At 68.9% G+C, this 54,106-nt stretch carries 57 protein-coding genes (2 of these 57 cut by a window edge); 26 read left to right on the top strand and 31 right to left on the bottom strand.

Going from position 1 to position 54,106, the window contains the following annotated elements; all coding sequences use genetic code 11:
* Nucleotides 1-227, top strand: partial view of a hypothetical protein gene (locus tag DVK03_RS04300; protein ID WP_004044098.1) — the 3' portion only. Its footprint begins 217 nt before the window's first position; the window shows 227 of its 444 coding nt (coding positions 218-444); its start codon lies off the left edge, out of view; the stop codon is at nt 225-227.
* A 114-nt stretch (nt 228-341) separates the two neighbouring features.
* Here DVK03_RS04300 and DVK03_RS04295 read toward each other — a convergent pair whose 3' ends face one another.
* Nucleotides 342-1,073 (bottom strand): NAD(+)/NADH kinase, encoded by a 732-nt coding sequence (locus DVK03_RS04295; protein ID WP_115802302.1) that lies wholly within the window; start codon nt 1,071-1,073, stop codon nt 342-344.
* A gap of 177 nt (nt 1,074-1,250) precedes the next feature.
* Nucleotides 1,251-2,558, bottom strand: a complete 1,308-nt coding sequence (locus DVK03_RS04290; protein WP_115802301.1) for a M28 family peptidase — start codon at nt 2,556-2,558, stop codon at nt 1,251-1,253.
* A gap of 202 nt (nt 2,559-2,760) precedes the next feature.
* Here DVK03_RS04290 and DVK03_RS04285 point away from each other — a divergent pair, with 202 nt between their 5' ends.
* Together DVK03_RS04285 and DVK03_RS04280 are read left to right on the top strand one after the other, a co-directional pair.
* Entirely contained in the window at nt 2,761-3,927 is a 1,167-nt protein-coding gene (locus DVK03_RS04285; RefSeq protein WP_004064318.1) for a thiolase domain-containing protein, read from the top strand.
* Nucleotides 3,924-4,304 carry a Zn-ribbon domain-containing OB-fold protein gene (locus DVK03_RS04280; protein ID WP_115802300.1) on the top strand — a complete coding sequence of 127 codons (381 nt, stop codon included), beginning with the start codon at nt 3,924-3,926 and terminating at the stop codon, nt 4,302-4,304. Before DVK03_RS04285 ends, DVK03_RS04280 begins: the two co-directional genes overlap by 4 nt.
* Nucleotides 4,305-4,316: 12 nt before the next feature.
* On the opposite strand, the gene DVK03_RS19985 is transcribed toward DVK03_RS04280, so the two are convergent.
* From DVK03_RS19985 to DVK03_RS04250, 7 genes are all read right to left on the bottom strand, one after another.
* The gene (locus tag DVK03_RS19985) at nt 4,317-4,460 is read right to left on the bottom strand and encodes a hypothetical protein (RefSeq protein WP_188148174.1); all 144 of its coding nucleotides are present in this window, start codon (nt 4,458-4,460) and stop codon (nt 4,317-4,319) included.
* Nucleotides 4,461-4,501: 41 nt separating this feature from the next.
* The gene (locus DVK03_RS04275; RefSeq protein WP_004044104.1) at nt 4,502-5,428 is read right to left on the bottom strand and encodes an alpha/beta fold hydrolase; all 927 of its coding nucleotides are present in this window, start codon (nt 5,426-5,428) and stop codon (nt 4,502-4,504) included.
* Nucleotides 5,429-5,515: 87 nt separating this feature from the next.
* Nucleotides 5,516-6,628: a methylmalonyl Co-A mutase-associated GTPase MeaB gene (gene meaB, locus DVK03_RS04270; RefSeq protein ID WP_006600555.1), complete on the bottom strand. Its 1,113-nt coding sequence runs from the start codon at nt 6,626-6,628 to the stop codon at nt 5,516-5,518.
* Between the two features lie 2 nt (nt 6,629-6,630).
* Complete coding sequence (locus tag DVK03_RS04265; RefSeq protein WP_004044106.1) at nt 6,631-7,050, bottom strand: cobalamin B12-binding domain-containing protein; 420 nt, start codon at nt 7,048-7,050, stop codon at nt 6,631-6,633.
* 57 nt (nt 7,051-7,107) lie between these two features.
* Nucleotides 7,108-8,934 (bottom strand): S9 family peptidase, encoded by a 1,827-nt coding sequence (locus tag DVK03_RS04260; RefSeq protein WP_008609148.1) that lies wholly within the window; start codon nt 8,932-8,934, stop codon nt 7,108-7,110.
* 39 nt (nt 8,935-8,973) lie between these two features.
* The gene (locus DVK03_RS04255; protein ID WP_115802299.1) at nt 8,974-9,696 is read right to left on the bottom strand and encodes a hypothetical protein; all 723 of its coding nucleotides are present in this window, start codon (nt 9,694-9,696) and stop codon (nt 8,974-8,976) included.
* Nucleotides 9,697-9,709: 13 nt separating this feature from the next.
* The gene (locus DVK03_RS04250; RefSeq protein WP_004044109.1) at nt 9,710-9,967 is read right to left on the bottom strand and encodes an MTH865 family protein; all 258 of its coding nucleotides are present in this window, start codon (nt 9,965-9,967) and stop codon (nt 9,710-9,712) included.
* Between the two features lie 151 nt (nt 9,968-10,118).
* Between DVK03_RS04250 and DVK03_RS04245 the strand changes: the two genes are divergently transcribed.
* Together DVK03_RS04245 and DVK03_RS04240 are read left to right on the top strand one after the other, a co-directional pair.
* Nucleotides 10,119-11,165 (top strand): M42 family metallopeptidase, encoded by a 1,047-nt coding sequence (locus tag DVK03_RS04245; protein WP_004044110.1) that lies wholly within the window; start codon nt 10,119-10,121, stop codon nt 11,163-11,165.
* 144 nt (nt 11,166-11,309) lie between these two features.
* Nucleotides 11,310-11,933 carry a halocyanin domain-containing protein gene (locus tag DVK03_RS04240; RefSeq protein WP_004044111.1) on the top strand — a complete coding sequence of 208 codons (624 nt, stop codon included), beginning with the start codon at nt 11,310-11,312 and terminating at the stop codon, nt 11,931-11,933.
* Nucleotides 11,934-12,041: 108 nt separating this feature from the next.
* Here DVK03_RS04240 and DVK03_RS04235 read toward each other — a convergent pair whose 3' ends face one another.
* The 4 genes from DVK03_RS04235 to DVK03_RS04220 all read right to left on the bottom strand — a co-directional run bounded on the left by DVK03_RS04235 (nt 12,042) and on the right by DVK03_RS04220 (nt 15,554).
* Nucleotides 12,042-13,100 (bottom strand): glycosyltransferase family 4 protein, encoded by a 1,059-nt coding sequence (locus tag DVK03_RS04235; RefSeq protein ID WP_004064325.1) that lies wholly within the window; start codon nt 13,098-13,100, stop codon nt 12,042-12,044.
* 105 nt (nt 13,101-13,205) lie between these two features.
* Entirely contained in the window at nt 13,206-13,847 is a 642-nt protein-coding gene (locus DVK03_RS04230) for a DUF420 domain-containing protein (RefSeq protein WP_004044113.1), read from the bottom strand.
* Between the two features lie 78 nt (nt 13,848-13,925).
* The gene (locus DVK03_RS04225) at nt 13,926-14,390 is read right to left on the bottom strand and encodes a GNAT family N-acetyltransferase (RefSeq protein WP_115802298.1); all 465 of its coding nucleotides are present in this window, start codon (nt 14,388-14,390) and stop codon (nt 13,926-13,928) included.
* A 117-nt stretch (nt 14,391-14,507) separates the two neighbouring features.
* Entirely contained in the window at nt 14,508-15,554 is a 1,047-nt protein-coding gene (locus DVK03_RS04220) for an NAD(P)-dependent glycerol-1-phosphate dehydrogenase (protein WP_004044114.1), read from the bottom strand.
* A gap of 201 nt (nt 15,555-15,755) precedes the next feature.
* Between DVK03_RS04220 and DVK03_RS04215 the strand changes: the two genes are divergently transcribed.
* Complete coding sequence (locus tag DVK03_RS04215) at nt 15,756-16,628, top strand: alpha/beta hydrolase (RefSeq protein ID WP_008605968.1); 873 nt, start codon at nt 15,756-15,758, stop codon at nt 16,626-16,628.
* Between the two features lie 27 nt (nt 16,629-16,655).
* Here the strand turns inward: DVK03_RS04215 and DVK03_RS04210 are convergent, their stop codons facing one another.
* The 4 genes from DVK03_RS04210 to DVK03_RS04195 all read right to left on the bottom strand — a co-directional run bounded on the left by DVK03_RS04210 (nt 16,656) and on the right by DVK03_RS04195 (nt 20,075).
* Nucleotides 16,656-17,303, bottom strand: a complete 648-nt coding sequence (locus tag DVK03_RS04210; protein ID WP_115802719.1) for a LysE family translocator — start codon at nt 17,301-17,303, stop codon at nt 16,656-16,658.
* Between the two features lie 122 nt (nt 17,304-17,425).
* Nucleotides 17,426-18,127: a TMEM165/GDT1 family protein gene (locus tag DVK03_RS04205; protein WP_004064328.1), complete on the bottom strand. Its 702-nt coding sequence runs from the start codon at nt 18,125-18,127 to the stop codon at nt 17,426-17,428.
* Nucleotides 18,124-18,819 carry a metal-dependent transcriptional regulator gene (locus DVK03_RS04200; protein ID WP_004064329.1) on the bottom strand — a complete coding sequence of 232 codons (696 nt, stop codon included), beginning with the start codon at nt 18,817-18,819 and terminating at the stop codon, nt 18,124-18,126. The genes DVK03_RS04205 and DVK03_RS04200 overlap by 4 nt, the downstream gene beginning before the upstream one ends.
* 86 nt (nt 18,820-18,905) lie before the next feature.
* Complete coding sequence (locus tag DVK03_RS04195) at nt 18,906-20,075, bottom strand: threonine synthase (RefSeq protein ID WP_115802297.1); 1,170 nt, start codon at nt 20,073-20,075, stop codon at nt 18,906-18,908.
* Nucleotides 20,076-20,169: 94 nt separating this feature from the next.
* Between DVK03_RS04195 and DVK03_RS04190 the strand changes: the two genes are divergently transcribed.
* The gene (locus tag DVK03_RS04190) at nt 20,170-21,450 is read left to right on the top strand and encodes an NAD(P)/FAD-dependent oxidoreductase (protein ID WP_115802296.1); all 1,281 of its coding nucleotides are present in this window, start codon (nt 20,170-20,172) and stop codon (nt 21,448-21,450) included.
* 54 nt (nt 21,451-21,504) lie between these two features.
* On the opposite strand, the gene DVK03_RS04185 is transcribed toward DVK03_RS04190, so the two are convergent.
* Nucleotides 21,505-22,197, bottom strand: a complete 693-nt coding sequence (locus DVK03_RS04185; RefSeq protein WP_115802295.1) for a metallophosphoesterase — start codon at nt 22,195-22,197, stop codon at nt 21,505-21,507.
* Between the two features lie 130 nt (nt 22,198-22,327).
* Between DVK03_RS04185 and DVK03_RS04180 the strand changes: the two genes are divergently transcribed.
* On the top strand, nt 22,328-23,107 hold the full coding sequence (locus DVK03_RS04180) for a MarR family transcriptional regulator (protein ID WP_115802294.1): 780 nt from the start codon (nt 22,328-22,330) through the stop codon (nt 23,105-23,107).
* 37 nt (nt 23,108-23,144) lie between these two features.
* Here the strand turns inward: DVK03_RS04180 and DVK03_RS04175 are convergent, their stop codons facing one another.
* A complete protein-coding gene (locus DVK03_RS04175) occupies nt 23,145-23,744 on the bottom strand; it encodes a J domain-containing protein (RefSeq protein WP_004064334.1) in 600 nt (199 codons plus the stop codon).
* 77 nt (nt 23,745-23,821) lie between these two features.
* Here DVK03_RS04175 and DVK03_RS04170 point away from each other — a divergent pair, with 77 nt between their 5' ends.
* The 13 genes from DVK03_RS04170 to DVK03_RS04110 all read left to right on the top strand — a co-directional run bounded on the left by DVK03_RS04170 (nt 23,822) and on the right by DVK03_RS04110 (nt 38,144).
* Nucleotides 23,822-24,070 carry a hypothetical protein gene (locus tag DVK03_RS04170; RefSeq protein ID WP_004064335.1) on the top strand — a complete coding sequence of 83 codons (249 nt, stop codon included), beginning with the start codon at nt 23,822-23,824 and terminating at the stop codon, nt 24,068-24,070.
* A gap of 117 nt (nt 24,071-24,187) precedes the next feature.
* Entirely contained in the window at nt 24,188-26,473 is a 2,286-nt protein-coding gene (gene ppsA, locus DVK03_RS04165; protein ID WP_004064336.1) for a phosphoenolpyruvate synthase, read from the top strand.
* A gap of 129 nt (nt 26,474-26,602) precedes the next feature.
* Entirely contained in the window at nt 26,603-27,676 is a 1,074-nt protein-coding gene (gene mfnA / locus DVK03_RS04160) for a tyrosine decarboxylase MfnA (protein ID WP_115802293.1), read from the top strand.
* 48 nt (nt 27,677-27,724) lie between these two features.
* A complete protein-coding gene (locus tag DVK03_RS04155; RefSeq protein ID WP_004044126.1) occupies nt 27,725-28,291 on the top strand; it encodes a YqaA family protein in 567 nt (188 codons plus the stop codon).
* A gap of 290 nt (nt 28,292-28,581) precedes the next feature.
* Nucleotides 28,582-30,759, top strand: a complete 2,178-nt coding sequence (metG, locus tag DVK03_RS04150; RefSeq protein ID WP_115802292.1) for a methionine--tRNA ligase — start codon at nt 28,582-28,584, stop codon at nt 30,757-30,759.
* Between the two features lie 130 nt (nt 30,760-30,889).
* Nucleotides 30,890-31,195 (top strand): hypothetical protein, encoded by a 306-nt coding sequence (locus DVK03_RS04145; protein WP_115802291.1) that lies wholly within the window; start codon nt 30,890-30,892, stop codon nt 31,193-31,195.
* Nucleotides 31,196-31,266: 71 nt separating this feature from the next.
* Nucleotides 31,267-31,554 (top strand): hypothetical protein, encoded by a 288-nt coding sequence (locus DVK03_RS04140; RefSeq protein ID WP_115802290.1) that lies wholly within the window; start codon nt 31,267-31,269, stop codon nt 31,552-31,554.
* Nucleotides 31,555-31,668: 114 nt separating this feature from the next.
* Nucleotides 31,669-33,426: a pyruvate kinase gene (gene pyk, locus DVK03_RS04135; protein ID WP_004044130.1), complete on the top strand. Its 1,758-nt coding sequence runs from the start codon at nt 31,669-31,671 to the stop codon at nt 33,424-33,426.
* A 44-nt stretch (nt 33,427-33,470) separates the two neighbouring features.
* Nucleotides 33,471-33,719, top strand: a complete 249-nt coding sequence (locus tag DVK03_RS04130) for a hypothetical protein (RefSeq protein WP_004064342.1) — start codon at nt 33,471-33,473, stop codon at nt 33,717-33,719.
* Between the two features lie 423 nt (nt 33,720-34,142).
* Nucleotides 34,143-35,339 carry a restriction endonuclease gene (locus DVK03_RS04125; protein ID WP_115802289.1) on the top strand — a complete coding sequence of 399 codons (1,197 nt, stop codon included), beginning with the start codon at nt 34,143-34,145 and terminating at the stop codon, nt 35,337-35,339.
* Nucleotides 35,340-35,418: 79 nt separating this feature from the next.
* Nucleotides 35,419-36,021 (top strand): NfeD family protein, encoded by a 603-nt coding sequence (locus DVK03_RS04120; protein WP_115802288.1) that lies wholly within the window; start codon nt 35,419-35,421, stop codon nt 36,019-36,021.
* A 139-nt stretch (nt 36,022-36,160) separates the two neighbouring features.
* Complete coding sequence (locus DVK03_RS04115) at nt 36,161-37,438, top strand: SPFH domain-containing protein (protein ID WP_115802287.1); 1,278 nt, start codon at nt 36,161-36,163, stop codon at nt 37,436-37,438.
* Between the two features lie 82 nt (nt 37,439-37,520).
* Nucleotides 37,521-38,144: a MarR family transcriptional regulator gene (locus DVK03_RS04110; protein ID WP_004064346.1), complete on the top strand. Its 624-nt coding sequence runs from the start codon at nt 37,521-37,523 to the stop codon at nt 38,142-38,144.
* Nucleotides 38,145-38,358: 214 nt separating this feature from the next.
* Here DVK03_RS04110 and DVK03_RS04105 read toward each other — a convergent pair whose 3' ends face one another.
* A complete protein-coding gene (locus DVK03_RS04105; protein WP_004044137.1) occupies nt 38,359-38,628 on the bottom strand; it encodes a hypothetical protein in 270 nt (89 codons plus the stop codon).
* A 281-nt stretch (nt 38,629-38,909) separates the two neighbouring features.
* On the opposite strand from DVK03_RS04105, the gene aglD reads away from it, so the two are divergent.
* Entirely contained in the window at nt 38,910-40,784 is a 1,875-nt protein-coding gene (gene aglD, locus DVK03_RS04100; protein WP_006600572.1) for a flippase domain-containing glycosyltransferase AglD, read from the top strand.
* 24 nt (nt 40,785-40,808) lie between these two features.
* Here the strand turns inward: aglD and yjjX are convergent, their stop codons facing one another.
* Nucleotides 40,809-41,330: an inosine/xanthosine triphosphatase gene (gene yjjX, locus DVK03_RS04095; RefSeq protein WP_115802286.1), complete on the bottom strand. Its 522-nt coding sequence runs from the start codon at nt 41,328-41,330 to the stop codon at nt 40,809-40,811.
* Nucleotides 41,331-41,350: 20 nt separating this feature from the next.
* Nucleotides 41,351-42,157: a helical backbone metal receptor gene (locus DVK03_RS04090; protein ID WP_115802285.1), complete on the bottom strand. Its 807-nt coding sequence runs from the start codon at nt 42,155-42,157 to the stop codon at nt 41,351-41,353.
* Nucleotides 42,158-42,433: 276 nt separating this feature from the next.
* Here DVK03_RS04090 and DVK03_RS04085 point away from each other — a divergent pair, with 276 nt between their 5' ends.
* The 3 genes from DVK03_RS04085 to DVK03_RS04075 all read left to right on the top strand — a co-directional run bounded on the left by DVK03_RS04085 (nt 42,434) and on the right by DVK03_RS04075 (nt 45,242).
* On the top strand, nt 42,434-43,441 hold the full coding sequence (locus DVK03_RS04085; protein ID WP_004044141.1) for a transcription initiation factor IIB family protein: 1,008 nt from the start codon (nt 42,434-42,436) through the stop codon (nt 43,439-43,441).
* A gap of 195 nt (nt 43,442-43,636) precedes the next feature.
* Nucleotides 43,637-44,731, top strand: coding sequence for a site-specific DNA-methyltransferase (locus tag DVK03_RS04080; protein ID WP_115802284.1), 1,095 nt, complete (start codon nt 43,637-43,639; stop codon nt 44,729-44,731).
* A gap of 115 nt (nt 44,732-44,846) precedes the next feature.
* Nucleotides 44,847-45,242, top strand: a complete 396-nt coding sequence (locus DVK03_RS04075) for a hypothetical protein (RefSeq protein WP_004064351.1) — start codon at nt 44,847-44,849, stop codon at nt 45,240-45,242.
* 69 nt (nt 45,243-45,311) lie between these two features.
* Here DVK03_RS04075 and DVK03_RS04070 read toward each other — a convergent pair whose 3' ends face one another.
* The 6 genes from DVK03_RS04070 to trpC form a co-directional block, all read right to left on the bottom strand.
* Nucleotides 45,312-46,490, bottom strand: a complete 1,179-nt coding sequence (locus DVK03_RS04070; protein WP_004064352.1) for a 3-dehydroquinate synthase II — start codon at nt 46,488-46,490, stop codon at nt 45,312-45,314.
* Between the two features lie 748 nt (nt 46,491-47,238).
* Nucleotides 47,239-47,652, bottom strand: coding sequence for a methylated-DNA--[protein]-cysteine S-methyltransferase (locus tag DVK03_RS04065; RefSeq protein WP_115802283.1), 414 nt, complete (start codon nt 47,650-47,652; stop codon nt 47,239-47,241).
* Nucleotides 47,653-47,743: 91 nt separating this feature from the next.
* Nucleotides 47,744-48,544 (bottom strand): 2-amino-3,7-dideoxy-D-threo-hept-6-ulosonate synthase, encoded by an 801-nt coding sequence (locus DVK03_RS04060; RefSeq protein WP_006600578.1) that lies wholly within the window; start codon nt 48,542-48,544, stop codon nt 47,744-47,746.
* 24 nt (nt 48,545-48,568) lie between these two features.
* Nucleotides 48,569-49,402: a tryptophan synthase subunit alpha gene (gene trpA, locus DVK03_RS04055; RefSeq protein WP_008605926.1), complete on the bottom strand. Its 834-nt coding sequence runs from the start codon at nt 49,400-49,402 to the stop codon at nt 48,569-48,571.
* On the bottom strand, nt 49,402-50,670 hold the full coding sequence (gene trpB, locus DVK03_RS04050) for a tryptophan synthase subunit beta (protein WP_004044149.1): 1,269 nt from the start codon (nt 50,668-50,670) through the stop codon (nt 49,402-49,404). Before trpB ends, trpA begins: the two co-directional genes overlap by 1 nt.
* A complete protein-coding gene (gene trpC / locus DVK03_RS04045; RefSeq protein ID WP_115802282.1) occupies nt 50,667-51,422 on the bottom strand; it encodes an indole-3-glycerol phosphate synthase in 756 nt (251 codons plus the stop codon). The genes trpB and trpC overlap by 4 nt, the downstream gene beginning before the upstream one ends.
* A gap of 181 nt (nt 51,423-51,603) precedes the next feature.
* Here trpC and DVK03_RS04040 point away from each other — a divergent pair, with 181 nt between their 5' ends.
* Nucleotides 51,604-52,059, top strand: a complete 456-nt coding sequence (locus DVK03_RS04040) for an MGMT family protein (RefSeq protein ID WP_115802281.1) — start codon at nt 51,604-51,606, stop codon at nt 52,057-52,059.
* 16 nt (nt 52,060-52,075) lie between these two features.
* Here DVK03_RS04040 and DVK03_RS04035 read toward each other — a convergent pair whose 3' ends face one another.
* The 3 genes from DVK03_RS04035 to lonB all read right to left on the bottom strand — a co-directional run.
* The gene (locus DVK03_RS04035; protein ID WP_004044152.1) at nt 52,076-52,414 is read right to left on the bottom strand and encodes a hypothetical protein; all 339 of its coding nucleotides are present in this window, start codon (nt 52,412-52,414) and stop codon (nt 52,076-52,078) included.
* 102 nt (nt 52,415-52,516) lie between these two features.
* Nucleotides 52,517-53,563, bottom strand: a complete 1,047-nt coding sequence (locus DVK03_RS04030; protein WP_115802280.1) for a type II CAAX prenyl endopeptidase Rce1 family protein — start codon at nt 53,561-53,563, stop codon at nt 52,517-52,519.
* Nucleotides 53,564-53,569: 6 nt separating this feature from the next.
* Nucleotides 53,570-54,106: the final stretch of an ATP-dependent protease LonB gene (lonB, locus tag DVK03_RS04025; RefSeq protein WP_004064360.1), read on the bottom strand. It continues 1,548 nt past the right edge of the window; the window shows 537 of its 2,085 coding nt (coding positions 1,549-2,085); its start codon lies off the right edge, out of view; its stop codon occupies nt 53,570-53,572.

Genomic DNA, 54,106 nt, shown 5'->3' with positions numbered 1-54,106 from the left:
TCTTCTTGGTCGTCGAGCCGCACGGCGGCATGGTGCTGTCCGTGCTGGTCGTCGGGATGTTCGTCACCGACTTCTTCGAGTTCGAAGCGCGCAAGGTCGAAGCCCGCACCGACAAGCCGCTCGAACGCCCGAACGGCTCGCTCGTCGCCGCGGGGCTCGTGCTCCTGTACGCCGGGTTCCAGAGCCTCTTCTTCCTCGTCTCGGACTACTGGAGCCTCATCGTCTAAGCCCGCGACGCTCGCTTTTCCGCGTCGCCGCTTCGCACCGCTCACGAGGAACACGTATTTTTATCGCGCCGAGTGCCGCCGCTTGGAGTCCGGAATCACGGGCGGGCGAGGCGTTCACTCGACGAGAAGCGGAATGCTCCCGTCGCGGTCGACGACCACAGACTCCGACGGAGAGACTTCCCGGATGACCTCGTCGTCGGCGACGAGCGAGACGGGCGCGTCGTCGCGTTCGACCGACAGTCTGACCGGGGGTTGGAGAACCCACGAGTTCGTCTGGGTCGCGTACGGCGAGACGGGAACGACCGCGAGCCCGGCGGCCGGGCCGACGACCGCGCCGCCAGCGGCGCGCGCGTAGCCGGAGCTTCCGAGCGGTGTGGCGACGACGACGCCGTCGGCTCGGAACTCGTCGACCGAGGTCCAGCGCGCCGCCGCGCGCGACTCGTTGGGCGATTCCGACGAAAAGGGAACCGCCGCCTCCGCGTGGGCGACGCCGTACTCGGAGATATGCGCCGGCTCACTCGTGACGAGCATCGCATCGAGGAGCGCGCGGCCCACCGCGTCGCCGCCGACGCGGAGCGAGAGCGTCGGATGGTCGACGACCCGGCCGTCGCCCGCGGCGAACGCGGACAGCCGCGCTTCGAGGTCGCGCCGCGGCGTGGCCCACGGCGCACCGCAGTCGACGGGGACGACCGGACACGTCCACTCGGAGCCGAGCGCGACCGTCGAGAGCGCCGACTCGCCGACCGCGACGACGGCGTCCGCGCCGGCCGGCTCCGATTCGACCGACGCACCGGTCGCTCTGACGGCGGTGGCGACCGAGTCGTCACCGACGATACCGAATTTCATCGTCGTCCACCCGCGGCGAGCCCCCGTAGCATCGTCCCGTGCTACGCCGCGGCGAATAAAAGCCCTCGTGGTTCGGTCCGGTGGTGGGCGGCGCGGGCCGGGCGGTCGGGCGAGCCGGGCGGTCGGGCGAGCCGGGCGGTCGGGCGGGCCGGACGGGTGCTGTGCGTCGCCGGCGCCTCAGAACGGCCAGTCGCCGGTGACTTTCATGCCTTCCGCTTGGTCTTCGGCTTCGAGCGCGGCCGCGATGTCGGCGGGGTCTGCGTGGGGTATCTCGCGGTCGGCGTCGGCGAGTTCGACGGTCAGTTCGGTCAGGAGAATCGCCTGCTCGCGGAGCGTCCGCGACTCCAGTTTCTCGATGGTGTCGGCGTGCGTGTGGCCCCAGCCGCGGCCGCGGCCCTCCTTTTCGCTGCCGACCATGTACGCCGGGACGCCGTGGGCGACGAACGGCCAGTGGTCGCTGTGCGGGAGCTGTTCGGGCAGCGTCGAAACGTCGTGGTCGAACCGCTCGGCGACGGTCTCGGCGGCGGCTTCGAGTTCGTCGAAGCCGTGGGTGGTGAGCTTGAGCGTCCGCCCGGCGACGACGCCGTCGTTGTTGACGATGGCTTTCACGTTCGCCCGGTCGTCGCCGAGGCGCTCGGCCTCGTACTCGGAGCCGACGAGGCCGACTTCCTCCGCGCCGAAGCAGACGAAGCGGACGCGCGTGTCGAGTTCGTCCTCGCGGGCGGCGAGCGCGCGGGCGACTTCGACCACCATCGCGGTGCCCGCGCCGTTGTCCATCGCGCCCTCGGCGATGTCGTGGGCGTCGAGGTGGCTCGTGACGAGCACCTCCTCGTCGGTGTCGGGGCCGAGTTCGGCGTGGACGTTCCCGCTTTCGGCCGCGGGCGCTTCGCAGGTCACGTCGACGGTCACTTCGTCGCCGTCGAACCGACGGCGGAGGCGCGCGCCGACCTCTTTGCTCACGCCGACCGCGGGGATGTCACCGATGGGCGCGTCGGCGGTGCCGACGCTCCCCGTGGGCGGGAGTTGACCGGGAACGTGGTTGGCGAAGACGAACGCGGCCGCGCCGGCCTCGACGGCGTAGTAGTACTTCTCGCGGCGGTGGATGAAGCGGTCGTAGTGGTCGGGCACCGTCGTGGAGACGACGACGACCTTCCCCGAGAGGTCGCGGTCGAAGTCCTCGGGCAGGCCGTAACCGAGGTCGACCAGTTCGCCGCTCGCGGTCCCGGCGGGACTGCGCGGGAGCGCGATGCAGTCCTGCGTGGTGTCGGCGGCGTAGACGGCGCTGTCGCCGCGCTCCCAGCCCTGAATCTCGAAGGGGTCGATGCGGACGTTCCGCGCGCCGACGCGTTCGAGGGCGTCTCGCGTCGCCTCCATCGCCTCGCGCTCGCCGGGCGAGCCGGTCATCCGGTTGCCGATGTCGACGAGCCGCTCTAAGTGGTTCCAGCCGACCTCGCTGGTGAACGTGTCGCCTATCCAGTCACTCATAGTGGACCGTCTCGCGGGACCGTGGTAACGGTTGCGATGGGTCGAAAACGCGGCGGTGATGCGACGGAGAAATCGGCCGACACCGGCGGGACGCTCGCTTCGTCGCGTCGCGGCCGCGAGCGCGGGGGAGCGAGAGCCGAACCGCGACTCCGCCCGCGGGCGAGCGGCAGGTTCAAGGACCATCTATCACGTACGTTCATCCATGACTGACGTGCGAATCGCCGGGGTCGGACTGACGAAGTTCGGCAGTCACCCCGAGCGAACCGGCCGCGACCTGTTCGCGGAGGCCGCCCTCGCCGCCCGCGAGGACGCCGGCGTCTCCCGCGACGACTACGAGGAAATCTTCTACGGCAACTTCATGGGTGAACTCGCCGAGAAGCAGGGCCATCAGGGGCCGGTCATGGCCGAGGCCGCCGGCCTCGACTGCCCCGCGACCCGCTACGAACAGGCCTGCGCCTCCGCGGGCGTCGCCTTCCGGCAGGCCGTCGCGACGATTCGGAGCGGCGCGGCCGACGTGGTCCTCGCCGGCGGCATGGAGCGCATGAACAACCTCGGGACCGCCGAGGTGACGCAGTCGCTCGCCATCGCCGCGGACGAACTGTTCGAGGTCCGCGCGGGCGTCACGTTCCCCGGCGCGTACGCGCTCATGGCCCGCGCGTACTTCGACGCCTTCGGCGGCGACAGCGAAGACCTCGCGCACATCGCGGTGAAGAACCACGCCAACGCGATGCAGAACGACTACGCGCAGTTCCACCGCGAAATCACGGTCGACGACGCGCTCGAAAGCCCCGTCGTCGCAGACCCGCTTTCCCTCTACGACGCCTGTCCCATCACCGACGGCGCGAGCGCGGTCGTCCTCGTCAGCGACGACTACGCCGAGCGACACGGGCTCGACGCGCCCGTCTCCGTCACCGGGTCGGGACAGGGCGGCGACAAGGCCGCGCTCCAAGACAGACCCCACCTCGCGCGGACGCCCGCCGCGACGAAGGCCGCCGACGCCGCCTACGCGGACGCCGGTATCGGCCCCGACGACGTGGACGTGGCCGAGGTCCACGACTGCTTCACCATCGCCGAGGTGCTCGCGCTCGAATCGCTCGGCCTCTACGACCACGGCGAGGGCGTCGGCGCGGCCGCCCGCGGCGAGACGACCCGCGACGGCGACCTCCCGGTGAATCTCTCGGGCGGCCTCAAGGCGAAGGGTCACCCCGTCGGCGCGACGGGAACCGCCCAAGTCGTCGAGATGACGAAGCTCCTCCGCGGCGACCACGGCAACAGCGACGCCGTCCCCGACGCTCGGGTCGGCGTCACCCACAACGCGGGCGGGACCGTCGCCAGCGCGGTCGTCCACGTGCTGGAGGTGGACCGATGACCGACACCGGCTACGACGAGTGGCTGGCCGCAATCGCGGACGGCGAGGGGTACTATCTCGCGTGTCCCGACGGCCACGGGTCGCTGCCGCCGCGGCGCTCCTGTCCGCACTGCGGCGCGGCCGAGTTGACCGAGGAACCGCTCCCGGCGACGGGCGAGGTTCTCACCTTTACCGAGGTGCACGTCCCTGCGCCGAACTTCGCAGACGAAGCGCCCTACGTGACGGCCGTCGCGTCGTTCGGCCCGGTCAAGCTCACGGGCGTCGTCCGCGACCTCCCCGCCGACGAGGTCGACCTCGGCACGACCGTCTCGGTCGGCGTGGGCGAGAACGCGACGACCGACGAGCGGTTGGTCGTGTTCCGGCCCGCGAGCGAGTAGCGCCGCGGCCACTTACTCGTCGCGCGCCTCCACGGCCTCCAGCGGCGAGCGCCAGCCGAAGATGTACGACCCGAGGAGCCACGCCCAGAAGCCGGCCGCGAGGAGCGCGATGGCTCCGTACAGAAACAGCGAGAACAGCGAGAGGGAGTCGAGCATCGGTTCAAATCACGGATTGTGTTGCGGTCGGGACGCGACGCTCAGTCGAGGGCGTCGCGGACGGTGTCGACGAAGGCGTTCGGGAACTCGACGTGCGGGAGCAGCATCGCGTCGTCGAAGACGACGAGCGTGCAGTCCGCGGCGTCCGCGAGGTCGCGGCCCCGCTTCAGCGGCGTGATGTCGCTCTCGCGGCCCCAGACGAGCGTCGTCGGCACGTCGAGCGCCGCCAGCGCCCCGCCGAGGTCGATGTCGGTGTTGAGGTAGCCGGAGATGAACGACGCCGGCGCGAAGCGCGCGCCCTCCTGATGAGCCGTGCGCCACTCGTACTCCTGCCACTCCTCGCCGGCCTTCTCGGGGTCGTAGTAGCCGTGGTCGGCGTTGAAGTAGCGAATCGACGGCCGGGAGGCGACGACGTTGAACAGCGCCTCGCCGACGACCGGCGCGCGGACGAGTTCGCGGAGCCACTCCTTCGGGTCGGGGCCGCCGCGCGACGTGGGGCAGACGAGGACGAACCGCGAGACGGACACGTCGTCCCGCTCCGCGGCGGCGACGGCATAGGCCGCGGTGAGCGACGAGGCGAGGACCGCGGGGTCGTCGTACTCCGCGAGGAAGTCGCCGGCGAAGTCCTCGTAGAGCGCGGGCGAGTAGTACAGCGCCGGGCGGTCCGACAGGCCGAACCCGGGGAGATCGGGCGCGACGACGTGGTAGTCCTCGGCGAGCGTCGAAAACACCTCGCGGAACTCGCCGGACGACCCCGCGGCGTTGATACCGTGGAGGCAGACGAGCGTCGGGTCGTCTTCGCTCCCGGCCTCGACGTACGACACGTCCATGCCGCGCCAGCGATACGTCCCGTGCGACCCGGACAGCGGCGGTTCGAGGGGTTCAACGCGCTTCGAGAGGGCCGCGTTGGCCGCGGCGGTGAGGCCGACGCCGGCGGCGGCCAGTCCGATGGCTCGTCGGAGTTTCATGTCACGTAGATGGCGCGCGGTGGCCTTAATTCGCCCGCCCGTGGCGGGATGGTGGGCGGGGCAAACGTCGTCTTGGCCTCGGTCGGCTCAGTCGGCTCGGTCGTCCAGACACTCCCGGAGCGGTTCGAGCACGTCTTCAGCGACCGCGTAGGGGTCGGTCTCCTTTTCGACGACGGCCTGAGCGAACTCCTCGACTCCGCCGCGTCGGTCGAGTTCGGCTTCGAGGAGCCGGTTCACGTCGCTTCGGAGGAGCTGTCGAATCTCCTCGCCCGCGCGTTTTCGGGCCTTCTCGGCCAGTTCGCCGGAGGCGTCGAGGTAGTCGCGGTGGTCGTCCAGCGTCTCGACCAACTCGTCGATTCCCTCGCCGGTCGTGGCGACGGTTTCGAGGACCTGCGGCGTCCAGACGAGGGGTTCGTCGGCGTTGGATGGGTCACCCTCGGCGTCGCTTTCGGCGTCGCTCGCGTCCGCGTGCCCGCCGTGACCGCCGCCGTGGCCGTCGTCGAACGCCGCGGCCCCGTGGTGGCCCGTATCGAGGTTCGCCCGCGGGTCGTCGCGGAGGTGAATCATCTCCTGTAACTCTGCGACGGTACGCGATGCGCCCTCCATGTCGGCCTTGTTGACGACGAACACGTCGCCGATTTCGAGGATGCCCGCCTTGAGCATCTGCACGTCGTCGCCGCTGCCGGGTTGGACGAGGACGACGACCGTGTCGGCGGTCTTCACCACGTCCACCTCGTTTTGCCCCGCGCCGACCGTCTCGATGATGATACGGTCTTTCCCGAAGGCGTCGAGCGCCTTCACGGCGTCCGCGGTGGCGGTCGAGAGGCCGCCGAGCTGGCCGCGAGCGCTCATCGACCGGAAGAACACGTCCATGTCACCGACGTTCGAGGCCATGCGGATGCGGTCGCCGAGGACGGCCCCGCCGGTGTACGGCGAGGAGGGGTCCACGGCGATGACGCCGACCGTCTCGCCCTGGTCGCGGTAGTACTTCGCCAGTTTGTCCACGAGCGTCGATTTGCCGGCCCCCGGACTGCCCGTGATGCCGACGACGGACGCGTCGCCCGTGTGCGCGTGGAGTTCCGAGACGATGTCCCGGTAGCCCGGCGACTGCGACTCGATTTTCGTGATGGCGCGCGCGAGCGCCCGGTGCTCGCCGTCGAGGAGTCGCTCGACGAGGTCGGATTCGACCGCCCGACTCATCGTCACGGTCGCTCGGGCGCGTGTTCCTTCACGAAGTCGATGGTCTCCTGCATCGGCGTGCCGGGGCCGAAGATGGCGTCGACGCCCTCTTCGAGGAGACCGGGTCGGTCCTCTTCGGGGATGATGCCGCCGACGATGACGAGCGTGTCGTCGAGCGCGCCGTACTCTTCGAGACCGGCCATCACCTTCGGGACGAGCGTGTTGTGCGCGCCGGAGAGAATGGAGATACCCAGCACGTCAACGTCCTCTTGGACCGTCGCCTGGATGATTTCGTCCGGGGCGCGATGCAACCCCGAGTAGATGACTTCGAATCCCGCGTCGCGGAAGGCGCGAGAGATGACGTGTGCGCCGCGGTCGTGGCCGTCCAGTCCCACCTTGGCGATGAGACACCGGATCGTTCGCTGTTCGGAGTCCGCGCTCATAGACGGGGATTCGATGTCCCGCGCTTTGACTCTAACGGAAAATAAGGTAGGTCCGCCTCAGTCGTCCGCGGCGGGCGCGCTCCGGACGTACTCGTCGAGGAAGTCTGCTATCTGAGAGTACGCCTCGATGCGGTTCTCCAGTTTGGTAAAGCCGTGACCCTCGTCGTCGAAGATGAGTTCGCGGACGTGGGCGTGTTCCCTCGCCTCCTCGACGAGTTGGTGGGCCTCGCTGACCGGCACCCGCGGGTCGTTTTCGCCGTGGAGGACGAAAAGCGGCGCGCGAATCGTCTCGACGTTGTTGATGGGCGAGATGGATTCGAGGAACTCGCGGTCGTCTTCGAGCGAGCCGTACTCGGCCTCGCGGAGTTCGCGCCGCCAGTCGCCCGTGTTTTCGAGGAACGTCACGAAGTTCGCGATGCCGACGATGTCGACGCCGGCGGCCCAGAGGTCGGGGTACTCGGTCATCGCCGCGAGCACCATGAACCCGCCGTACGAGCCGCCCATGGCGACGATTTTGTCCGGGTCGACCGCCGGGTGGTCGTGGAGCCACTCGACGGCGGCCTCGATGTCGGCGACGGAGTCCATCCGCTTTTCCACGTCGTCGAGGTGGCCGTAGGCCTTCCCGTAGCCCGCCGACCCGCGGACGTTCGGCTCGAAGTAGGCGTACCCCCGCGAGAGGAAGTACTGCTTGACCGCCGAGAACGACGGCCGGCGCTGGGACTCCGGCCCGCCGTGGATGTCCACGATGACGGGCGTCTCCCCTTCCGGCGACTCCTCGGGGAGCGTGAAGAACGCCGGGATGTCGCGGCCGTCGAACGTCGGATACCGGACGAGTTCGGGCGGGACGAACGTATCGCGGGGGATGCCCGCCGTCGCCGCGAGCGTCCACCTTTCGGCGTCGCCCGTGGCCAACTCGACCACGTAGACGTTGGCGGTGTCGGCGCTGGCGGTGACGGTGACCGCGGCGCGCTCGCCGTCCGGGGAGAACGAGACGCCGCCGGCGACGCCGTTCGGCAGGTCGGGTTGGGGGAGCGCGTCGATGCGGTCGGGCGCGGTGAGTTCACCGAAGGTGAGTTCGGTGTAGCCCTCGACGTTCCGCGAGTAGACGAGTCGGCGCGAGTCGCGGTCGATGCTGAGACCGTCCAGTTCGTGGTCACCGCCGGTCTCGACGGTGGTGAACTCCCCGGAGGCGAGTTCGTAGCGGACGAGTTCGAGCGTGTCGCTCCCGCGGTCGGTCACCATGTAGACGTTCTCGCCGTCGGGACCCCACTCGGGGCTCTGGAAGCGGACCGTCCCCTGATGCGGCGTGAGGTGGGTCAACTCGCCCGTGGCGAGGTCGAGCACCGACACGTCCTGGTCGAAGTTCGAGTACGCTTCTTGGACGATGAGCTTCGAGTCGTCGGGCGAGAAGCCGCCGACGGTGAGCCAGCCGTCGCCCTCGTGGACGAGTTCGGCGTCGGTGCCGGTCCCGTCTCGGGCCTGCACGTACACGTCGAAGACGGCGTTGTCGCGGCGGTTCGAGGTGAACGCGAACCGCTCGCCGTCGTGGCTCCAGCCGCCCCAGCGGTGCTTGGCGTCCGGGTGTTCGGTCAGGTTCTCGATGACGCCGGTGTCGGGTTCGAGCCGGAACAGCTGGGCGCGCTCGTTGCCGCCGTTGTCCATGCCGAAAGCCAGTTCGGGTCGCTCGGGCGACCACGAGGCGAAGGTGACGCGCTCCTCGTAGAAGGTCCGCTGTTCGGGCCACGCGCCGGGCGAATCGACCGTCCAGACCTGCGGGACGCCCGTCGTGTCCATGAGGAACGACAGGCGCTCGCCGTCGGCCGAAAAGGACGCGCCGTAGGCGCTCCTGATGTTCAGGTAGCGCTCGATGTCGTACGTTCGCATACCTCGAATTGCCCCGGCGGCGAGAAATCGGTTTGGGTGTCAGAAGTCAGAGAGTCGGGCGTCCTCGCGGTCGGTCCAGCCGCGCATCTTCGCGTACGCCTCGGGGTTCGTCGGCACGCCCTCGGTGTTGAGCAGGCGCTCGGGGTACAGTTCGAAGGCGATGCCGATGAGTTGGTACTCCAGTTCTTCGAGGTACGGCCGCGTGTCGGGGTACGGCCCCTCCGTGCCGACCGCCCACGGTTCGACCCAGAAGTACACCGGCTCGCGGAGCCGCGGCGGGTCGGTCGAAGCGAACAGCGCGTCCAGCCAGCGGTCGTACTTCCCCGGCCCGTCGTCGCGGAAGGCGGCCGACGAGAGGTCTCCGAAGTGGTAGTAGTTCCCGTAGCCCCAGCGCGCGAGTTTGCCGTCGTTGGTGTCGACGTTCCGCAGATTGCTGTTGAGGTCGGTGCCGGACGCGCCGAACTTCCCGCACTTACCGAGGTATCGGGGGACGACCTCGTCGCCGGCGAGGGTGTACATCATGTAGACGAGCCCCTCGTAGCGGCCCTCGCGGCGGTCGTAGTCGGTGACGACGCGGCCGCCGGCCTCGCGGAGCCGCCGCTCCATGCGTTCGCCGCGGCGGAGCGTCCGCCGACCGGAGCGACCGTACGCGATGGTGTCGACGGTCCCGTCGGCGGTCGTCTCGAACAGTGAAATCGGGTCCGCGGCGTCGACGAAGCGGTCGACGAAGCGGTCCCAGAGCGCGCGTTTCGTCTCGGTCACGCGACGACCGAACTCAGATCATGCCTTCGGCCTTGAGGCCGGCGATGATGTCGTCGACGAGGCTCTCGGCGTCCTCGTACGGGAAATCCTGATGCTTGCCGAGCTTGGCGGCCAGCTCCATCGCCGTGACGGTCACGTCGTCCGTCTTGAACTTCGTGCCCGGACCGTTCGGGAGCGCGGGGACGAGCGACATCTGATTTTCCACGGGGAAATCCGCGTTTTCGAACGCGTCCATGAACTGCTCGCGGAGCTGAGATTCGGTATCGGACATACGGTGTACCTTCGGAGAGAACTGGAAAAGCGTTCCGGAAAAACAATGACTATATTTAGAGTTCTTCCGAGACGGCGCGGCGGACCATCGAGTGCCGGCACGGTCGCCCGGGACTGATGGACTTATCTACACCGGCAATTCATGCACTCGCATGGAGTTCGACTTCGACCGCCTGAAGCAGCTTACCGAGACCAGCGGCGTCCCCGGCTATGAAGACCGCATCCGCGCGCTCGTCCGCGAGGACCTCGAAGCGACGACCGATTCCGTCCGGGTCGACGGGATGGGCAACGTCGTCGGCACCATCGAAGGCGAGAGCGACTACGAGGTCGCCGTCGCGGCCCACATGGACGAAATCGGCTTCATGGTCCGCCACGTCAACGACGAGGGCTTCCTGCAACTCGACGCCCTCGGCGGCTGGGACCCTCGCGTCCTGAAGGCCCAGCGCGTGACCGTCCACGCGGAAGACGAAGACCTCACGGGCGTCATCGGCTCGGTTCCCCCGCACACGCTGACGGAAGAACAGAAGCAGAAGGAGCCGAAGGTCGAGGACGTGTACGTCGACCTCGGCCTGCCCGCCGAGACCGTCGAGGAGACCGTCTCCGTCGGCGACCTCGTGACGATGGAACAGACGACCGTCCGCATGGGGAACCACGTGACGGGGAAGGCCATCGACGACCGCGTCTGCCTGTTCGCCATGCTGGAGGCCGCCAAACGCATCGAGAACCCCGAGGTGACGATTCACTTCGCCGCGACGGTCCAAGAGGAAGTCGGCCTCCGCGGCGCGCAGGCGCTCGGCGTCGACCTCGACCCCGACCTCGCGCTCGGCCTCGACACCACCGTCGCCAACGACGTGCCCGGCTTCGACCCCGCCGACCACGTCACGAAACTCGGTGCGGGCGCGGGCATCAAGCTCAAGGATTCGAGCGCCATCGCCAACCCGAAGGTCCACCGCCGCCTCCGCGCCGTGGCCGAGGACGACGACATCCCCTACCAGATGGAACTGCTCCCCGCGGGCGGCACCGACACCGGCGGCTTCCAGAACAGCTACGGCGCGAAGCCCGTCGGCGCGATTTCGATGCCGACGCGCTACCTCCACACCGTCACCGAGAGCGTCCACGAGGACGACGTGGTCGCCTACATCGACCTCCTGACGGCCTTCCTGGAGAGCGAGACGGGCGAGTTCGACTACACGCTGTAAGCGACCCTCGGAAGACGAGCCCGGAAGCGACCCTCGTCGGCGCGGCCGACATCGCGGGGTCACCCCCCTATATCGAGGCGCGACACCCCCGACCGGCGGACGAGAACCAAAGTATTCACTACAAGCCCACACCAAGCGGCGGACATGACCGACGGCAACGTGGATATGTCTCGGCGGGCGTTCCTCGGGGCGGCCGCTGGCGGCGCGGCGGTCGCCGCCACTTCCGGCACGGCCGCGGCGCAGACGGAAGAACCGGACTTCGGCGGCCACCTCGACGGCATCGACGGAGGGTACGAAGACCTCCGCGGCCAAAGCGAGGTCACCATCGAAGTGGGCGCAGAAGGTAACGGCGGCGCACTCGCGTTCTCCCCCGCGGGCGTCTGGATAGACACCGGCACGACCGTGACGTGGGAGTGGACCGGCGAGGGCGGCGGCCACAACGTCGTCGCGAGCGAGGGCGCGTCGCTCGACTCCGGCGCGGCCGTCTCCGAGGCCGGAAGCACCTACGAGTACACCTTCGAAGAGGGCGACGCGGGCATCACGAAGTACCACTGCGTGCCCCACGAGGCGCTCGGGATGCTCGGCGCGGTCGCCGTCGGCGGCGACGTGCCGACCGTCAGCACCGGCGGTGGCGGCGGCCCGAGCCGCCCGCAGGTCCCCGACAGCGCGAAGTCCCTCGGCGTTGCGACGACGTTCGCGATGATCGCGACGCTCGGCCTCGCGTACTTCTTCATGAAGTACGGCGGCGACTACGACGTCCAGGACTGACGCGGTCGTCACTCCTCTCGATTTTTGCCAGTCGCGAGCGGCCGCGCTCGCCCGACTTCGGTCGCCGTCACGACGGCCGCCACCGCGACAGCCGCCACGGCGGTCGACTCAGAAGAAGCCGTAGTCGTCGCGCTCGGTCTCGTAGACCGATTCGTACTGCTCGATGACCCGTCGGAAGTCGTAGCGCGCGAAGTCGTCGTCGACCGTCTCGTGGTCGTACCGGCGGGCGGCGACGATTTCGTCCGCCAGCTCTTGGGGACTCGTGACGAGCGACCCGCGCTCGCGCCCCTCGACGAGTTCGTGGGCCGACGACCGCGCCTGATACTCGACGATGGACACACAGCCGCAGGCGAGCGCCCACAGCAGGTTCGTCGCGAAGGGCTCGACCGTCGCGGTCTGCGCGAAGACGTGCGCGCCCTTCATGATTGGCACCGCCTCGTTCGCGGAGAGTTCGCCGAGGAACTCCACGCGGTCGTCGATGCGGAGGTCGCGGGCGGTCTGTTCGGCCGTCGAGCGCTCGGGGCCGTCGCCGATGACGACCGCGGACCAGTCCTTGTCGCGGAGTTCCGCGAGCGCGAGGAGGAAGCTCTCGACGTTCGCGTGCTCGTCGAGGTCGCGGGCGTACACCACGTCCGCGCGCTCATCGGCGTCTGCGCTCCGGACGAGGTCCATGTTGATGGGCTCGGGGACGAGATGGGTCGAATCGACCGCAGCGCCGAGTTCGCGAACCTGCGTGCGGACCATCTCCGAGGGGACCAAGACGGCGTTCGGGGACTTCGCCGCCCGCCGGTAGGCCCGCGAGCCGCCGCGGTCGTCGCGGGTCCACCAGTCGGCGACGACCGGCGTCCGGAGGAACCGCGCCGCGGTCCTGACCGCCGTGACGTGCGACGGCGGGTAGCTCGCGACCTGAATCACGTCGGGTGAGACCTCGCGGAGGGCGAAGGGGACGCGGGAGGCGAAGCCGCCGACGGCGGGCGTGTCAGTCACGCGGTGATAGGTCACCCCGTCCTGTTTGAACTCGGCAACCTCGCCGTCCCACCACTTCGCACAGAGCACCGTCACCTCGTGGTCGCGCTCGGCGAGGAGTTCGGCCGTTCGTCGGAGCCGTCTGGTCGCTCCCGTCTCCTCGTGGTGCGTCGTGTACATCGAGACGAGCGCGACTCGCATATTCGCCGCCACTACGTCGCGCAATAAAAATCCACAGTTTTCGAGGACGCGACGCGACCGGGAACCGGAGCGCCGCGGGGGAACGGTTCGCCGGGGCGACGCGCCTCAGACCCCGACGACGGGCGCGAGGAGCGCGCCCGCGGACTCGACGGCGGTGACCGTGTACTCCCAACTGTACACGTGGTTGAGAAGCAGGTACGTCACGACGCCGAGGGCGAGCGAGACGAGCCACGCGCCGGCCGCGATACGGCCGACCTTCCGGTGGGGCGTCTCGGTCCGGAGTTCGCGCTCGGAGTGGGTTATCCCGAGGATGAGCGCGTAGAGGACGACCGGCACCGAGACGATAGAGAGGATGATGTGAATCGCCAGCATCGCAAGATACGGGTAGTACGCGAACGCGGGGCCGACGAACTCCTTGGTGCCGCCGCCGCCGATTTTCGCGAGATACATCACGAGGAAGACGAGGATGAGGCCGAACGACGTGACCATCGCGGCCGCGTGCTTCCGGACCTCGTCGCGACGAATCCAGCGCCAGCCCGCCGCGATGACGAGGACGTTCACCGTGTTCACGACGGCGATGGCGTCCGAGAGGAGATTCACCTGTGGGAGCGACAGGTCGGGAAAGACCCTCCCGGGGACGACGCCGAGGAACGTCCCGATGACGAGGGCGTACCCGACCACCGAGAGGACGGCGGTCGCGGCCGCGGGGTGTTCCTTCAGGGGGTTGTCTGCGCTCGCAGTTGCCATGGCCGGGGATTGGGAAGACGACGTATTCCGTCTTCGGGTTCCGGACGGCGTTTGAGAGCGGTACCACCAAGAGTCGACTCACTCCAGCGGCTGTGCGAAGTCGACTTGCTTCGGTCGGAACCCCGCGTCACGGTAGAATCGGCGTGCATCCTCGTTTTGCCATTCACAGGAGACCGTGAGGTGGTCGCACCCTCGGTCGCGGGCGATGTCTTTCACTCGTGCAAGGATGTCCGTGCCGTAACCCTGGTTCCGGGACGCGTCATCGACAGCGAGGTTCACGATTCGAAGGGACTGTGCGTACTGCCGGGACGGGTGGTGGTCCTCGTGGAGCGTGACGAAGCCGATTGTCTCGCCCTCGTGGACGACGAGATAGTCGGTGACCGCCTCGTCATCGAGATGGGCGCGGAAGCCACCGACGGCGGTTTCGGTGACATCCGCGGCGAGAGCGTTCAGTTCGTCGTGTGCTTCCATCGCTTTCGCGAGTGAATACCAACGCTCGACGAGCGCGTCGAGGTCCGCTGCGGTGGCTTCGACGAGTTCCATACTGTGCGCCCGGGGCGCTCGCCCTTCAGAGTTCACCCGGTCCCGAGACCACCACGTCGCGACACGAACTTTTTGCGCCGAGCGGTCGCTCCGCGACCCGAGGCTAAAAAGGTGGGCTTAGATGACGCCCGTGATGGTCGCGGCCTCGATGGCCGCCTCCTCGCTGACGCCGTTGCCGAGAATCGTGTAGCGGTCGCGAATCTCGTGGGCGGTCGTGAGCGCCTCGATAATCGTCTCGTCGTCGATGCCGAGTTCGTCCGCGGTCGTCGGCGCGCCCATCGTCGACAGGGCGTCGCGGATGTCGGTCCACTCGCCGCGCGCGCCGCTGTGGAAGTACTCGGTCATGATGGAGCCGACGCCGACCTGGTGGCCGTGGAGGGCGCTTCCGGGCGCGATGCGGTCGAGTTGGTGCGAAAAGAGGTGTTCCGCGCCCGACGCGGGCCGCGAGGAGCCGGCGATGGACATGGCGACGCCCGAGGAGACGAGCGCCTTCGTCACGATCCACGCGGACTCTTCGAGCCCCGGTTTGATGGAGTCGGCGCTGCCGACGAGCATCTCGGCGGTCATCTGCGAGAGCGCGCCCGCGTACTCGGAGTACTCGACGTTCTTCAGGCGGTGGGCGAGTTCCCAGTCTTTGACCGCGGTGTAGTTCGAGATGATGTCGGCGCAGCCGGCGGTCGTGAGCTCCCACGGGGCCTCTGCGAGCAGTTCCGTGTCGGCGACGACCGCGAGCGGCGGGTCGGCGGCGACCGAGTGGCGGGTGTCGCCCTCTGGAATCGACGACCGACCCGAGACGATGCCGTCGTGGCTCGCCGCCGTCGGGACCGAGATGAAACCGCAGTCGAGGCGGTCGGAGGCCATCTTCGCCACGTCGATTGGCTTGCCGCCGCCGAGGGCGATGAGGTAGCCCGCGTCGGCCTCGCGGGCCGCGTCGACGACGCGCTCGACCGACTCGAAGCTCGCGCGGTCGAGCGAGATAGACGTGATGCCGTCGAACTGGTCGCGGACCCGGTCGCCGGCGATGCGGTCGGGCGACGGGCTCGTGACGAGAAACGGGTCGCCGGAGAGGTACAGCTCGTCGACCGCGGCCGAGAGGTCGTCGAGCACGCCGTGGCCCTGAAGCACGTTCCGGGGCAGCTTAATCCACGTCGATTTATCGAACATACGCGGGAATCGACCACCACGGTTCATAGTGTTTCTCGTCTCGCCGGCCGGAACGCCGTCGGTTCCGTCATCTCGACCGCGGGACAGTCGTCCGGTTTCGGGTGACCGTTGGGACAATATCTCAACGTAGCATACCGTAGTTTGATTTAATATATTTCGACTCGCAGAAAAGGTGCCCACAGACGAGTGGGTAGATAACTCATGGCACGTAGACGGCAGTTTCTCGCGACGACAGCAGCAGCGCTCTCCGGACTCACGGCCCTCGGAAGCGGCCCCGCGGCCGCCGCGTCGGTCCCCTACGTCTCGACGCGCGACCACTTCGACGACGACGGCTCGCTCGCGTCCGGTCACACCGCCCGCGGCTACGACACCTCCGGCGACGTGCCCGGCGTCGACGCCGGGTGCGCCGCAGACCTGACCGTGTTCGTCCACGGCTGGGACAAAGACGGCGACGACCCCGAAGCGGCCGCCCTCGACAAGATAGCGACGGCCGACGCCGAACTCGACGCCGCCGGCTACGGCGGCACGGTCGTCGGCTACACGTGGGACAACGACAAGGGCGGTGGCCTGGATTACGGCTGGGGCGAATCGCAGGACATCGCCCAAGCGAACGGCCGCAAGCTCGCACAGTTCGCCGTCGACCTCAAGACGACCTGTCCGGACGCGACCCTCCGGTTCGCCAGCCATTCGCTCGGCGCACAGGTGGTCTTCAGCGCCCTCCGCACCCTCGACGGCCGAAGCGACTGGACCGACCCGAGCCACGAAGTGGCGACCGTCCACCCGTTCGGGGCCGCGACCGACAACGAGGTCCCCGGCGAGGAAGAGGGACGGGCTACCTACGAGGCCATCCGCGACCGGACCGGTCACGTTCACAACTACTACAACCAGGCCGACGACGTGCTCCAGTGGGTGTACAACGCCATCGAGTTCGACCAGGCCCTCGGCGAGACGGGTCTCGAAGACGGCGACACGCCGCCCGCGAACTACACCGACCACGACGTGGAGGAACAGGTCGGCGACGACCACAGCAACTACCTGAACACGATTGCCGACGACATCGTCGACGATATGTAGCGACCCGAGGCCCCATTTTTCCGCGCGTCAGAGCACGAGCGACCGCACCGCGTCCCAGATGAAGACGACGCCGAAGCCGCCGAGGACGACGGCGCTGACGGCGGCGACGGCCGGCGCGAAGGAGTCGACGCGCTGTTCGGCCGCGACGAGCGCCGCGGGGAAGCCGGTCACCCAGACCGCGATGCCGCCGAAGAAGCCGAGGATGAGCGCCGGGCTTCCCGTCTCCACGATGAGGAGGTTCGCCAGCGACGCCCCGAGATACGGCGTGTGGGCGAGCACGTCGACGGTGCCGGTCTCCAAGAGACCGACGCCGATGGTGAGCCAGAACAGAATCTGGTAGGGGTTCGTCAGCGCGAGCACGAACGCCTTCGTGAAGCCCGCGCTGTCCTCGTCGGGGTCGGCGGCCTCGCGGAACGTGGTGTCCATCTCCTGTACCGCGCCGTAGGCGAAGTAGAGCATGAGGACGCCGCCGACACCGACCATGACGGCCTGCGCCGTCGGGAACTGCTCGACGAACGCGACGAGGCCGAGCGCCGCGAGAACGAAAAACAGCGCGTCGGCGCTCATCGCGCCGAGGCCGGCGCGAGCGCCCGCGGTCCACCCGCGGACGACGCTCTCCTCGGCGATGACGGCGTTCATCGGGCCGGGCGGCGCGGCGAGCGCCAGCCCGAACACCAGCCCGGCACCCAGAGACGGGAGAAGGGTAGACATGGCTCTCCTTTGGGCGCGATACCGTGAAAAATGGCGCGGAAGCGACGGTGCGGAGGTCGTGGCCGGCGAGGGGCGCGCGCGGCCGGTCAGAACAGCGCGAGGACGGCGTCGCTGGCGGTGCCGACGAGCGTCTCCCAGACGGAGAATCCGGTGGCAAGGGAGAGGAGAGTGTCGGCGGCGAAGAAGGCGAACAGGCCGGCCGCGCCGAGGTACGCCTTGCGCGTGTCGAACCGGTGGGAAAACCGGTGGAAGAAGTACGCGTTGGCGATGCTCACCGGGATGATAGCGAGCATCTCGCCCGCCCAGATGGCCGAGGTCGCGCCGTACTGCACGGCCAGCCCGATGGTGACGAGCTGGGTCTTGTCACCGAACTCGCCGGCGGCCATCATGGCGAAGATGGGGAGGAAACCGCCGAATCCCTGCGTCGACAGCTCGCGGCCGAACACGGTCGGCGCGTCGTCGAGGCCGGAGACCCCGCCGTCGGTGGTCGCGGCCTCGCTCTCCGCGGACGCGTCGGGCGCGGAGCGGTAGAGCAACACCGCGAACGTGGCGAACAGGACGGCGGTGATGGCGTCGAGCGCGGCCGGCGGGAGCGCGTTCTTGAGCGCCTGTCCGAGCAGGATTTCGAGCGCCGTCCAGATGGCGAACGCCGAGCCCGCGGCCGCGACGACGACCTTCGGGTCGAAGCGGGTCGACAGCCCCGCGATGATGAACTGGACCTTCTCGCCCGGCAGCACCGCAAGCTGGGTGACGAGCGCGACGACGAGAATCTCCCACCAGCCGGTCACGCGGGCGACACCTCCTCGTTACTCGGCTCGTCGGGCGGTCGGACGCGAATCGTTCGGGCCACCGACTCCGGGAGGCTCTGCTCGCGGCCGCCGTCGCCGACGAGGACCGTCACCATCCCGAAGGGGGCGATATCGGTCACTTCGATGGTCGTGCCGGGCGTGACGCCCGCCTCGGAGAGATACTCCAGCTCCGCGGGGTCGCGGTCGCTGACGCGGGCGACGACGAGGCGGTCGCCCACCTCGCAGTCGGAGAGCGCCGACAGCCCCGAGGAGTCCGGGGGCGTGAGGTCGGCGCTCGGGATGGGGTCGCCGTGGGGGTCGACCTCGGGTTCACCGAGGGCGGCCGCGACCCGCTTTTCGAACTCCTCGCTGATGTGGTGTTCGAGCGCGTCGGCCTCGTCGTGGACCTCGCTCCACGAGTAGTCGAGGTGTTCGGTGAGGTACGCCTCCAAGAGGCGGTGGTGTCGGAGCACTTCGAGCGCGACCGTCTCGCCCTCCGCGGTCAGTTCGACGCCCTTGTACTTCTCGCGGTCGACCAGCCCGCGCTCTTCGAGCTTGCCGACCATGCTCGTCACGGTCGGCGGCGTTTTCCCGAGATACTCCGCGATGTCGGAGGTCGAAACCGGCGGTCCCTGCTCCATCTGGAGCGTGTAGATAGCCTTCAGATAGTCCTCCATCACGTCGCTCAACATACCACGGATTAGATGCGTCTAAAGTAAAAGTCTGATGGAGGTAACGAGAGGGTTCGAGCGGGAGACCAGTCGACCGAATCGGGCGCTCAGACGCCCTGTCCCATCAGGTGGCTGCGGAGGATGTCGGCGTTCTTCGTCCCGGATTCGGTGTTGACGACGACGACCGTGTCGTCTTCGTCGAACTCGTCCGCGAGTTCCCACGCGCCGGCGAGCGCGACGCCGCCCGCGGGACCGACTTCGACGCCCGCGGTCTGGGCCGCGGTGACGGCGGATTCGAGCGCGTCGTCGTCGCTGACGGCGACGGCCGCGCCGCCGGACTCGCGGACGGCGCGGAGCGCGAGCGACCCGCCCGTGGGGTCGGGAATCTCCAGTTCACCGACGATGGTGTCCGGCTGGTTCCACGCCTCGTGAGTGTCGCTGTCGGCCTCCCACGCGGTGGCGACGGGCGAGCAACCGACCGACTGCGCCGCGACGAGCTTGGGCATCGACTCGACCAATCCGAGTTCGACGAGGTCGGAAAAGCCCTTGTAGACGCCGTAGGCGAGTTCGCCGGTCGAGACGGGGACGACGACCCAGTCGGGGACCGACCAGTCGAGGCGCTCTGCGACCTCGTAGGCGATGGTCTTCGCGCCGTCGTGGCGGTAGGGGTTGTCGAACTCCTGTAGGGTGTACCAGTCGCTTTTGAGCTGTTCGTGGAGCGCCGAGAGGGCGTCGGGGTAGCGCCCGCCGACGACCTTCATCTGGCCGCCGTGGACGTTCACCATGGCTTTGTTCGGGAACGGCGTCCGCGAGGGGACGAAGCCGTAGGAGCGAGCGTCCACGAGGCCCGCGTAGGAGGCCGCCGACTGCGCGCCGTTGCCGGGCGAGGCGTGCGCGACGACCTCGGCGTCGGCCTCGCGCGCGGCGGTGACGGCGAGCGAGAAGCCGCGGTCGAGGAACGTTCCGGTCGGGTTGCGGCCCTCGTCCTTGATGAGGAGCGAACCGACCTCGGCCTCCTCGGCGAGCGCGTCGGCCGCGACGAGGGGCGTCGCGCCCTCGTTTGCCGTCACCGGCTCCGCGAAGGGGAGCAGTTCGCGGTAGCGCCACATCGTGTCGAAGGGGCGCTCGGCGAGCGTCTCGGCGTCCCACTCGACCGCATCGAGGTCGTAGGCGGGGTCGAGCGGCGCGTCGGCGTCGCTCGGGCCGGTCGCGGCCGCGTCGTACTCGTCGCCGGTCTCCGTGCACACCAGCCCGGAGAAGCTGTCGGACGTCTGCATGGCCGGGGCTTACGGGGGGAGGGACTAAGCCCTTCCCGTCGGTCGATGGCCGCCACCCGTAGCGGCTTTGTGTCGCCCGTCCGAGAGACGTGGTATGGACGATAGCCACATCGCGGTCGTCGGCGCGGGCCTCGCGGGCCTCGTCGCCGCGCGACACCTCGCCGCCGACGGGGCCGACGTGACCGTCGTGGAGCGGCGCGACGACGTCGGCGGGCGGGTCCGCACCCGGACGAAAGACGGCTTCACGCTCGACCGCGGGTTTCAGGTCCTCTTCACCGACTACCCCGCGGTCCGGCGGGAACTCGACCTCGACGCGCTGGACCTCCGGCGGTTCACGCCCGGCGCGACCATCTGCCGACCGAGCAGGCGCGCGGTGCTCTCCGACCCCCTTCGCGACATCGGGAGCCTGTTCGAGTCCGTCCGCAACCCCGAGGTGACGACGAGCGACAAGCTCCGGACGCTGGCGCTCAGACAGGACGTGAGCACCCGCGACGAGGACGAAATCTTCGCCGCCGCCGACCGGAGCATCCGGTCGTACCTCCGCGACTGGGGCTTCTCCGAGGACTACATCGAGCACTTCGTCGCGCCGTTCTACGGCGGCATCACGCTCGACCGCTCGCTCTCGTCGTCGAAGCGGGTGTTCGAGTACACCTTCAAGATGCTCTCGACGGGAAGCACCGCGGTCCCCGCGGCGGGGATGGGGGCGGTTCCCGAACAGCTTGCCGACGCCGCCCGCGACGAGGGCGCGACGTTCCGCCTCGGCGAGCGCGTGGAATCGGTCGAATCCCGCGGCGACGGCGCGGTCGTCACCACGGGCCGCGAGTCGCTCGAAGCCGACGCGGTCGTCGTCGCCACCGACCCCAAGGAGGCGCGCCGGCTGACCAGCGTCGGGTCGATTCCGACCGAGGCCCACGGCTGTGTCACCCAGTACTACACGCTCCCGAGCGGGAGCGGACTCGACGCGGGCAAGCGCATCATGCTCAACGCGCCGAGTCCCGACCCCAACACGGTCGTCCCGCTGTCGACGGTCGCGCCGGAGTACGCCCCGCCGGGCAGAGAACTCCTGAACGCGACGTTCCTCGGCGCGGCCGCGCAGGACGACTCCGAGGAAGCGCTGTTCGAAAAGACCCGCCGGACGCTCGAAGCGTGGTACCCCGAGCGCTACTTCGACGACCTCGAACTGCTCCACACCGACTACATCTCCTTCGCGCAGTTCGCCCAGCCGCCGGGCGTCCACGAGTCCCTGCCCGACGCCCGCGACGCACCCGGTCGCGCGTACCTCGCCGGCGACTACACCGCGTGGTCGTCGATTCAGGGCGCGATGCGGAGCGGCAAGGAAGCGGCCGACGCCGTCCGCGACGACCTCTCGTCGTAGGTTCTCGCGCGCTTCGCCGCCGTTTTCCGCCCCTCTCCCGCCCACCTCGACTCCTCAGAGCAACCGCCGAAGCTTCCCCAGCGGCGGGAACGTGAGTGTCTCCCCGGCGTCTTCGTCGCGGACGAGCGGCCGGAAGACGCTCGCGTCGGTGACGAGCGGCGACTGGAAATCGGCCCCTCGCATCCCGTTTACTTCGACGCCCGCGGCGAGACGGGTGAACGCCGGCAACATCAGCACGTCGCCGCCGCGGTAGGCGTCGGGGCCGTAGAGGACACAGGGCCGCCGGCAGCCCTCGACGGCGAGCGTCGGGTGGTCGTGGCCGACGACGTAGCGCTCGGCGTCGCCGTCGGGGTCGCGGTGGCCGTGGCAGACGAGCGTCCCGTCAGCGAGGCGGTACTCGTCGTGAACCTCGCCCGACCGGACCGCCGCGAGCATCGTGTCGTGGTTGCCGGCGACGAACACCGGGTCGGCACCGGCGTCGTCGCAGGTCTCCGCGAGGGTTTCGAGGGCCGCGACGTGGCGCTCCGAGACGCGGTCGAACCGGTGGAGCACGTCGCCGGCGAAGACGACTTCGCGGGGGTCGAACTCGGCGCAGTAGGCTCGCAGGCGCGCCGCGAGGTCGGTCCCCTCGCCGAGCGGGAAATCGACCGCCGAGGCGTCGGCTCGGCCGACGTGGAGGTCCGCGAGGACGAGCGCGTCGGCGTCGGGGAGAGAGATGGCGCGCTCGCGGACGGAGACGCTGGTCACGGCCGAGTGGAGGGTCGGCGGAGACAAATCACCACCGGAGGCGCGCGCCGCGCCGAGGGCCTGCGAGCGGGCGGTCGAACCGCGTGGTGGAGCAGGGGCCTTTTTAGTCGGTGCGTCCCACCTTCGGCACATGAGCGGCGCACTGGAGGACAAGCGCACCGCGACCCGGTTTCGCATCCTCGCCGAGATAGCCGACCGACAGCCGGCGGTGAGCCAAGGCGAAATCGCCGAGGCGGTCGGGGTGACGAGTCAGGCGGTCTCCGAGTACATCCGCGACCTCGTCGAAGACGGGCTCGTCGAAAAGCAGGGCCGGTCGCGCTACCGCGTGACGAAAGAGGGGGTCGACTGGCTGTTTCAGGAGGCTCGCGCCCTCCAGCGGTTCGCTGAACACGTCACCGACGACGTGCTGGAGAGCGTCAACGAGGACGCCGCAATCGTCACCGAGGACGTGGCGGCCGGCGACACCGTGACGCTGTCGCTCCGCGAGGGACTGCTCCACGCCACGCCCGGCGACGACGGCCCGGCCATCGGCGTCGCCACCACCGACGCCGAGGCGGGCGGCGCGGCCAGCGTCACCGGCTTCGAGGGCGTCATCGAGATGGAACCCGGTTCGGTCCGCGTGCTGCAAGTGCCGCCGGCGCGACTTGCCGAGTCCGACGCGGTCGATTCGGACGCGCTCGCGGCGGCGTGCGACGACGCCGACATCGTCGTCGCCGCGGGCGTCGAGGCCGTCGTCGCCTGCCGCCACGCGTCGGTCGACGTGCGGACGTGGTTCGCGCCGGGCGAGGTCGCCGCCGACGCCGCGGCCCGCGGCCTCGACGCCGCGGTCGTCGCCAGCACCGACACCGCCGGGCGCGTGACCGACGCGCTCCGCGACGCGGGCGTGCTGTTCGAAGTGACGGAGCCGTAGCTCCGCGCCGGGTTCGGTTTTTCTCGCAGTCGAATTCTCAGCCCTCGGCGTGTTCTCGCGCCATCGTGTACGCCTCCCGTAGCTCGCGGAACCGCTCTCGGTCGCCGCCGTGGTCGGGATGCACGTCTTTTACCCGTGCGCGGTAGGCGTCCTGAACGGCCTCGGAGGAGGCGGTCGCGGGGAGGTCGAGGCGGTCGAACGCGGCCGACACCGGGTCGTCGAGGTCGGCCAGTTCGGGCTCGACGTCCGGCACGTCGAAGGGGAGGCGGCGACCGAGCTGACCGCCGGGCATCTCGTGTTCGCAGAGGACGGCGTAGACGCCGGCGCGTTCGAGGCGGAAGAACGCCTGCGCGTCGAAGGTGATGGCGACGCCGCGGTCGGGGAGGAAAAACGCCACCGTCTCGCCGCGGACCGGGCGGTCCTCGACGAACCGCTCGTCGATGGAGCTGAGGTAGTCGCGGATTTCGACGCGACGGCGACCCGTTCCGTCGACGCGGGGGCCGCGAGAGACCTGCTGCTCCGGGAACACACGGCCGCCGACGACGAACACGCCGGCGACGACGACGGAGGCGACCGCGCCCGCCGCGAGGCCGACGACGAGCCACGGCGGGAGCAGAAAGACCCACTCCGGAAGCACGCTAGCACCCAAGTGACGAGCGGTTATGAACCCCTCGCTGCCCGTAGGGATTTGCCGCCGGCGGCACAAGCGACGGTATGCGACCGATCCGATTCGAGGAGGCCGACAGCGCCGAGCGCACCCAAATCGGCGAGGGACTGACCCGGCCGGCCGTCGCCGCCGGACGACTGGAGACGGGCCGCGACGAGGGGAAGTACTTCCTCCGCCACGACGACGGCTGTGCCGTCTGCGGGACGCCGGTCGAAGCCGGGTCGCCGTTCTACCTCGACCCCGACGCCGGCGAGGTGCTCTGCGAGGAACACGGGCGGGAGCGCAGAGAGTCCTAAAACCGGGCGTCTCCGCGCCGTCGCCGCAATTTCATACTCGGCTTCGAGTGAGTTTTCATTCATACTTGTTTCGTTCGCAAACTTCTTTATCGGGGTGCGGGACCATACGAACATCACATGGCTGTAGTCTGGCTGGACGACGTACGGGCCGACGACCTCGACCTGGTCGGCGGGAAAGGCGCGTCGCTGGGTGAACTCACGGGTGCGGGGCTTCCCGTGCCGCCGGGATTCGTCGTGACGGCGAGCACGTACCGCGCGTTCATCGAGGACGCGGGCATCGACGACGAGCTGTTCGCCGCGGTCGAGGTCGACCACGAGGACTCCGCGGCGCTCCAGGCGGCCCACGAGGCGGCGCACGACCTCATCATGGAGACGCCGATGCCGGACGACGTGCGGGAAGAGATTCTCGACGCCTACCGGAGCGTCGGCGAGGGCGACGCCTTCGTCGCCGTCCGGTCGTCCGCGACGGCCGAGGACCTGCCGGACGCCTCCTTCGCGGGCCAACAGGAGACGTTCCTGAACGTCACCGAGGAGGACCTCCTCGACCGCGTCAAGGAGTGTTGGGCCTCGCTGTTCTCCGAGCGCGCCATCTACTACCGCAACCGGAAGGGATTCCCCCACGACAAGGTCGATATCGCGGTAGTCGTCCAGCAGATGGTCGACGCCGAGAAGTCCGGCGTGATGTTCACCCGTCACCCCTCGACCGGCAAGAAGGAGATTATCATCGAGGCCGCGTGGGGGCTCGGCGAGGCCGTCGTCTCCGGCACCGTCTCGCCCGACAACTACGTCGTCAGCCGCGAGAGCGGTGAGGTCGAAACGGCGACCATCGCGGACAAGAAGACGATGTGCGTCCGCGACGAGGAAAGCGGCGAGACCGTCATGCGCGACGTGCCGAACGGTCGCCGGCACGAGCGCGTCCTGACCGACGACGAGGTGTCCCGCCTGCTCGAACTCGGCGAGTTGGTCGAAGACCACTACGAGAAGCCGCAGGACGTGGAGTGGGCCGTCTACGACGGCGAGGTGTACATGCTCCAGTCGCGCCCGATTACGACCATCGCGGAGGGCGACGACGGCGAGGAAACCGAAAGCGAAGGCGACAGCGGCGGGAGTTCGCGGGCGACCGCGACCGGCGACGACGTGCTCATCCGCGGCCTCGGCGCGAGCCCCGGCATCGCCTCCGGCCGCGCCCGCATCGTCACCAAACTCGACCACCTCGACCAAGTGGCCGAGGGCGACATCATCGTCACCGAGATGACCATGCCGGACATGGTGCCCGCGATGAAGCGCGCCGCCGGCATCGTCACCGACGAGGGCGGGATGACCTCCCACGCGGCTATCGTCTCCCGCGAACTCGGCGTGCCCGCGGTGGTCGGCACCGGCGACGGGACGAAGACCCTCGAAGACGGCGAGGTCGTCACCATCGACGGCGACAAGGGAACCGTCCGCGAGGGCGAAGAGCCCGAGGAGAAACAGCGCCAGCCCGTCGAGGAAGCCCGCCCCAAGACGCCCGTCAAGCCGATGACCGCGACCGAGGTCAAGGTCAACGTCTCCATCCCCGAAGCGGCCGAGCGCGCCGCCGCAACGGGCGCTGACGGCGTCGGCCTGCTCCGTATCGAGCACATGGTACTCACGCTCGGCAAGACCCCCGAGCGGTTCATCGAGCAGAACGGCGAGCGCGCCTACGTGGACGAAATCGTCTCGGGCGTCCGCGAGGCCGCAGAGGAGTTCTACCCGCGGCCGGTGCGCGTCCGCACTCTCGACGCGCCGACCGACGAGTTCCGACAGCTGGAGGGCGGCGAAAACGAGCCGCGCGAGCACAACCCGATGCTCGGTTACCGCGGCATCCGCCGCGGCCTCGACAACCCGAGCGTGTTCCGCCTCGAACTGCAAGCGTTCCGCCGCCTGTTCGACATGGGCTACGACAACCTCGAAGTCATGTTCCCGCTCGTCAACGACGCGGAGGACGTGCTGCGGGCGAAAGAGCACATGCGCGAGGCCGGCATCGACCCCGAAAAGCGCGAGTGGGGCGTCATGATAGAGACGCCCGCGGCGGCGCTCTGCATCGAGGAACTCGCCGACGCCGGCATCGACTTCGCCTCCTTCGGCACGAACGACCTGACGCAGTACACCCTCGCGGTGGACCGCAACAACGAGCACGTCGCCGACATCTACGACGAACTGCACCCGGCGGTGCTCAAACTCATCGGCGACACCATCGAGACGTGTCGCGAGGTCGGCGTGAAGACGAGCATCTGCGGGCAGGCCGGCTCGAAGCCCAAGATGGTCCAGTTCCTCGTCGACAAGGGCGTCAGCTCCATCTCGGCCAACATCGACGCCGTCCGCGACGTGCAACACGAGGTCAAGCGCGTCGAACAGCGACTCCTCCTCGACTCGGTCCGCTGAGGTCCGTCGAAGTCGAGGGCCGACCACCCGCGTTCCGCCTTTTCTCGACCCAGTAGCGGTGGCCGTCGGCTGGGCGACGCGGCGCACCGGAGCGGAACCGATATACTGGGCGTGGGTATAGTGGGATGCATGCAGCGCGCGGCACCGCAGGAGTTCGACCGCGTCCTCTCTTCGATGTGCACCCGACCGCACCCGGCCGCCCGAAAGGCCGCAGAGCGGTTCTTTGCCACCAACCCCGGCGACCCGGCGACCTATCAGGCCGTCGCCGCCCTCGAAGAAGACGCACTCTCGTACCTCGGCGAGATTACCGGCCTCTCGGCCCCCCACGGCTACGTGACGAGCGGCGGGACCGAAGCCAACATCCAGGCCATCCGAGCCGCGCGAAACCACGCCCGCGACGACGACCCGAACGTCGTCGCCCCCGAGAGCATCCACTTCAGCTTCCAGAAGGCCGCCGACGTGCTCGACGTGGAGCTCCGAATCGCCCCCGTCGACGACGACTACCGCGCGAACGTCGCGGCCGTCCGCGAGGCGGTCGACGACCACACCGTCCTCGTCGCCGGCGTCGCCGGCACGACCGAGTTCGGCCGCGTCGACCCGATTCCCGAGTTGACGGCGGTCGCCCACGACGCCGGCGCGCTGATGCACGTCGACGCCGCGTGGGGCGGCTTCGTCCTCCCCTTCACCGACCACGAGTGGTCGTTCGCCCACGCCCCCGTCGACTCGATGACCATCGACCCCCACAAGTACGGGCAGGCGGTCGTCCCCGCCGGCGGCCTGCTGTTCCGCGACAAGTCGGTCGTGGACTCGCTGGCGGTGGATACGCCGTACCTCGAATCCGCCTCGCAGGCGAGTCTCACCGGGACCCGAAGCGGCGCGGGCGTCGCCTCCGCGGCCGCCGCGATGCGCGAACTCTGGCCCGACGGCTACCGCGACGCCTACGAGCGCCAGCAGGCGAACGCCGACTGGCTCTACGACGAACTCCGCGCCCGCGGCTACGACGCCGTCGAACCCGAACTCCCGCTCGTCGCCGCGAGCGTCCCCGACGAGCAGTTCGAGTCGCTCCGCGACCTCGGCTGGCGCATCTCGCGGACCGCGAGCGGCGAACTCCGCATCGTCTGTATGCCGCACGTCTCCCGCGAGTCGCTCCGGGCGTTCCTCTCGGACCTCGACGACCTCCGGTCGGGACCGACGCGTAACTGACCGGTCCGAACCTGAAAACTTACAACCGACTGGCTTCGACCCTCTCGTGTGTCCCTCACCGCGTTCGCATCGCTCGCAGACCTGACGCTCAGTCTGTACCCCGACTTCTCGTGGCTCTCGTCGCTCGTCGAGACGGCCACCGGCTGGGTCGGGCTAGTCATCATCTTCGCCTACTCGTTTCTCATCGCCTTCGCCCTCCCGGGCGTGAGCGAAATCGTCCTCGCCGCGCCGCTCGACCTCGGCCTCTCCCACGGCGCGAAGCTGGCGGTCATCATCCTCGTCAGCGGCGCGGGCAAGGCCGCCGGGAGCGTCTTCGCGTTCCACATCGGCCGCCAGACGAAGGAGTCGGGCTACGTCGAGCGGGCGCTCGAACGGTTGCCCGTCGACGTGATGGGCTGGACCGAGCGCAAGGCCGTCCAAATCGCACAGAACTGGGGCTTCGCCGGGCTCGCGGCCGCGCTCTGCGTGCCGGGCTTTCCCGACACGCTCTCGATTTACGCGTTTTCAGTCCTCGAAGACGACTACCTCAAGTTCGCCGCCGCGACGTTCGTCGGCTCCTGCGGCCGACTCGTCGTGACCGTCATCGGCATCGAGGCCGCGCTGGCGTTCCTCTGATTGGGGCGAGGGGCGAGCCCCCAAGCGTCCCGAGCACACCGAGCGTTGCCGGAGCGTCCCAACAATTTATACGCCCGCTCGGCTTCAGTACCGGTGTGACCGCGACGGGTCTCCCCGACAACATGCGTATGCGCGCTCCCTTTTAGCCGCGGGTGGACCCGCCTCCAATCGTCGCCTCGGTAACGTGAGACGACGGTCGGACCCGGCGAACCTCGGGGCAGAATCGCACCGCCAGACAGACGCATCCGAAGCGGCGGGCTTTAGGCCCGCTTCCGAGATACACGACATATATGAGTCACGAGGACTTCCCCACGGAGAACCCAGCGGTGGTGACGTGTGGACTGCCGTACGCGAACGGCGACCTCCACATCGGCCACCTCAGAACGTACGTCGGCGGCGACATATACAGTCGCTCGCTGCGAACACTCGGCCAGCAGACGGCCTTCGTCAGCGGGTCGGACATGCACGGTACCCCCGTCGCCGTCAACGCCGAGAAGGAGGGCGTCACGCCCGAGGAGTTCGCGCTCCGCCACCACGAGAAGTACGAGGCGACGTTCCCCCGCTTCAACATCGAGTTCGACAACTACGGCCACACCCACGACGAGACGAACACCGAACTGACGCAGGAAATCGTCCGCACGCTCGAAGCCGAGGGCTACGTCTACGAAAAGGAGATTCCGGTCGCCTACGACCCCGACGCGGACCAGTGGCTCCCCGACCGCTTCGTCGAGGGCGCGTGTCCGTACTGCGGCGCGCACGCCCGCGGCGACGAGTGCGACGAGGGCTGCGGCCGCCACCTCGAACCCGGCGAAATCGAAGACCCGACCTCGACGCTCACCGGCAACCCCGCGGAGTACCGCGAGCGCGAGCACAAGTTCTTCGCCGTCTCCGACCTCCAAGACTACCTGCAAGAGTTCATCGACCGCCTCGAAGGCACCTCGAACGCCCGGAACCAGCCCCGCGAGTGGATCGAGGGCGAACTGCAAGACTGGTGTATCACCCGCGACATGGACTGGGGCATCGACTACCCGGGCGTCTCCGAACCCGCCGAGGATTCGGAGGCAGACCAGACGGAGTCTGGGCGTGACGAGGGCGACGAGTCGGACGGCAGTTCGTCGCCGTCCGACACCTCCGACCTCGTCCTGTACGTCTGGGTCGACGCCCCCGTCGAGTACGTCTCCTCGACCAAGCAGTACACGGAGCGCGTCGGCGCCGACACCTTCGACTGGGAGGCCGCGTGGAAGGACGCGGGAGACATCGTCCACATTATCGGCCGCGACATCATCCAGCACCACACCGTGTTCTGGCCGGCGATGCTCCGCGGCGCGGGCTACGTCGAACCGCGTGCGGTCATGGCCTCCGGCTTCATCACGCTCAACGGCAAGGGCTTTTCCACCTCGCGCAACCGCGCCGTCTGGGCCGACGAGTACCTCGACGAGGGCTTCCACCCCGACCTGCTTCGGTACTACCTCGCCACCAACGGCGGCTTCCAGCAGGACGTGGACTTCTCGTGGTCGAAGTTCAAAGACCGCGTGAACAGCGAACTCGTCGGCACGGTCGGCAACTTCCTCTACCGGTCGATGCTGTTCGCGTACCGCAACTTCGAGGGGACGCCGGACGCGGAGGTGTCCGAGGAAGTCGAAGCCCGCATCGAGGAGGCCATCGACGAGTTCGAAGCCGGCATCAACGACTACTCGGTCCGGAAGTCCGGCAACGCCGCCGTTCGCCTCGCGCAGTTCGGCAACGAGTACATCCAGCGCAACGAGCCGTGGAAGCTCACCGACGAGGACCCCGAGGCCGCGGCGCAGGTCATCCGCGACTGCGTCCAAATCGCGAAGGCCATCGCCGTGCTGTTCTTCCCCGTCGCGCCGGAAAAGATGCAGGCGCTCTGGGAACAGCTCGGTGAAGACGGCTCGGTGGCCGACACCGGCGTCGACGACGCCTTCGAGGCCCCGCCGGCGTCCTTCGGTGAGCCCGAGGCGCTGTTCGAGAAAATCGAAGACGAGCGCGTCGAGGAGCTCAACGAGAAGCTCGAAGCGCGCGTGGCCGAGACGGAATCCGAAAGCGACGAGTCCGACGGGGACGCCGAGGAGGATATGGACGCTGACACCGACACCGACGCCGACATCGACTTCGAACCCATCGCGGACGACCGAATCAGCTTCGAGGAGTTCCAAGAACTCGACATCCGCGTGGGCGAAATCGTCGCCGCCGAGGGCATCGACGGCGCGGACAAACTCGCCAAGCTCACCGTCGACATCGGCGTCGAAGAGCGCCAAATCGTCGCCGGCATCAAGCAGCTTCACGACCTCGATTCGCTTTCCGGCTCGAAGGTCATCATCGTCGCCAACCTCGAAAAGGCCGAACTGTTCGGCGTCGAGTCCAACGGGATGCTGTTGGCCGCGGGCGACGAGGCCGACATCCTGACGACCCACGGCGACGCCGTCCCCGGCACGAAGGTGCAGTAGACGGCCGTTCCGACCCGATACGCGACTGACCGCGACCCGATATTTTCGACGCGCCGTGTCGCTGCCGATACCGTCCTCGTGGCAGACGCGGACCACAGCGCCTAACTGCGCCGACCCCCGAGCGTCGGCCATGCGAATCGGAAGACGGGAAGCGGTCGGAGTCGTCGTCGCGCTCGCGGTGTTCGCGGGCGTCGTCGCCGCGGTCACCGGCGGCGGCGCGGGCACCCTGACCGTCGAGCGCGTGGACGAACTCCCGCAGGGACAGGGCGCGGTCGCCTTCGGCAACCTCGACCCCGACCAGCGCGAGACGTTCGCGGAGGCCGTCTCGACCGGCGAGCCGGTGGCGCTACCGAACGAATCGGCGCGAAACGAGTTCGTCGACCCCGGCTACGTTCGGTACGACGGCGACATCTACCGGACGACCGTCTCCGACTGAGCCGGCGTTCGGCGCTCGAATCCCGCCCCGAGACCGGAGCCGATTTGAGCGGCGACGCTGGAGCGCCGTCCATGCGAGTCAGCGTGTTGCTCGCCGCGGCGCTCGTCCTCTCGACGGGCTGTCTCGGCGGCGGAAGCGGGACGGCGAGGCTGAGCGTCACCCGAGTCGACGACCTCCCGCAGGGCGAGGGGGCCGTCTCGTACCAGAACCTCGCCCCGGACCAACAGTCTGCGTTCCGGCAGGCGCTCGGGGGCGAGCCCGTGACGCTCCGGAAAGGAACGGACAGAAACGAGTTCCGCGACCCGGGATACGTCAGATACGACGGAGGAATCTATCAAACGACCATTATAGTTCCGTGAGGCCGCCCGAGCGGTCAGTTCGACGGGCGAACTATAGAGAGTACGTATGCGAACCCGTTACTCGGCACCGAGTTCATCATCGGGCTTTTTTATCAGTCACTCGTAGGCGACGCCATGAGAAACGCAAAAATCGTCTGCACCCTCGGTCCCGCGTCGTTCGACCGAGAGACGATTCGCGGGCTCGCCGACGCCGGCATGAGCGTCGCCCGGATGAACGCGAGCCACGGCAACGTCGAACACCGGTCCGACGTCATCGACAGCATCCGCGCCGTCGACGACGCGACCGACGAACCGCTCGCGGCCATGCTCGACCTGCAAGGCCCCGAAGTCCGAACCGCCGACATCGACGAGGACATCTACCTCGAAACCGGAAGCGAGGTCCGCTTCTACGAGGGCGACGAGGCCACGCCCGAGGCCGTCGGCCTGTCGTACTCCATCACCGCCGCGGAGGCCGGCGACACCATCCTCCTCGACGACGGCCGCATCGAGGCCACCGTCGAGTACGTCGAGGACGATTCGGTCCACGCGACCATCGTCTCCGGCGGGGAGCTCAGCTCGCGCAAGGGCGTGAACGTCCCCGGCGTCGACCTCGACATCGACCTCATCACCGACTCCGACTACGAGAACCTGAAGCTCGCCGCCGAGAAGGAAGTCGACTACGTCGCCGCCTCGTTCATCCGCGACGCGGAGGACGTCTACACCATCAGCGACACCCTCGAGAACCTCGGCGCGGAGATTCCCATCATCGCCAAAATCGAGCGCGCCGGCGCGGTCGACAACCTCGACGAAATCATCCAGGCGGCCCACGGCGTGATGGTCGCCCGCGGCGACCTCGGCGTCGAGTGCCCCCTCGAAGAGGTGCCCATCATCCAGAAGCGCACTATCCGCAAAGCGCAGGCCGCGGGCGTGCCGGTCATCACCGCGACCGAGATGCTCGACTCGATGGTCCGCTCGCGCCGCCCGACCCGCGCGGAGGCGTCCGACGTGGCCAACGCCGTCCTCGACGGCACCGACGCCGTGATGCTCTCCGGCGAGACCGCAGTCGGTGACCACCCCGTCCGCGTCGTCGAGACGATGTCCCGCATCGTCAAGGAAGTCGAAGCCAGCCCCGAGTACGACGAGAGCCAAGAACAGCGCGTCCCGACCGCCGACGAGGGCTCCCGCACCGAGGCGCTCGCCCGCTCGGCGCGCTACCTCGCCCGCGACGTGAACGCCGCGGCCGTCGTCGCCGTCTCCGAGTCCGGCTACACCGCCCGGAAGACCGCGAAGTTCCGCCCCGGCGTGCCCGTCGTCGCCGTCACGCCGAACGACCGGACGCGCCGCCAGCTCGCCGTCTCGTGGGGCGTCTCGGCGCAGTACGCCGATTACAGCCCGAGCGTCGAGGGCGTCATGGACGACGCCGTCACCGCCGCGCTCGACGCCGGCGTCGCGGAGTCCGGCGACACCATCGTCGTCCTCTCCGGCATGATGACGGAGCTCGAAGGGACGAACACGACGAACATGCTCAAGGTCCACGTCGCCGCCGAGCCCGTCGCCACGGGCCGGAAAATCGTCGGCGGCCGCGTCGCCGGCCCCCTCTACCGCACCGAGGACGGCGACCTCACGGACGTCCCCGAGGGCGCGGTTCTCGCGCTGTCGTCCGAGTTCGACGGCGAGTTCGACGGCGACGCCGACAAGCTCGCCGGCATCGTCGACGCCCGCGCGGGCATGACCGGCTACCCGGCGCTCGTCGCGCGCGAACTCGACATCCCGATGGTCTCGGGCGCGCCGCTGCCGAAGACCATCGCGCAGGGCGCGACCGTCACGCTCCACGCCGAGCGCGGCATCGTCTACGAGGGCGACGTCATCAACCACGACCGCGACAGCCGGTAGGAGTGCGGTAGCCCTTTCCCGCCGCGACGCCTACGCACGAGTCGATGTCCCGCGCACCCTCTCCCGAGGCCGACGACGACCGCGACGGTGACGGCGATGGCGACGGCGACGGCGAGTGGCGCTTCGGCGTCGACGACGTCGGCCCCGACGGCATCATCGACGACGAGCCCGAGTTCGAACAGCTTCCCATCGAACCCGAGTCGCCGCGGGCGGAGAACATCGTGTTCGTCCTGCTCGGCGTCCTTCTCGCGGTCGGACTCATCGTCGTCACCGTGTACCCGGGCGCGTTCTGAGCGACCCGCCGGACGCAGACCGCGACCCACTGTGAGAGCCGGCTTCCGCCGTCCGACTTTCCGTTTTGATAATCGGGACTGTTGATTTATGTGACCCCGAGGGGAACCACCGCCAACTCCCCGGCCCAGCCGAGTTGAGTCGCGCAGTCCGCACACCTCCCGTGGTGGTCGCCGCGTCGGTGCGCTCCGCGGCACGCCGGGTTCCGACGCCGGTGGTCGCGCCGCCCGCGCCCGCGACGGACCCACCCGCGGTGGCGACCCCACGGTGGCGACGATATCCCTCCCGGCCGTCGCGTGCTTCGCACCGAACCGGCCGCACGGCGGCCGCGACGCCGACGAACACCCAGACGACAAGATGACACACGACCGACGACGCGGACACGACCGACGACCCGCCCCCGACGGCCCGGAGGGACGCGAACAGTGACGAGACTCGTCGAACTCGAACCGACGAAGTTCGTCCGCTTTCTCTCGGACCTCTGGACGCAGCGAAACTGGCAGACGAACGCTCAGCCCCGCGGCGAGGGGAGATACCTCGTGCAGGGCCAGCGCGGCGACGGCACGAAGGGACTCATGCTCGTGCTCCCGACCGTCGAGACGACCGTCGAAACCGAGCACATCAAGGGCTTCGTCGCGCACGCGAAAAAGCGCGGCGTCGACACCGTCGTCGTCGCCACGCAGGGCGAGTTCGCTGACGCGGTCCGCGGGTTCGCCACGAACCACGACGTGACGCTGTTCGACCGCGACGAACTCGGCGAGACCGTCGCCGACGAGAGCCTCGAACAGACCGTCAAGCAGTACACCGACGGCGACGTGTTCGAGACCGCCGAGGTCGAGTTCGGCCTGCCGTTCGACCTGCCCGAACCCGTGGAAGACGCGTTGGCGTCGCTCCCGATAGCCGCCGTCCGCGAGCGACTCGCCGGGCTCATCGACGGCCGTGGCGACGCCGGTGGTGGTGACGGCGATAACGGCGGCAATAGCGGTGACGGCGGTGGCGGCGATTCCTCGGCGGGGTCGCTCCGCGACAGGCTTCCGTCGTCGGTCGACGACCTGAAATCCGGGTCGCCGCCGAGCGTTCGCGTCGTCGTCGTCGCCGTCCTCTTGCTCGTCCTCGCGCTCGGCTCCGTCGCCGTGCTCGGGCCGATGCTGGACGGACTCGGCGGGTCGAGCGGCGGCGGTTCCGGGGGCGACCACGGCGTCTCCGTCTCCGCCCTGTCGAGTGCGAGCGCCGACTCGGCCGACGTGGTCGCCCGGTGGAACGCCCGAACGACCGACACGCTTCGGGTCGGCAATCAGACGTACGCCCCGCCGGAGGGAGAGCGGTTCGTCGTCGTCGGCTTCAACGCGACGGCCACCGGCGACTCGCCCGGAACCCTGTCGCAGTCGGCGCTCGTGTTCGAATCGGACGGCGTCAGATACGGGCACCAACCGCTGTCGAACGCGACCGGCTTCGACAACGGCGGGCTGTTCGCCCCGGGCGATGACGCGCACGTCTGGACCGTCTTCACCGTGCCGACGAACGCGACCACGGGGACCGTCCTCGTCCAGCCGACCAACGAGGACACCGTGGCGTTCGTCCACGACGACGCCGTCTCGACCGACCCGAACGGCGACGACTGAGCGCGGCCGAATCCGGCGCGTCGAACGCGCGCCGCGTTCGACCCTCAATCCTTAATCGGGCGACGGCCCTAGACCCGGTATGGCATACCCGCCGCTCCCGTTACAGACCGGTCTCGTCAGTCCCGAGACGCTCCCGCTGTTGCTCGTGCTCGCGGGGCTCGGCCTGTCGCTCGCGGAGGCCATCGCCCCCGGCGCGCACTTCGTCGTCCTCGGCGTGGCCCTCCTCGCGGCGGGGCTGGCCGGTCTCCTCATCGCACCGCTGGCAAGCCCGATTATTCTCGGGCTGCTCGTCTTCGTCTTCGGCGCGCTCGCGCTCTACGGCTACCGAGAGCTCGATATCTACGGTGGGAAGGGAGAAGGGAAGACGAGCGACTCGGACGCGCTGACGGGCAAGATGGGGCGCGTCACGGAGCGCGTCACGCCGACCAGCGGCGAGGTCAAACTCGACGAGGGCGGCTTCAACCCCTACTACGCCGCCCGGTCGGTCCACGGCGAACTGGAGGCGGGAACCGAGGTCATCGTCGTCGACCCCGGCGGCGGCAACGTCGTGACCGTCGAGGGAGTCGGTCCCGGCGAGGACGAAATCGACCGCGAACTCGCCCGCGAACGGGCGCGGCGGCACGAGGAGTCCGCGGAGCGAGACGAAGAAGAACTCGAACGCGAGGGCACGGGAGGCGTCTGACCGCCGGCCACGACGCCGCGGTCGGCCCGAACCCCCACCGACCCGAACCGCCATCTGACGCCCCGTCAGCCCCGAAACCGTCCGACGTGACGCCCGTATCACACGAATACTTATCATTCTGCCAACCCAAGGCGGGCGTATGGACCTACTTGCCCTCCAAGCGGGGCTGGGTATCGGAGGCGTCGTCGTCGGCCTCCTCGTGCTCGTCCTCGCCATCGTGACGGTGTACCAGATGGTCGAAATCGTGGACGCCTACGAGAAGAAGGCGCTCACGGTGTTCGGTGAGTTCCGACGGCTCCTTGAACCGGGTATCAACTTCATCCCGCCGTTCGTCTCTCGGACCTACGCGTTCGACATGCGGACCCAGACGCTCGACGTGCCCCGGCAGGAAGCCATCACGCGCGACAACTCGCCGGTCACGGCCGACGCGGTCGTCTACATCAAGGTGATGGACGCGAAGAAGGCGTTCCTCGAAGTCGACGACTACAAGCGCGCCGTCTCCAACCTCGCCCAGACGACACTCCGGGCGGTCCTCGGGGACATGGAACTCGACGACACGCTCAACAAGCGCCAGGAAATCAACGCCCGCATCCGCAAGGAGCTCGACGAGCCGACCGACGAGTGGGGCGTCCGCGTGGAGTCCGTCGAGGTCCGCGAGGTCAACCCCAGCGCCGACGTGCAGCAGGCGATGGAGCAGCAGACCTCCGCCGAGCGCCGCCGCCGCGCCATGATTCTCGAAGCGCAGGGTGAGCGCCGCTCCGCCGTCGAGCAGGCCGAGGGTGAAAAGCAGTCGAACATCATCCGCGCGCAGGGTGAAAAGCAGTCGCAGATTCTCGAAGCGCAGGGTGACGCCATCTCGACGGTGCTCCGCGCGAAGTCCGCCGAGTCGATGGGCGAGCGCGCCATCATCGACAAGGGGATGGAGACGCTCGAACGCATCGGACAGGGCGAGTCGACGACGTTCGTCCTCCCGCAGGAGCTCACCTCGCTCGTGGGCCGCTACGGCAAACAGCTCACCGGCTCCGACGTACAGGACATGGAGGGGCTGTCGAGCAAGCAGTTCGACGAGGAGACCCGCGAGCTCATCGGCCTCGACGACATCGAGGAGATCCTCGGCCAGATAGACCAAGCCGCGGAGATGAACGTCGAACAGCTCGAACAGGAGGCCGAGGCCATCAAGGCCGGCGCGGAGGTCAACGACATCAAGTCGCCCGACGAGGTCATCGCCGAGGCCGACGAGGACGAACAGCCCATCAAGTCGTCCGACGAGGTCGTCGCGGAAAGCGAGGGCGCAGGGGACGCGGCCGCGACCGACGGCTCGGCGGACGCGAACTCCGCGGGCAACGGCCAACCGGCCGCCGACGAGGCCGACGACGACGACGAAAGCGAGATGTCCTTCGAGAAGGACCTCGAATAGTCGCATCGACGGACCGTCCCGGATTCAGACGGGTGTACACGCCGAAGCCCTTTTCTTCGCGCCGTCTCGTATGTGGAGGTAGATGTCGAACCGCCGGGTAGACGAAGACAAGCGCGCGACCCTCCGTCGATTCGCCGCGCTCGGGGCCGCCACGCCGCTCGTGGGCCTCGGGGGCGGCGACGACGGCGAGGACGACTCGTCGGGGTCGAGCGACGCGCGGGACGCCATCGTCGGCTACGTCGCGTCGACGCCCGGCGCGCACTTCTCGAAGGTCCGCGACGACCTCCAGTTGGGAACCGGCGAGACGCAGTACCACCTTCGGAACCTCGTCGACGACGACACCCTCGAAGTCAGCCGCGACGGCGACTACAAGCGGTTTTTCCCCGCGGGCCGGTTCTCGGAGTTCGAGCAGGTCACCCTCGGCTACCTGCGCCGCGACACGCCGCGCGGGATGCTCGTCCACCTGCTTCGCGACCCCGCGGCGACGGGGAGCGAACTCGCCGCCCGACTGGGCGTCTCGCGGGCGACGGTGAGCACCTACGCGAAGGAACTCGACGCCGTGGGCCTCCTCTCGCGCGAGGACGGCTACGCGGTCCGCAACCCTGAGACGGTTATCACGCTGCTGATTCGCTACGCCGACTCCTTCGGCTCCGACGCCGCGGCGTTCGCTGACGACGCGGCCGAACTCATCCGCTTCGACCCCTGACCGGGCCGGGAGTCGGTGCCGGCGCTGCTCCGTCGATTCGGAACCAGAACATTCAGCGGCGGCGCTGGGACGCGAAAAAACCCGAAAAAACAGGGATGGAACGACGTGGGGTGGGAGACGACGGCGTTCCGTGCGTGGTGGCGCGAGGGAGGACGCGCCGGGGTGCACGCCGGAGACGGCGTGCGGCGGGGCAGAGTGAAGCGTCAGCGGGGGCTCAGACGGTCACCTTCCACGTCGTGCCGGAGGAGTAGCCCCACTTCTCGACGGTCACGTCGAAGTCGCCGTCGAGGATGGGACGCATGTTCGCGCCGACCTCCTTCGCGGAGAGGTCGAGGTCGTCGGCGATGAGGCGGGATTTGAAGTACGTCTTCGCGCCGGCGTTCGAGCGGAGGTAGTCGAGGATGCGGCGCTGTTTCTCCGAGAGGCTGGGTTTGGTGTCGGGGGCTTCGCCCTCGACCGCGGCGGCGGAGGCGGTCGTGCTCATACCTACACAGAGAGACGAGACGCCTATCAGGGGTTTGGTACGGGAGCTTAACACGTCGCCGTCTTGCGATTTTCCCCAAAAACGAGCCCTCGGGGAGGCCCCACCGCGCCGTCGCAGGTACAGTCGCCTAACAGCCACGCAACGCGGACACATCAACGGGGAGACAGTCGGGGGAGACCGGCACGCCGTCGAACGCGCGAGCGCTCCGAACTTCCGTCTAAGCGGAGCGTACCGACTCCAAGACAGAAAATTCATACGCGGATAGCGGCCATACGACGACAATGGGTCGCCCGACAGAACGACGCCCGACCGCCGCAACCGCGGCCGGCGTCGAAGTGAGCGTTGTCCTCCCCGCCTACAACGAGGCGCGGACCATCGAGAACACGGTCCGCGTCACCGTCGAGACGCTCGAATCGTTCCTCCCCGCCGACGCCTTCGAGGTCATCGTGGCCGAAGACGGCTGCGACGACGAGACGCCGGCGATAGCCGACCGGCTGGCCGCCGAGGACGACCGGATTCGCCACTACCACAGCGACGACCGCCTCGGCCGCGGCGGTGCGCTCGAACGCGCCTTCGAGGCCGCCCACGGCGGCACGCTCGTCTACTTCGACACGGACCTCGCCACGGACATGCGCCACCTCGAAGAGCTGGTCGAGCGCGTCCGCTCCGGCGAGTACGACGCCGCGACCGGGTCGCGCTGGATGCCCGACCGCGTCGCCGACCGCCCGCCGAAACGCGGCGTGCCGAGCCGCGTCTACAACGGCCTCGTCCGCCTGTTCCTCCGCTCCGACCTCCGAGACCACCAGTGCGGCTTCAAGGCGTTCAGCCGCGAGACGTTCGAGGCGCTCCGAGACGACGTGGAAGACGACCACTGGTTTTGGGACACGGAGATGCTCGTCCGGGCGCAGCGCGCGGGCTTCCGAGTCGCCGAGTTCCCCGTCGATTGGGAGCCGAAAGGCGACACGAAAGTCGACCTCGTCCGCGACGTCCTCGGGATGGGAAGCCAGATTCTCCGGACGTGGTGGCAGCTCACGGTCCGGCCGCGCATCACCCGCCGGGTGACCATCGTCGCCGGCCTGCTTTTGACCGTCTTCGCGCTCGCGCTGATGACGCTGTACATCGACCCCTCGGAGGTCATCTCGGTGCTCGGCGACGCCGACCCCGCGCTCGTCGCGGCCGCCGCGATTATCTACGTCGTCTCGTGGCCGCTCCGGGGGATTCGCTACCGCGACATCCTCCGCGAACTCGGCTACCGCGAGAAGGCGGGCTTCCTCACGGGGGCGATATTCATCAGTCAGACCGGGAACCTCGTGTTCCCCGCCCGCGCGGGCGACGCCGTGCGCGCCTACGTCGTGAAGGCGCGCCGGAACATCCCGTACCCCTCGGGCTTCGCGTCGCTGGCGGTCGAGCGCGTCTTCGACCTGCTCACCATCGCGGGGCTCGCGGGCGTCGTCCTCGTCGGCCTCGCGGCGACCGGCGGCCTCGACGACATCGCCACCGTGCTCGCGACCGGCGTGAGCGGCGGCTCGGTCGACGTGTCGGCCGACGACGTGCGCACCGTCGCCTACGTCGCCACCGGCGTCGGCGTCGTCGCCATCCTCGGCGTCCTCGGCATCGCGCTGTCGGCCCGCGCGGACCGGAACGTCGTCCGGGCGTTCGTCGGCCGGTTCTCGTCTGACTCCTACGTCGAACTCGTCGCGGGCGTCATCGAGCAGTTCGTCTCCGACTTGCAGGCGGTCGCCGGCAACCGCGCCGCCTTCGGCCGCGTCGGTCTGACGAGCCTCGCCATCTGGACCGTCGACGTGGTGACCGCGGTCGTCGTCCTGCTCGCGCTCGGCGTCGACATCGACCCCGTCGTGCTCGTCGGCGTCTCGTTTTTCGCCGTGAGCGTTGGCAACCTCGCGAAGGTGCTTCCGCTCTCGCCCGGCGGCGTCGGCCTCTACGAAATCGCCTTCACGGTGTTCATGGCCGCGCTCGCGCCGGTCACGCCCGCCGCCGCGCTCGCCGCCGCGGTCCTCGACCACGCGGTGAAAAACGCCGTCACCATCGTCGGCGGCGTCGGCTCGATGCTGTCGCTCAACGTCTCGCTGACGACCGCGGTCGAAGAGAGCGCCGAGGTGCGCGACCGCGAACACGAACTCGCCGACTCGAAGTGACGTGCGCAGTCGGCTCAGTCCGACTCAGTACAGTTCACACCGGAACGGCGCGAACGCGCCCGTGACGGCCGATTCGAGCGCGTCGGTTCGAGTGAGGCGGCCGCCGGTGAACACGCCCGCCGCGCCCTCGTTTTTCGCGATATCGTCGGTGCCGAGCACGTCGTCCATCACCGGGCCGAGTTCCTCGCCCGCGTCGATGCGGTCCGCGATGCGGGCGGGGAGCGCGAGGCTCGGTCCCGCCGCGCGACCGACGCGCTCGCCGTCGGTCACGGCCGCCCACATCACGAGGTACAGGTCGGTCTCGTCTGTGCCGTCGCCGGCCGAGAAGGCCGCCACGCCGCCCTCGATGCCGACGCCGAAGTCGTAGTCGCCCGCGTCGAGGGCTCGTTCCGCGCGGGTGACCGCGCCCGCGATGGTCTCGTCGTGGCCCGTCGGCTGTTCGGAGACGCCCGAGTCGACGGCGACCGCCGCCACGGAGGCGTCGGGACAGGTTCGTTCGACCGCGCGCCGCTTCACCGGGTTGCCGCTTCCGACCGCGATGTCCATGTCGGAAGCGCGTCGCCCGGTTATTTCCCTTCGTCGGATTCGGTCGGGGTCGCGGTCGCAGTCTCGGACGCGGCCGCCCACGGCTCGGGGAGGTCGGCGTCGGGGTGCAACAGCCGCGCGAGGCGGTCGACGCCCGAGACGACGGCGGGACTCGGCTGATTGAGAAGCGAGTCGTCGACGGCGTGGACCGCGGCGTCGAGATTCCACCCGCGAGCGTCGAACGCCTCGGGGTCGCCGCGCTCGCCTTTTCCGCAGGGATGGAGAACCACGTGGTCGGGGTCGGCGGCCGCGACGGTCTCGGGGTCGACTTCGGCGGACCGCTCGCCGGGCGCGACGAGCGGAGCGGTACCGCCGGCGACGCGGACGAGGTCGGGAACCCAGTTGCCCGCGGCCATCGGCGGGTCCGCCCACTCCTCGCAGTAGACGGCCGGGCGGTCGCGGCCGGCGACCGCGTCGGCGACGCGGGCGAGGTGGTCGCGGCAGTCGTCGGCGAGCGCCGCCCCCGCGCCGGCGTCGCCCGCGGCGTCGCAGACGACGGGAAACGAGTCGAGCACCTCGTCGAGCGTCGCGGGCGCGACGTGAACCACGTCGTAGCCGCGGTCGCGGGCCGCCGTCGCGACGTCCGACTGGAGGTCGTCGCAGGTGCAGACGGCGTCGGCGTCGAGGTCGTCGACCCGGTCGAAATCGGGGTTCAGCCAGCCGCCGACGACCGGCTTGTCGGTCGACGAGTGAACGGTCGCCCCGACGACGTGGGCGTCGAGACCGGCGGCGGTGAGAATCGCTGTCGCGCTCGGCGCGAGCGAGACGACGCGGGGGGTCGCGGCCATGTGTAGTCGTAGCAACGCACCTTCGTGAAAAGTATGTGTCGCGTCGTCGGCCGCCGGGACGCCGGCGGGGCGTCACCGATGAGTCGCCGGCGAGGTCTCGAATCCCTCACGAACCTCAATCACTCGTGTGATGGCCTCGCACGGGTGAACGCCGCCGCTTGCCGAAAGCGATACCAAACCATTTATGCGGTCGTCTGCGGTTGCTGGTGTTACGGACAGCATCCGGGTTCTAGCCGCCTCTAACCACCCATTCCCGGAGCACCCGCCGTCGTATCCATGAGTGAACGAATCTGGACCCGAAACCCCGGCGCACAGGAGCAGGAACGAAACACGCAGAACGGCCGACAGGAGGCCGAGACCGAACAGGAAGAGACGAAGGGCGACACGCTTCAGTGCCCCGAGTGCGGCGGTCACGTCGTCACCGACGACGAACACGGCGAGACCGTCTGTAACGACTGCGGCCTCGTCGTGACCGCCGACTCCGTCGACCGCGGCCCCGAGTGGCGCGCGTTCGACGCCCGCGAGAAAGACGAGAAGTCCCGCGTCGGCGCGCCGACGACCAACACGATGCACGACAAGGGCCTGTCGACCAACATCGACTGGCGCGACCGCGACGCGTACGGGAACTCGCTGGGCGCGCGCCAGCGCCAGAAGATGCAGCGGCTCCGCAAGTGGAACGAGCGGTTCCGCACCCGCGACTCCAAGGAGCGCAACCTCAAGCAGGCGCTCGGTGAAATCGACCGCATGGCCTCGGCGCTCGGCCTCCCCGAGAACGTCCGCGAGACCGCCTCGGTCATCTACCGCCGCGCGCTCGACGACGACCTGCTGCCCGGTCGCTCCATCGAGGGCGTCGCCACGTCGTGTACCTACGCCGCCGCCCGCATGGCCGGCGTCCCGCGCTCGCTCGACGAAATCGCGGAGGTCTCGCGCGTCGAGAAGAGCGAGGTCGCCCGCACCTACCGCTACATCGCCCGCGAACTCTCGCTCGAAGTCAAGCCCGCCGACCCCGAGCAGTACGTCCCGCGGTTCGCCAGCGAGCTCGGCCTCTCCGACGAGTCGAAGATGCGCGCGCGCCAACTCCTGAAGAACGCCAAGGAGAAGGGCGTCCACTCGGGTAAGTCGCCGGTCGGCCTCGCCGCCGCCGCCGTCTACGCCGCCGCCCTCCTCACCAACGAGAAGACGACGCAGGCCGCCGTCAGCGACGTGGCCGACATCTCCGAGGTCACCATCCGCAACCGCTACCACGAACTCCTCGAAGCCGAGGAGAACCTCGGCCTCGTCTGAGGACCGAGTCGGACCCCCGCGCCGAACCGCGGTTCGACCCGGACGAGCGTCTCGATTTCCGCTTATTCGCCCGCCAGCGGCGGCGCTCGACGCGACGGGTCACGGTAGAATCGAACCGCACGAGCCGACGGCACCGCGGCGGCCGTCCCCGCGCCGAGGCGAAGGGTTTTGTTTCGGGGGAAATACGTCCGTACGATGCGCACGACGCACGCCCTCACGGTGGGCGACGCCGCCGACACCGGACTCGCCGACGAGAGCGTGAACCTCGTCGTCACGTCGCCGCCCTACCCCATGATAGAGATGTGGGACGACCTCTTTTCGGCGCGCGACGACGCCGTCGACGCGGCGCTCGACGCGGGCGACGGCGACGCCGCGTTCGAGGCGATGCACGAACAGCTCGACGCCGTCTGGGACGAGGTGGCCCGCGTGCTCGCGCCCGGCGGGGTCGCCTGCGTGAACGTCGGTGACGCGACCCGGAGCCTCGACGGGTCGTTTCGCCAGTACCCCAACCACGCCCGCGTGCTCACGGCGCTCAGCGAGCGCGGACTGACGCCGCTTCCGGACGCCGTCTGGCGGAAGCCGACGAACCGCCTGACGAAGTTCATGGGGTCGGGGACGCTCCCGACGAACGCCTACGTCACCCTCGAACACGAGTACGTGCTGGTGGTTCGGAAGGGCGACCCGCGGTCGTTCCCGCCGGGCGACGACCGGCGCTACGAGAGCGCCTTCTTCTGGGAGGAGCGCAACCGCTGGTTCTCCGACCTCTGGGAGTTCGGCGGGACCGACCAGCGCCTCGATTCGGGGGCCAGAGAGCGCTCGGCGGCGTTTCCCGTCGAACTGCCGCTGCGCCTGATTCGGATGTACTCGGTCTACGGCGACACCGTCTTCGACCCCTTCGTCGGCACCGGGACCACGACGCTCGCGGCCATGCTCGCCGGCCGGGACTCCGTCGGCTACGACCTCGACGCCGACCTCGTCTCGGGGTTCGAACGCCGACTCGACGACCTCCCGGAACGCTCGCGCGCGGAGGTCGAACGCCGACTCGACGCCCACCGCGAGTTCGTCGCCGGCCGCGACGAGCCACCCGGTCACGACGCCGAACACTACGACTTCCCGGTCGTGACGAAACAGGAGCGCCGCATCCGTCTGTACCGAGTGTCGTCGGTCGAGGCGTCGGCCGACGGCGCGAACCGCGAGTTCGCCGTCGAACACGAGCCGTTCGACGGGACCGAGGCGGCCGCGGCGTCGGAGCGCTCCGAACCCTCGGAAGACGCGACGACGACCGACTGAGGTCGAACAACTCGAATTCGAGAGTTTCAGACGCCATCGGCGGGATTCGGTAGTGAGTTGCTGACTGTCCGACAATCCAGACGTTTAAGAGCGCGGACGACGACGCCAACGAACGATGCCCGATGCTCGTCGTCGCGCGTTCGTCGCCGCCCTCGTCGGCGTGGTTGGTGCCTCGCTCGGAATCGCCGGGGCGGGCCACGTCTACCTCCGCGAGTGGCGACGCGCAATCGCGTGGTTCACCTTCGTCGTCGGCGCGGGACTGGTGTTGCTCTCGACGTTCACCGACCCGGCGACCGTGACGGTGGACTCGCTTCCCAGAGAGGTGCTGTTCCCCGTCCTCGGACTGCTGTTTCTGAGCGCGCTCGACGCCTACCGCGTCGGAAGCCGCCCGCGCGGCCGCAACGCGAACGGCGAGCCGACCTGCCCGGTCTGCGGCGGCGAACTCGACCGGAACCTCGACTTCTGTCCGTGGTGTGCGACGGAGCTCGAATGGTACACGGTCGAAGGATAGAGAACGTCGACGAACGCCCGCCGCTGCGCGCGACGCTGCGTTCGAGTCCGAAAAAACGCGTTCCGTCCGTTACTTCTCGATGATGCTCTCTTCGACAGCCTCACCGAAGTGGCGCGCCGTGTCTTCGTAGTAGATGAGCATCTCGTCGCCGGGTTCGAGGTCGGTGACCGCGGTCCGACCCTCTCGGGTGTGGACCTTGATTGTCTCGGCGTTCTGGAGGAGCGTCGTGACGCGGTCGCCCTCGTAGTCCGCGGAGATGCGGAACATCGGCCGCTTTTCGATTTTCACGCGCCCGACGATGGCCTCGCGGGTGTTGCCGTTCGTGTCGATGAGCTGTACCTCGTCGCCGCTTTCGAGTTCGGAGAGGTAGACCGTGCCGCCGTCGGGGGTCCGCGCGTAGGCGTGGACCGCGCCGGCGTTGACTCTAAACGGCCGAGACGCGACGTACGGAGACTTCGCCGTCTCGGCGTGGACGAAGAACAGGCCGCGGGCCATCGAGCCGACGAGCATCCCCTCGTCGTGGTCCATAATCGTGCCCGTATCGACGCAGACGCGGTCGGCCATGCCCGTGCGTTCGACCTCCGTGACCTCGGCCCAGACGAGGTCGAGCGACTCGCGTTCGGCCTCGTCGCGGACCTCGACGGTCTTTCGAATCTCGTCGGGGTCGTCGCTGTCGAGGAGGACGCCGTCGGAGCCGAGTTCGAGCGTCTCGAAGGCGGTCTTGGCCTCCTCGGCGGTCGTGACGCCCGCGATGAGGTCGGTCTCCTCGCCGATGCGGGCGATGAGGTTCTCCAGCGGGATGATGGTCCAGTCCTCGCCGATGACGATGGTGTAATCGCCGTCGCGGGCGGCCTCCTCGGCGAACGCCTCGTAGTCCTTGCTCAGGATGCGGACGTACGAGCCGTTTGCGAGGTCGTCGCCGCGGCGGAGCGTCGTCAGGTCGGCAGACCCGGAGAAGTCCGAGGGGAGTTCGACGGTCGCGTCGCCCTCGCCGTCCTTGCCGACGATGTAGGCGTCGGCGAGCGCCGGGGGCTCGGCGTCGTCTTCCTCTGCTTCCATCACGTGGACGTCCGCGTCGGTCCGGAACGCAGCGACGTTGACGTCGCCGAGTTCGCGCACCCGCTCGACGTCGGCCTCGTCGACGAGGACCCAGTCGACGCCGGCTTCCAGTCCGGCCGTGATGCGTCGCTTCCGCGTCTCCCAGTCGCCGACCGCGTCGTCGGCTTTGAGCCAGACGCTTCGTGTCATTATCGACTTCACTCGGTGGGCGGGCTTGAACGTGGCGAATGAACCAACGGACGGCGAGCGGATAGCGAACGGACAGCGACGGGCCGGGACGCTTGAGCGCCCCACCAGAATTCCATATCGCGCTATACGATTTATTAGAGTGGATTCAGGGCAGAATCGACGGTCGGACGACGATTCCAACCGCCGACGCGAGTCGAGCGAGAGCGGCGACTCGCCTCACTCAGTTACTCTCAACTCCCACCGAGTCGGCGGTTTGGTCGTCCCGACTCGGGTCAGTGTGCCTGCAACCTCGAAAGACAGCAGGTCGCGCGTGACTCGTGAATGCGTCGTCATCGGTGTTTCTGTCATCGAGCTCGCCAATCCACGGAAATAGAACACAGCGGCCACACCGAATCAACCGCCGACACCACGAGAGCGACGACGGAGGCGATTCGTCAGCACCGCACACCCGTACCGAGAAGGTCGCTGAAATCGACCGCGTGGGACCCCGTCTCGGGTGTAGAACTCCGGGGTTCGAGGCTAGAAGACGGGGGTCGCGGCCGGTCGAACGTCGTTCTCTCACTCTATCCGCGGAATCCGACAACGACCGGCCAGACAACTGAACCGCGTCACGAACGCGGTTCCGCGAACGACGCGTCAGAACCTGGAGAAACCGATTCTTGGGTGCGCGCACGGCGCTCGCACCACACCGACCACGACAGCGCCCGGCCGGTTCGACAGTCAATAAACCGATTACGGCGATATGAAATCAGTCAAATCGGTCCAGCCCCGTCTGGACCGCGCCGCGCTCGCGGTCGAGAAGCGCGCGCTTCAGGTCGACGCCGCCGGCCGCGGAGAAGCCGCCGAGGGAGTCCGCGCCGACGACGCGGTGGCACGGGACGACGAGCGGGACCGGGTTCCGTCCGCAGGCCTGTCCGACGGCGACCGCGTGGCTGTCGAGTTCGGCCGCAACCTCGCCGTACGTTCGGGTCTCGCCGTACGGAATCGACGCCATCACGCGCATCACGTCGCCGGTAAAGGAGTCGGGAAATCGCACGTCCACGTCGAACTCGCGGCGCTCCCCGCGTTCGTACTCGACGAGTTGGTTTCGGAGCGAGTCGGCAGCACAGTCGATACGTCGGTCGTCTACCTCGACCGCGAACCCCCACATGGTGACGCGCATGGGTAGCGTTCGCGCTCAGCGGGTATCTAGTTGTAGGCCAGCGGTGTCGGGAAAACAGAACCCCGTGGAACGCCGCGAATCGCGAGTCGCGTTACGCCTCGATGCCGAGCCCGGCGCGTTCGAGCGCGGTGTCCACATCTGCGTCGTCGTGGATGACGGCGCTGACGGCGCGGGTGATGGCCTCGGGGTTCTCGTGCTGGAAGATGGACCGACCCATGGAGACGCCGGCCGCGCCGGCGTCCATCGTGCCGCGGACCATCTCCACCGTCTCGCGGTCGGTGCCGCGACTGCCGCCGGCGATGACGACCGGCAGGCGCGTGGCCTCGACGACGCGACCGAAGGACTCCGCGTCGCCGCTGTATGCCGTCTTCACCACGTCGGCACCGACCTCCTCGGCGAGGCGGACGGCGTGGGCGAGCGCCTCGGGGTCCTGTTCGTCGATGCCGGGGCCGCGGGCGTAGGACATCGCGAGAACGGGCACGCCGAAGTCGGCGGCGCGAGAACAGAGGTCAGCGAGCTGCGTCATCTGGTCGGGCTCGTAGTCCGAGCCGACGTTGATATGGAAGGAGACGGCGTCGGCACCGACGCGGAGGGCGTCTTCGACGGTTCCGGTGAGTCGCTTGTCGTTTTCGTCCGGGCCGATGTCCGTCGAGCCGTTTACGTGGACGATGTAGCCTTTGCCGTTTTTGTTCGGGTGGACGCGCGGCGCGGTCCCCTTGTGCGTGAGGACGGCGTCAGCGCCGCCGCGCGTGATGCCGTCGATAGTGGATTCGATATCGACGAGGCCCGTGACCGGGCCGAGGGTGATGCCGTGGTCCATCGGGACGATGAGGTATCGCCCGTCTGTGGAGATGCGGTCGAGTCGTGCGGAGAGTCCGACGTCTGTGTTCATGTATGAGAAAGGGTGGCAGAGCAGTTATGTGCGTTCCGGATGCGGTGGGCGTTGCGACGCGCCCGCTACCGCACCGTCTTTGAGTTCGCGGGCGAGCGTTTCGAGTCGGTCCGCGACCGTTTCGGCGTCGTCGCCGTTCTCGTGGCCCTCGGCGACGATGTCGACGAGCGCGCTGCCGACGATGATGCCGTCGGCACCGCTGGCGACGATGCGCTCGGCGTGGTCGCCGCTGCTGATTCCGAAGCCGACCGCCTTGGGCACGTCGTAGTCGGTGAGTCGTTCGAGCGACGAGCCGGTCTGGTCGGAGACGCTCGACTGCGCGCCCGTCGTGCCGAGGCGCGCCTGCACGTAGACGTAGCCCGAGACCTGTTCCATGATGCGGTCGAGGCGCTCGCCGCGGGTCGTCGGCGCGACGATGAACACGAGGTCGAGGCCGAACTCGTCGCAGGCCTCGCGGAGCGGGCCGGCCTCCTCGGCCGGCAGGTCGGGCACGACGAAGCCCTCGATGCCGACTTCGGCGGCCTTCTCGACGAACGGCCGCGGTCCGGGTTCATCGCCGTAGCGATAGATGAGGTTGTAGTAGGTCATACAGACCAGCGGCACCGACACGTCGAGGTCCTCGACGAACTCGAAGAAGCGCGTCGGCGTCATGCCGCCTTCGAGCGACCGAACCACCGCGTTCTGGATGGTCGGCCCCTCGGCGATGGGCTCCGAGAACGGAAGCCCGAGTTCGATGACGTCCGCGCCGCCGCGTTCGAGCGCCTCGACGTATTCGAGCGAGGACTCGTAGTCGGGGTCGCCGGCGGCGAGATAGGGGACGAACGCCGGGCCGTCGGAGAAGGCGTCTTCGAGCGACATCACAGGCCCCCCGTGAACTCGTCCATGTTCGGCGCGATATCGATGTCGCGCTCGTAGGTCTCCTCGATGGCCGATTCGAGGTCTTTGTCGCCGCGACCGGAGACGTTGACCACGACGTACTCGCCGAGGTCGTCCGCGTTCTCGGCGTCGGGCGCGTCGGGACCGACGACCGATTCGAGGTAGCCGAACGCGTGGGCCGACTCCAGCGCGGGGATGATGCCCTCCATCTGCGAGAGCCGGTGGAATGCGGTCAGCGCCGCGTCGTCGTCGACGTTGACGGCGGTGACGCGGCCGGTGTCCACGAGGTGTGCGAGTTCGGGGCCGACGCCGGCGTAGTCGAGGCCGGACGACACCGAGTGCGACTCCATAATCTGGCCGTCGCGGTCCTGCAAGAGCCGGGTGCGCGCGCCGTGGAGAATGCCCTCCGACCCGGTCGTGAGCGACGCCGAGTTGGGCGCGACGCCGGCTTCCTCGTCCACTTCGAGCGTCGAGCCGCCGGCCTCGACGGCGTAGAGCGCGGTCTCCTCGTCGTCGACGAACTCGGCGAACGCGCCCATCGTGTTCGAGCCGCCGCCCGCGCAGGCGACGACGGCGTCGGGGAGCCGGCCGAGTTTCTCTCTGGCCTGCGTGCGGGCCTCCTCGGAGATGACCGACTGGAAGTCCCGAACCATGCTCGGGAACGGGTGCGGGCCGACGACGGAGCCGATGACGTAGTGGGTGTCCTCGACGTTGGTCGCCCAGTCGCGCATCGTCTCGGAGATGGCCTCCTTGAGCGTGCCGCGGCCAACGGTGACGGGGTTCACCTCGGAGCCGTTGAGCTTCATCCGGAAGACGTTGGGGCGCTGGCGGTTGATGTCGCGCTCGCCCATGTAAATCTCGCAGGGCATATCGAGGTGCGCGCAGGCCATCGCCGTGGCGGTGCCGTGCTGGCCCGCGCCGGTCTCGGCGATGATGCGCTCTTTGCCCATGTACTTCGCCAGTAAGACCTGCCCGAGGGCGTTGTTGAGCTTGTGCGCGCCGCCGTGCAGCAGGTCCTCGCGCTTGAGGTAGACCTCGCGGTCGTAGCGCTCCGAGAGTCGGTCCGCGCGCTGGAGGGGCGTCGGTCGCCCGCCGAAGTCCCGCAGTCGCGCGCGGAAGTCGTCCATGAAGCCGTCTTCGTTGTCGAGGACGTACCGCTCGTACGCGTCGGTCAGTTCCTCGATGGCCGGCATGAGTGCCTCGGGAACGTACTGTCCGCCGTAGTCGCCGAATTTGCCGTCTGCGCTCATTGTGTGAGTGTCTCCGTGTTCTGTCGCACGTCGCCGTCCATGATGGCGGTCCCGACGAGGAGGGCGTCGGCACCGGCCTCGCGCATCCGCCGCGCGTCGTCGACCGTCTGCACGCCGCTTTCGGCCACGAGAAGCACGTCCTCGGGCGCTTCGGGCGCGAGTTCCTCGAACGTGCCGAGGTCGACTTCCAGCTTCCCGAGGTCGCGGTTGTTGATGCCGACGATGTCGGCACCGGCCGCGAGCGCCGCCGTGAACTCCTCGCGCGTGTGGACCTCCACGAGCGGCTGGAAGCCGCGGTCGCGGGCCGCCTCGACGAGGGCCGGGAGGTCCTCGCCGACGAACCGCGCGATGAGGAGCACGAGGTCGGACTCGACGACGTCCAGTTGGGCCTCGTTCATGACGAAGTCCTTGCGGAGGACGGGCACGTCGACGGCCTCGCGGATGCGCCGCAGCGACTCGGCGGAGCCGCCGAAGTGCTCGGGTTCGGTGAGGACCGACAGCGCCGTCGCGCCGCCGGCGACCATCTCGCGGGCCAGTTCGACCGGGTCGTCCTCGCGGACGCCCTCGGTCGTCGGACTCGTGGGCTTCACCTCGGCGATGACGGGGACCCGACCCGCGGCCTCCGTCTCGGCCACGGCCTCGGGGAACGACCGCGCGTCGACCGACACGCGCGTCTCCCCGCCGGGTCGCTCCCGCGCGGCCTCCAAGATGGCGCGCACGTCGGGAGCTAATTCGTCTCCACTAGCGTTCATTGATGTACACTAACGCACGTATCTGTACATAAGACTTGCGTCGGCGGGGACACTCACCGTCTCTCACGTGCGCGCGGGCGAGAGCGCACGGCGAGGTATCGGCCACCCGAACCGAGCGCAGTCACCCCAACCGCACGCGGTCGCCGGAAGGGTCAAGCGTCCGGCGACGGGAGCCGAACGTATGCCCGTCTCGGGAATCTACGCGCGCGAATCGTCCACGCTCGGCCGCCCCGTGCAGGTCGGCGTGGTCAGCGGGAAGGTCATCGACGTCTCGTTTCCGGACTCGCTGCCGGCGGACGCCGAGCCGGACCACGACCACCTCGACGCCGTGTTGGCCGCCATCGACCGGGGCCAGACGGACCTCTCGTCGGTCCCCATCGGACTGACCGTCCCGACCGACCAGCGAAGCGTGCTGGAGTCGCTTCGGAACGTCCCGCGGGGTGACTCGGTCGACGTGGCGCTCCTCGTCCGCATGGCCGGCCTCGACCCCGAGGACGACGACTCGGAGCGCGTCGTCCGCAAGGCGCTCGCGGCGAACCCGGTCCCGGTCGTCGTCCCCGACCACCGCGTGAAAGACGGCCCGAGCGCCGCGCCAGACGACGTGGTCGAGGCGCTCCGGAAGTCCGAAGGAATCTAATTCTGCGGACCGCCCCTCAGAACGGCATCGCGTCGGTCTCGCGGCGGAGCGCGAGGTAGCCGAGCAGGCCGGCGAGGAGGAACAGCGTGCTCGCGAGTCCGACCGACTGGACACCGGTCGCGAGCTCGGCGAACTGCGAGACGCCGGCGAGGAGGAAGCCGCCGCCGGCGACGTATTTGAGTTGACTGTCGACCGGAATCCGGAGCGTGACGACGCCGAGGAGAACCGCCGTCAGCCCGAAGGCGGCGTCGGCGGCGAGCCGGAGCGTCGGGTTCCCGGTGGCGAACGCCGCGACGACGAGCGCCAGATAACCGATGAGCCCCGCCTGCGTCAACTGCCGCGTGTCGATGTCCATACCGGCTACGCGTGGTGCGGACACTTGAACGCATCCCCGCGCCGCGGCCGCGACGGCGGGTGGTTCGGCGGTCGTCACCGACGCCGACGCAGGGAGACCCCGCTACCAGCCGAACAGTTCGTGGCCCGCGAACTCCAGCGCGTTCACGAGGTAGTGGGCGACGACCACGACCAGCAGGCTCTCGGTGAGGACGAACGCCGCCGCGAGGACGAACCCGAGGAGGCCGGTGACGATGATGCCGAGTCGACCCTGCGCGCCGTGCCCCGCGCCGAAGGCGGCCGACGACACGGCCGCCATGAGCCACGGCGACACGTCGAAGCCGGCGGCGACCGCGCCGACGAGCGCCCCCCGGAACAGCAGTTCCTCGAAGCCGGCGATGAGGGGGAGCGCGACCGCGAACAGGAACACCCAGCCCGCGGTCGTCCGCGGCGTCAGCGACTCGCGGACCGCCTCGTCGGGCGCGATGCCGAACCGCTCGCTGACCGACGAGCCGACCCGGTTCGCCCCGTAGAGCGCGAGCCCGAGTCCGACGCCGATAGCGAGCTTCGTCGGGAGGCCGGTGACGGAGAGGCCGAGCGCCGCGGCCGGCACGCCGGCGTACCACGCGCCGAGGCCGAGGAAGCCGCCGAGGAACGCCTGCGAGAGCGCGACGTTGGCGAGCAGGAGGTGCGGCGGGAGGTCGTCGGCGGACGCGGAGCGCTCCGAGACGGCCGAGGCGGGGCGTGCGGTGACGCCGGGTATCGTCCGGTCGGTCTCGGTCTCACAACCGGCCGCAGCGTCGGGGTCCGCGTCGCGGTCGGCGTCGTCCGCAACGTCGCCCGCCGCGAGCGTCGGCGGCTCGGGTCGCGGCGACGCGTCGGTCGAATCGACCGAAAAAGAGGCCAGCGGGAGGGCGTCGGGGTCGGCCGACTCGTCGGAATCGGCCGGGTCGGCGGGGGTCGAAACCGGGTCGTCCGGCGTACCGACTCGGGAGTCAGTGTCGGAAGCGTCGGGGTCGGAGGCGTCGCCGCGGATAGCGTCGTCGGGCGCGGCGGGCGCGGCGGAGCCGGTTCCCTCAGCGTGCGGGACGCCGCGAGAAAAGTACGCGAGAGAGAGTAAGACGGCGAGGACGAGGCCGGTGAAGCCCGCGAACGCCGCCCAGTCGGTCATCCGGCGTTACTGCGGGCTGGGGCTGGACGGCCCTTTGACGCCCTGCCCCTTGTTGAGGGCGGAGCCGGTGATGCTCTTGAGGCGGTCCACAAGCGAGTCCTTCTCGGGTTCGCCTTCGAGGGCGACGTCGAGGACTTCGCTGATGTGCGAGACGGGGATGATGTCGACCATCTCCTTGTACTCGTCTTCGATCATCACGTCCTGCTCGTTGGCGGCGGGGATGATGACCGTCGAACAGCCGGCCTTCGCGGCGGCCTCGATCTTGTGGGTGACGCCGCCGACTGGGAGCACGTCGCCGCGCACCGACAGCGAGCCGGTCATGGCGACCGACTGGTCGATGGGGATGTCCTCCAGCGCGGAGATGACGGCGGTCGCGACCGTGATGGACGCGGAGTCGCCGTCGACGCCCTGCTGGCCGGTCTGGACGAACTGCACGTGCACGTCCATCTCCGAGAGGTCTTGGTTGGAGAACTTCTTGATGATGGCCGAGACGTTCTGGACGGACTCTTCGGCCATCTCCTTGAGCTGGCCGGTCGCGATGAC

The organism is Haloferax sp. Atlit-109R (assembly GCF_003665865.1).
GTDB classification, from domain to species: domain Archaea; phylum Halobacteriota; class Halobacteria; order Halobacteriales; family Haloferacaceae; genus Haloferax; species Haloferax volcanii.
This window is presented reverse-complemented; position numbering and strand designations above follow the sequence as displayed.

What these genes read in the sequence shown, in the direction of transcription:
- DVK03_RS04295 (WP_115802302.1), bottom strand. Translation starts at nt 1,073, where the DNA reads ATGAAATTCGGTATCGTCGGTGACGACTCGGTCGCCACCGCCGTCAGA.
- DVK03_RS04290 (WP_115802301.1), bottom strand. Translation starts at nt 2,558, where the DNA reads ATGAGTGACTGGATAGGCGACACGTTCACCAGCGAGGTCGGCTGGAAC.
- DVK03_RS04285 (WP_004064318.1), top strand. Translation starts at nt 2,761, where the DNA reads ATGACTGACGTGCGAATCGCCGGGGTCGGACTGACGAAGTTCGGCAGT.
- DVK03_RS04280 (WP_115802300.1), top strand. Translation starts at nt 3,924, where the DNA reads ATGACCGACACCGGCTACGACGAGTGGCTGGCCGCAATCGCGGACGGC.
- DVK03_RS19985 (WP_188148174.1), bottom strand. Translation starts at nt 4,460, where the DNA reads ATGCTCGACTCCCTCTCGCTGTTCTCGCTGTTTCTGTACGGAGCCATC.
- DVK03_RS04275 (WP_004044104.1), bottom strand. Translation starts at nt 5,428, where the DNA reads ATGAAACTCCGACGAGCCATCGGACTGGCCGCCGCCGGCGTCGGCCTC.
- meaB (WP_006600555.1), bottom strand. Translation starts at nt 6,628, where the DNA reads ATGAGTCGGGCGGTCGAATCCGACCTCGTCGAGCGACTCCTCGACGGC.
- DVK03_RS04265 (WP_004044106.1), bottom strand. Translation starts at nt 7,050, where the DNA reads ATGAGCGCGGACTCCGAACAGCGAACGATCCGGTGTCTCATCGCCAAG.
- DVK03_RS04260 (WP_008609148.1), bottom strand. Translation starts at nt 8,934, where the DNA reads ATGCGAACGTACGACATCGAGCGCTACCTGAACATCAGGAGCGCCTAC.
- DVK03_RS04250 (WP_004044109.1), bottom strand. Translation starts at nt 9,967, where the DNA reads ATGTCCGATACCGAATCTCAGCTCCGCGAGCAGTTCATGGACGCGTTC.
- DVK03_RS04245 (WP_004044110.1), top strand. Translation starts at nt 10,119, where the DNA reads ATGGAGTTCGACTTCGACCGCCTGAAGCAGCTTACCGAGACCAGCGGC.
- DVK03_RS04240 (WP_004044111.1), top strand. Translation starts at nt 11,310, where the DNA reads ATGACCGACGGCAACGTGGATATGTCTCGGCGGGCGTTCCTCGGGGCG.
- DVK03_RS04235 (WP_004064325.1), bottom strand. Translation starts at nt 13,100, where the DNA reads ATGCGAGTCGCGCTCGTCTCGATGTACACGACGCACCACGAGGAGACG.
- DVK03_RS04230 (WP_004044113.1), bottom strand. Translation starts at nt 13,847, where the DNA reads ATGGCAACTGCGAGCGCAGACAACCCCCTGAAGGAACACCCCGCGGCC.
- DVK03_RS04225 (WP_115802298.1), bottom strand. Translation starts at nt 14,390, where the DNA reads ATGGAACTCGTCGAAGCCACCGCAGCGGACCTCGACGCGCTCGTCGAG.
- DVK03_RS04220 (WP_004044114.1), bottom strand. Translation starts at nt 15,554, where the DNA reads ATGTTCGATAAATCGACGTGGATTAAGCTGCCCCGGAACGTGCTTCAG.
- DVK03_RS04215 (WP_008605968.1), top strand. Translation starts at nt 15,756, where the DNA reads ATGGCACGTAGACGGCAGTTTCTCGCGACGACAGCAGCAGCGCTCTCC.
- DVK03_RS04200 (WP_004064329.1), bottom strand. Translation starts at nt 18,819, where the DNA reads ATGTTGAGCGACGTGATGGAGGACTATCTGAAGGCTATCTACACGCTC.
- DVK03_RS04195 (WP_115802297.1), bottom strand. Translation starts at nt 20,075, where the DNA reads ATGCAGACGTCCGACAGCTTCTCCGGGCTGGTGTGCACGGAGACCGGC.
- DVK03_RS04190 (WP_115802296.1), top strand. Translation starts at nt 20,170, where the DNA reads ATGGACGATAGCCACATCGCGGTCGTCGGCGCGGGCCTCGCGGGCCTC.
- DVK03_RS04180 (WP_115802294.1), top strand. Translation starts at nt 22,328, where the DNA reads ATGAGCGGCGCACTGGAGGACAAGCGCACCGCGACCCGGTTTCGCATC.
- DVK03_RS04170 (WP_004064335.1), top strand. Translation starts at nt 23,822, where the DNA reads ATGCGACCGATCCGATTCGAGGAGGCCGACAGCGCCGAGCGCACCCAA.
- ppsA (WP_004064336.1), top strand. Translation starts at nt 24,188, where the DNA reads ATGGCTGTAGTCTGGCTGGACGACGTACGGGCCGACGACCTCGACCTG.
- mfnA (WP_115802293.1), top strand. Translation starts at nt 26,603, where the DNA reads ATGCAGCGCGCGGCACCGCAGGAGTTCGACCGCGTCCTCTCTTCGATG.
- metG (WP_115802292.1), top strand. Translation starts at nt 28,582, where the DNA reads ATGAGTCACGAGGACTTCCCCACGGAGAACCCAGCGGTGGTGACGTGT.
- DVK03_RS04145 (WP_115802291.1), top strand. Translation starts at nt 30,890, where the DNA reads ATGCGAATCGGAAGACGGGAAGCGGTCGGAGTCGTCGTCGCGCTCGCG.
- DVK03_RS04140 (WP_115802290.1), top strand. Translation starts at nt 31,267, where the DNA reads ATGCGAGTCAGCGTGTTGCTCGCCGCGGCGCTCGTCCTCTCGACGGGC.
- pyk (WP_004044130.1), top strand. Translation starts at nt 31,669, where the DNA reads ATGAGAAACGCAAAAATCGTCTGCACCCTCGGTCCCGCGTCGTTCGAC.
- DVK03_RS04130 (WP_004064342.1), top strand. Translation starts at nt 33,471, where the DNA reads ATGTCCCGCGCACCCTCTCCCGAGGCCGACGACGACCGCGACGGTGAC.
- DVK03_RS04120 (WP_115802288.1), top strand. Translation starts at nt 35,419, where the DNA reads ATGGCATACCCGCCGCTCCCGTTACAGACCGGTCTCGTCAGTCCCGAG.
- DVK03_RS04115 (WP_115802287.1), top strand. Translation starts at nt 36,161, where the DNA reads ATGGACCTACTTGCCCTCCAAGCGGGGCTGGGTATCGGAGGCGTCGTC.
- DVK03_RS04110 (WP_004064346.1), top strand. Translation starts at nt 37,521, where the DNA reads ATGTCGAACCGCCGGGTAGACGAAGACAAGCGCGCGACCCTCCGTCGA.
- DVK03_RS04105 (WP_004044137.1), bottom strand. Translation starts at nt 38,628, where the DNA reads ATGAGCACGACCGCCTCCGCCGCCGCGGTCGAGGGCGAAGCCCCCGAC.
- aglD (WP_006600572.1), top strand. Translation starts at nt 38,910, where the DNA reads ATGGGTCGCCCGACAGAACGACGCCCGACCGCCGCAACCGCGGCCGGC.
- yjjX (WP_115802286.1), bottom strand. Translation starts at nt 41,330, where the DNA reads ATGGACATCGCGGTCGGAAGCGGCAACCCGGTGAAGCGGCGCGCGGTC.
- DVK03_RS04090 (WP_115802285.1), bottom strand. Translation starts at nt 42,157, where the DNA reads ATGGCCGCGACCCCCCGCGTCGTCTCGCTCGCGCCGAGCGCGACAGCG.
- DVK03_RS04085 (WP_004044141.1), top strand. Translation starts at nt 42,434, where the DNA reads ATGAGTGAACGAATCTGGACCCGAAACCCCGGCGCACAGGAGCAGGAA.
- DVK03_RS04080 (WP_115802284.1), top strand. Translation starts at nt 43,637, where the DNA reads ATGCGCACGACGCACGCCCTCACGGTGGGCGACGCCGCCGACACCGGA.
- DVK03_RS04075 (WP_004064351.1), top strand. Translation starts at nt 44,847, where the DNA reads ATGCCCGATGCTCGTCGTCGCGCGTTCGTCGCCGCCCTCGTCGGCGTG.
- DVK03_RS04070 (WP_004064352.1), bottom strand. Translation starts at nt 46,490, where the DNA reads ATGACACGAAGCGTCTGGCTCAAAGCCGACGACGCGGTCGGCGACTGG.
- DVK03_RS04065 (WP_115802283.1), bottom strand. Translation starts at nt 47,652, where the DNA reads ATGCGCGTCACCATGTGGGGGTTCGCGGTCGAGGTAGACGACCGACGT.
- DVK03_RS04060 (WP_006600578.1), bottom strand. Translation starts at nt 48,544, where the DNA reads ATGAACACAGACGTCGGACTCTCCGCACGACTCGACCGCATCTCCACA.
- trpA (WP_008605926.1), bottom strand. Translation starts at nt 49,402, where the DNA reads ATGTCGCTCGAAGACGCCTTCTCCGACGGCCCGGCGTTCGTCCCCTAT.
- trpB (WP_004044149.1), bottom strand. Translation starts at nt 50,670, where the DNA reads ATGAGCGCAGACGGCAAATTCGGCGACTACGGCGGACAGTACGTTCCC.
- trpC (WP_115802282.1), bottom strand. Translation starts at nt 51,422, where the DNA reads ATGAACGCTAGTGGAGACGAATTAGCTCCCGACGTGCGCGCCATCTTG.
- DVK03_RS04040 (WP_115802281.1), top strand. Translation starts at nt 51,604, where the DNA reads ATGCCCGTCTCGGGAATCTACGCGCGCGAATCGTCCACGCTCGGCCGC.
- DVK03_RS04035 (WP_004044152.1), bottom strand. Translation starts at nt 52,414, where the DNA reads ATGGACATCGACACGCGGCAGTTGACGCAGGCGGGGCTCATCGGTTAT.
- DVK03_RS04030 (WP_115802280.1), bottom strand. Translation starts at nt 53,563, where the DNA reads ATGACCGACTGGGCGGCGTTCGCGGGCTTCACCGGCCTCGTCCTCGCC.